Here is a 57,671-nt window from a genome sequence, read left to right as displayed (position 1 = left end):
GATAGATATGTTGAAATAGTAATGGCGGGGAAATTCCCCGCCGCTCGGTGGACCAGGGTCGCTTGACCAGCCCAATTACTTTTTACTTATATGTTACCATCAGTCTATAAGATAATACATTATCTGTCAATTCTTTTTGAAAATTTTTATATAAATTTTATAGATAGGTGTGCTAAGGCAGAACAGAAAAGATTTTCCCCCTTGTTAAGTAGCAATGCCGGGGGGTATAATAGCCACAGTAGTGCAAATAAACAGACTTTCCGGTATTTGATATCGTAGCTGCATTGTCCATCGACTTCGAATGCATGATAAGGGCTGTTAGGGGCACTTAGAATTTTGCCTGCTTCCAGGCAACGCCGGCACAGGGAAGTGCCGGCGAGGCGCAATTGAACATGGATGTGAATTGGCGCCGGTTGCCGGAGTATACGATAGCTATGTCGAAATTCTTAGTGCCCCTTGCAGGCATTATGTTGCATTTGTAGTCGATGGATAATGCAGCGAGGCTATCAAAACAATGGAAAGGCGTTTTCGAGGAATGCTGGACAAGACAGCTTATAGGCAACCACAAGGAAAGGAGGCAGTGACCACAATGCTGAAACTTCGAATTGGACAACTACATCAGGACATTATTATGCAGCCGGGAGAAAGCATCGCACAGGCACTGCTTCGGAAAGATTATAAGGTTCCTATGGCATGTGGTGGAAACGGCACCTGTGGGAAATGTAAAGTAGAGATAGACGGTGCATGGGTGAATTCCTGTAAACTCTATCCGAAACCGGAAGAAGATATTATAATTTCCGCCTTTGGCTGGGGAGAGGGAAGAGAAGAATTAACCCAGATTGCAGGAGTAGAAAAAATAAATATAACAGAAGGCAGAGCACGGGAGGCAAAAGGACAAACGAGAAAAACTTTCCTTGCAGTAGATATCGGGACTACCACCATAGCTGCAGCGCTGGTAGAGAAGGAAACAGGAGCAGTGCTTGCTACAGCAGGCTGCGGCAACAGCCAGCGTATATTTGGACAGGATGTATTAAGCAGAATTAAGGCATCTGTAGCGGGAACGGGTGAAAAATTAAAGACATTAATCCGGCAGGATATTTTAAACCTGTCAGAAGAGATACAGAAGAAACAGAAAGACATTGTAATTGAGCATATTTATATTGCAGGAAATACCACCATGGAACATCTTTATATGGGAGATTCCTGTGAGGGACTTGGTAAGGCACCATTTACTCCGGTCAGTCTTGCAGAACGAAAGGACAGCCTTTCGAACATACCGGTGACGTTACTGCCTGGAATTTCAGCATTTGTGGGCGCAGATATTGCAGCTGGCATGCTGGCGTGTGGGATGGATGAAGAAGAAAGACCTTCCCTGCTTTTGGATTTGGGAACCAATGGAGAAATGGTGCTGGCATTAGAGGATAAGATGATTGCCACCTCTGCACCGGCAGGACCGGCATTAGAAGGTGGAAATATTTCATGCGGTGTTGCCAGTGTGACCGGAGCAATCAGCAAGGTGCGTGTCATTGGAGAGCGGGCAATTATTGGAACGATTGGAAACACACCGGCAACGGGAATCTGTGGAACCGGCGTGTTAGAGCTGGTGGCAGGACTTTATGAAAATCATATCATAGATGCATCCGGTCAGATGAAGGAAAAATACAGGGAAGAAGGGTTTCCGCTGGCACGGATGAAGGATGGAAAACAGATTACTTTTACCCAGCAGGATATCAGAGAGGTGCAGCTTGCCAAAGCGGCAATTCACAGCGGAATCGAATTACTGTTAGAGCAGGCAGGCATTTCCATGGGAGAGATAAAAAAAGTATATTTGTCAGGAGGCTTTGGGGTATATCTGGATGTGCATATAGCAGCAGGCATTGGACTGCTTCCGGCGGAATTAGAGAAGTGTACAAAAGCAGTCGGAAATACATCTCTGCAGGGCTGTATCGCCTATGGAAGTTCGGAAGAAAACAGGAGCCGCACGGAAGAAATGATAAGAAAATGCGAATCAATCAATCTTGCAGAACAGGCGGACTTTGAGGAACGATATGTTGCCAATATGAATTTCCCAGAATAGAAATAAAAGAGGAAGAAATCATGAAGAAAATATTACTCACGGCAGTAAATGCAAAGTATATTCATTCGAATCTTGCGGTTTACAGCCTGCGGGCATATGCCAGAGAATTAAAAGAAAATATAGTACTGGCAGAATACACCATTAATAACCGGACAGAATATATTTTAAGGGAGATTTATCTGAAAAAGCCGGATGTAATCTGCTTTTCCTGCTATATCTGGAATATTTCCATTATTTTAGAAGTGGCAGAGGAATTTCATAAACTTTGTCCCAAGGTTCCGATCTGGGTGGGAGGTCCGGAGGTTTCCTATGAAGTGGAGGCGTTCTTAAAAGAGCATCCGTTTATTACCGGTGTCATAATCGGCGAAGGGGAGAAAACTTTCTCGGAGCTTTGCAGGTATTATGTGAAGGGAGAAGGCAGTTTGGAGGAGATGAAGGGCATAGCCCTTTTTGATGGAGCTGGAAATGTGCAGATTCATGAGTCGCAGGAAATTCTTGATATGAATACGATTCCCTTCTGCTATGATTTGTCGGAGGATTTTTCCCACCGGATTATCTATTATGAATCCAGCAGGGGCTGTCCGTTCCGTTGCAGCTATTGCCTGTCCTCGGTAGAGAAGATACTTCGGTTCCGGGATGTGGAAATCGTAAAAAGAGAGTTACAGTTTTTCTTAGACCAGAAGGTAAAACAGGTTAAATTTGTTGACCGTACCTTTAATTGTGACAAAAAGCATGCCATGGCAATCTGGCAGTATATTTTAGAACATGATAATGGAATCACGAATTTTCATTTTGAAATTGCAGCGGATTTGCTGACAGATGAGGAAGCAGACTTAATTGCAAAGATGCGTCCGGGTCTGATACAGTTGGAAATCGGGGTTCAGTCCACCCATGATGAAACAATCCGGGAAATCCACCGTCATATGGATTTAAAAGATGTGCACCGGATGATGAAAAAAGTCCAGAAGGCAGGAAACATTCATCAGCATCTGGATTTAATCGCAGGGCTGCCTTTTGAAGATTATGAAACATTTACCCATTCCTTTGATGATATTTATGAATGGAAACCGGAGCAGCTGCAGCTTGGTTTCTTAAAGGTTTTAAAAGGCTCTTATATGTATGAACATGCAAAAGAGTATAAGGCAGTATACCAGGCAAAACCACCTTATGAGGTGCTTCGGACGAAGTGGCTTTCCTACGAAGATATCTGTAACATAAAGCTGGCAGAAGAAATGCTTGAGGTATATTATAACAGCACACAGTTTCCGGTGAGCATCCGGCTGCTAGAGACGATACACGAAAGTGCGTATCATATGTTTGAAAATCTGGGACATTTCTATGAGGAACATGGCTACCTTGCCATGAGCCATACCAGAATGCGGCGAAGCGAGATTCTCTTAGAATATGTAGAAAGCCTTGGGGTGGCTGACATGGAAGTGTTCTATCAGGCGGCAACTTATGATATTTACAGCAGGGAAAATGCCAAGAGCCGTCCGAAATGGGCAAAGGATTATGCGCAGTGGAAAGATGTGACAAGAGCATATTGCCCGAAGGGAAGCCTTGCGCATATCGAATGCTTTGACTATAGCTTCGAAGAAGATACATTTGGCAGAAAATGCGGACCATACTATCTGAAATTTGATTATGAAAACAGAAATCCGCTGACAAATCAGGCGGAAGTTACGATAATTCAGTGGGAGGGAGAGACAAAGTGACAAAAAGAACGGCAGAAATATTAAAAAGATTAGATGAAACCTATGGTACTGAATACATCTGTTATCTGAATCATGAGACACCATGGCAGCTTTTAATTGCAGTAATCTTAAGTGCACAGTGTACGGATGCCAGGGTAAATGTTGTGACAGAAACATTGTTTAAAAAATATGACACCTTGGAAAAATTTGCAAATGCAGATCTGACGGAATTAGAAGAGGACATCCGTTCCACCGGATTTTATCACAATAAGGCGAAGAATATCATATCCTGTGCGAGGACGCTGGTTCAGGAATATCATGGAGAAGTTCCGTCTACATTGGAAGAACTTACTTCCCTTGCAGGAGTTGGACGAAAGACTGCAAATGTCATCCGGGGAAATATTTACCATGACCCAAGTATCGTAGTAGATACCCATGTAAAACGTATTTCCAAACGCCTTGGATTTACAAAAGAGGATGATCCGGTAAAAGTAGAATATGATCTGATGAAAGTATTACCGAAGGATCACTGGATTTTATATAACATCCAGATTATAACATTCGGAAGAAATATCTGTTTTGCAAGAGGACCAAAATGCAGCGAATGTTTCTTACAGGATTTGTGTAAAGCAGAGGATAAGCGGAAATGATACCACAGGATTATACAGTAATTGACCTTGAAATGACGGGGCTTCATCCGAAAAATGATGCCATCCTTGAGGTGGGAGCGGCAAAAATAAGAAATGGCGAAGTGACGGATACCATGGACATTTTTGTGAATCCCGGCAGGAAAATTACGCAGGAGATAACAGAACTTACCGGAATTACCGATGCGATGGTAAAGGAAGGCTTAAGTCCGGCAGCAGCATTTCATAAGACAGCAGAATTTATCGGAGATGATATTCTGGTGGGACACAATATCATATTTGACTATAGCTTCTTAAAGCAGCAGGCAGTCAATGAGAAAGTGCCGTTTGAAAAAAAAGCAGTAGATACGTTGAAAGCAGCACGCAAATGTATGCTACGTCCGGGAAAAAAGTCTTTGGAATGTCTCTGCGATTACCTTGATATCGAGCGGGAGCGGGAGCACCGGGCAATCTATGATGCACTGGCAACCCATGAACTTTATCAGTATTTACAAAAGACATATGGAGAAACAAATCCGGAAGTATTTGAACCGAAAGATTTGATTTATAAAACAAAACGCCAGACTCCTGCAACGAAAATTCAAAAAATTCACTTGAAGGAACTGGCGGATTATCATAAAATAGAACTTGACATTGTCTGGGAACAACTGACCAGAAGCGAAGCATCGCGTCTTATGGATAAGTTGATTTCACAGTATGGAAGATGTCCGAAAGATTAGGAAAGTTTTCCTTTGATACGTTTTCTGGAGCCTTCCGGCAGTGTGGCAAGCTTCTGATATACTTCGGTCAGTGAACTGCAGTCGTTTGTTTCTTTTAAAAGAGGAACTAACAACGTATAATTATCTGTAATATCGCTTCCGCAGCGGATGCCAAAGAGCAGAATATCGATGGCGGCTTTGGCTTCAGACTGGTCGCAGAGCAGTTTGCCAAGTTTTGCAATGGTACAGATTAAAGTATTATAATTTTCATCAAACTCGGTCAGAGCTGCAAGGCTGGCAGCACCGTAAGCTAATTTTAAATCGGTATTGGTTTTGCCATTCAGATTAACGATTTTTTTGGCAGACAGCTGACGAAGTGTTTCATAAAGGGTGAGGACATCTTCAGATGCCTGTGCCGGGGGAGTCAGCAGTTCTTCCGGAATAGTAATATAAGGAAGGTTGTCAAGACTGCGGCGGCGGGTGGCGTTGGCTTTATTTTCACGGGCCCAGAACTGCTCGGTAATTTCCTGTTCCTGTTTGGTAATCTGACGCTTTCTGGAGTTTAGAAAAACAACAAAAATGATAAAGCATATGAGTATGATAGGAAACATAGTTTGCTCCTTTCGAAAGTATAGTAGTATAAAAATAAATATGAGGTGAATGAAATGATTAATTTTAAAAATTCAAAAGGGAAAAAATATTTCGCAGGATTTATCGCAATTATTCTCGTTGCAGCAATGGTATTATCCCTTTGCATCACTATTTTTTCATAGAATTTTTTATGCATTCATCATGTCATAATATACAGAAATCGCGTATTTCTGTCAAATATATTAGTAGTTATGACGCTTGAAAATGCAAAGTTATATGATAAAATGAGTGTTAGCAAAACTTTCACAGTGTAATCTGGTGAATAAAAAGCTTTAAAATGTCTTGAGGGTTTAAGAGATTGAGAGGAAGAATATGAAAAAAATAAAATTAGTGCTTCCGATTCTGGGACTGGTACTCGCAGTAACAGCGGGTGTATCAGCAACCGCAATTGTGAAAGCGGATGAAAATGCAGAAGTGATTCCACAGAACGTATATATCGGGGATGTGTCTGTAGGCGGAATGAGTGAATCAGATGCAGAGGCAGCTGTAGAAGCAGCAGTATCTGCTTATGAGGATGCGACCTTTGAACTGTCCGCTGCAGAAAACAGTGTAAAGGCAAGCCCTTCTGATCTGGGATTGAGCTGGAGCAATAAGGATATCGTAAAAGAAGCAATGAATTATACCCGTACGGGAAATCTTCTGGAGCGTTACAAAGCGAAGAAAGATCTGGAAAAGGAAAATAAAGTATTTGATATTATATATACCGTAGATACAGACACCACAAAAAGTTTTCTGGAAAATCACGCCAAAGAGCTGAACCAGGAAGCGGTCAACAATGGCCTTACACGTGAGGATGGTGAATTTAAAATCATCGATGGCCAGGAAGGTATCGAAGTAGATGAGGATGCTTCTGTAGAAAGTTTACAGAAATATTTTACCGAAGAATGGAAGGGCGGAGATGCAGCCATCAGTCTGGTAGCAAATGTGGTAGAGCCGGAAGGAACTGCAGAAGAACTTTCCAAGGTAAAGGATTTACTGGGCTCTTTCTCTACCGACTTCAGTGATTCTTCTGCCGGTCGTGTGGCAAATGTAAAAAATGCGGTAAGTAAAATCGATGGAACCGTACTTTACCCGGGAGAGGAATTTTCTGTGTATGAAGCTATTGCACCACTGGACGCTTCCGGTGGATATGAACTGGCAGGTGCATATGAGAATGGTACAACCGTAGAATCTTATGGTGGTGGGGTATGTCAGGTTTCCACAACGCTTTATAATGCGGTTATCCGTGCAGAACTGGATATTACCGAGCGTTATGCACATTCCATGCTGGTAACATATGTACAGCCATCTATGGATGCAGCGATTGCCAGCAATTTAAAGGATTTGAAATTTAAGAATAATCAGGAGGCTCCGATTTATATTGAAGGATACTGCAGCGGCGGTATTGTATATTTCAATGTATTTGGTCAGGAGACAAGACCGGCTGACCGTCAGGTAAGCTTTGTCAGTGAAACGGTCAGTGAAGAAGAGCCGACTATTCAGGTGCAGACTACCGAAGACCCGATTGGAACTGTAACCGTTCAGAAAGCACACATCGGTAAATCGGCAAAACTCTGGAAGATTGTTACTGTAGATGGCGTAGAAGAAAGCAGAGAGGTATTTAATACCAGTAAATATAAAGCAACACCTAGAATTATTTCTGTTGGTATGGGCTCTGATAATGAAGAGGCAATTGGAGCAATGAATGCAGCGATTGCAACGCAGGATGAAGCAGTTATCCGTTCTGCAGCAGCAACCTGGTGCTCAGATGCGGTAGCAGCAAGAGCGGCAGAAGCTGCAGCGCAGCAGCAGCAACAGGCGGCTTCCGGTGGAGTAGAGCCACCGGCTGATGCACCTGCCGCACCAACAACACCAACAACACCGACTACACCAACAACACCAACAACACCGACGACACCGACGACACCGGATACAGGAACCGGAGATGGAGCTGCAACCACCCAGTAAAACGGTGAAAGATGATGCAGGCATGCGATTTTTATCGCCACCCGCGTAAATAAGAAGCAAGAAAGGCTGCCTCGGCTATGAGACAGCCTTATGCTGTAAAAATGGGAAGAAGAATCTATGAAGATAGGAAAAGTGCCGGAAAGCGTATTAAAACGCTCCGTAATCAGACAATTGCATACGAAGAGAAAGGAAGTTGTGTTAGGTGCAGGCGTGGGAGAAGACTGTGCTGCCCTTACCCTTGCCCCGGATGAGATGTTTGTAATGTCTACGGATCCGATTACAGGAACAATCCATGAAATCGGAAAGCTGGCAATTCTCATTACTACTAATGACCTGGCAAGTGCCGGAGCAGAACCAATTGGAGTTATGTTAACCATATTGCTGCCGGAGCACACGGAAGAAAGCCTTTTGAAACAACTGATGCAGGAGCTGGAAGAGGCTGCCGCGGCGGTGTCCGTTCAGATTATGGGCGGACATACCGAGATTACCAGGGTGGTAAATCAGCCACTGGTTACTGTATGCGGTGTAGGGAAGGTAAAGAAGAACGGACTCATTTCTACCGGAGGAGCAAAACCGGGCATGGACATCATTGCCACTAAGTGGATTGGCTTAGAGGGAACAGCTATTATTGCCCATGAAAAGGAAGAAGAACTCTGTACTCATTTTTCCAGGCATTTTGTAGAACAGGCACAGGCTCTTGACCGGTATTTATCTGTAATGCCGGAGGCCGCCACCGCCGTGAAGTCTGGCGTGGGAGCAATGCATGATGTAACAGAGGGCGGTATATTCGGAGCACTCTGGGAGATGGCAGAAGCATCCGGCGTCGGACTGGAAATCGACTTAAAGAAGATTCCGCTTCGGCAGGAGACAGTAGAAGTCTGTGAGTTTTTCCATATCAATCCCTATGAACTGATCTCCAGCGGCTGTATGCTGATGGCAGCAGCTGATGGAAATGAGCTGATCAGAAGATTAAAGGAAAATGGTATTGAAGCAACGGTAATCGGAAAAGCAACTGCGGGAAATGACCGCGTGCTTATGAATGAGGACGAACGCAGATTTTTAGAACCACCGAAGACGGATGAATTATATAAAGTAATTCAGTAGTAAATCAGAAATCAATTGGAGGAATTGAAGCATGAGAGAGAAGATTTTAACCTTTATAGAGAAGAACAGCAGAATCGATTTAAAAGAGCTGGCTGTTGTATTAGGCGTAGAAGAAGCAGCCGTTATGAATGAATTAGAAGCAATGGAGAAAGAAAATATCATCTGTGGCTATCATACCTTGATTAACTGGGATAAAGCCGGCGTAGAAAAAGTATCCGCATTAATTGAAGTACGGGTTACTCCGCAGCGTGGTATGGGATTTGATAAAGTAGCAGAGCGTATTTATAATTATCCGGAAGTAAATTCTGTATATCTGATTTCAGGAAGCTTTGACCTTTTGGTGACCATCGAGGGAAAGAGCCTGCGTGAAGTATCCCAGTTCGTATCTGAGAAGCTTTCTGCACTGGATTCTGTATTAAGCACACAGACCAACTTTATCTTAAAGAAATACAAAGACCACGGAACCATTATGGCAGCAAAATCAAAAGATGAAAGGATACAGATGATACCATGAGAAATCCATTATCAAAAACAATCGTAACGATACAGCCATCTGGAATCCGGAAATTTTTTGATATTGTAAATGAGATGGAAGATGCTATTTCCTTAGGAGTAGGCGAGCCGGATTTTGATACTCCATGGCATATCCGGGATGAGGGAATTTATTCCTTAGAGAAGGGACGTACCTTCTATACTTCCAATGCCGGATTAAAAGAATTAAAAATAGAAATTGCAAAATACTTATTCCGTAATTATGACTTGCAGTATGATTATCAGCATGAAATCGTAGTAACCGTGGGCGGAAGCGAGGCAATTGATATTGCCATGCGTGCCATGCTTGACCCGGGCGATGAAGTATTAATCCCGATGCCAAGTTATGTATCATATCTGCCATGTGCCGTGCTTGCCAATGGTGTGCCGGTGCCGATTAATCTTAAGGCAGAAAACGATTTCCGTCTGACTGCAGAAGAATTAGAAGCGGCAATTACACCAAAGACCAAGCTTCTTGTTATGCCTTTCCCGAATAATCCGACCGGAGCAATCATGGAGAAAAAAGATTTAGAAGCAGTGGCAGAGGTAGTAAAGAAGCATGACCTCTTTGTCATCAGTGACGAGATTTATTCTGCACTGACTTATACCGAGAAGCATATTTCTATTGCATCCCTTCCGGGCATGAAGGAGCGTACCATTGTTATCAATGGATTTTCCAAATCCCATGCGATGACCGGATGGCGTTTGGGCTATGCCTGCGGACCGAGAATCATCTTAGACCAGATGTTAAAGATTCATCAGTATGCAATTATGTGTGCACCGACTACCTCACAGTATGCAGCAGTGGATGCACTCCGGGCAGGAGATGAAGATGTCCAGAGAATGCGGGAAGAATATAATGGCAGAAGAAGATATCTGATGCACCGTTTTGAAGAAATGGGCTTGGAGTGTTTTGAACCATATGGAGCCTTTTACTGTTTTCCATGTATCAAAGAATTTGGCATGACTTCTGAAGAATTTGCCACCAATCTCTTAAAGACAGAGAAGGTAGCGGTTGTTCCGGGAACTGCATTTGGTGACTGCGGAGAAGGATTTATCCGTATTTCCTATGCTTATTCCCTGGATAATCTGAAAGAGGCATTAGACCGTATGGAGCGTTACATAACAGGATTGCGAGGCGGGAACAATGGCGAAGCTTAATATCGTACTTTATGAGCCGGAGATTCCTTATAATACCGGAAATATCGGAAGAACCTGTGTAGCAACCGGAACCAGACTGCATCTGATTGAGCCGCTGGGCTTCCATCTGACAGAGAAAGCAATCAAGCGGGCAGGAATGGATTACTGGGACCAGCTGGATGTGACAAGATATGTCAATTATGAGGATTTCTTAGAGAAGAATCCGGGTGCAAAGATTTATATGGCAACCACCAAGGGGCGCCATGTTTATACAGAAGTAAATTATGAGCCGGACTGTTATATTATGTTTGGAAAGGAAAGTGCGGGTATTCCGGAAGAAATTCTGATACAGCATCCGGATGAGTGTATCCGGATTCCTATGATCGGAGATACCCGTTCCTTAAACTTATCCAATTCAGCAGCAATCGTATTATATGAAGCACTGCGCCAGAACAATTTTGACCATATGCGGCTGGCGGGTGAACTGCACAGATTACATTGGTAGAAAGGTAAATTATGGGCATCATCAAAGCAAAAGATTTGGTACATGAATATATAAGACGTGATGAAGAAGGCAATGTGGAGTCTATCCAGACTGCCCTTGATAAAGTAAGCCTTGATGTAAAAAAAGGTGACTTTATCGCAGTATTAGGACACAACGGTTCCGGAAAATCTACCCTTGCCAAGCATATCAATGCAATTTTAGAGCCCACAGAGGGAAGTCTCTGGGTAGATGGATTTGATACCACAGAAGAGAAGAATATCTGGGATATCAGACAGCGTGCCGGAATGGTATTCCAGAATCCGGACAACCAGATTATTGCAAGCGTGGTTGAAGAGGATGTCGGATTTGGCCCGGAAAATATAGGTGTGCCGACAGATGAAATCTGGCAGCGCGTGGAAGAAAGTTTAAAAGCGGTTGGCATGTTAAAATACAGAGAGCATTCCCCAAATAAATTATCCGGCGGACAGAAGCAGCGTGTGGCAATTGCCGGAGTTATGGCAATGCAGCCGGAGTGTATTGTTCTGGACGAGCCGACAGCTATGTTAGACCCGGTTGGAAGAAAAGAAGTATTAGAGGCTGTCCATGAACTGAACCGGAAAAAAGGTGTTACCATCATTCTGATTACACATTATATGGAAGAAGTAGTTGATGCTGACCATGTTTATGTTATGGATGCAGGAAAAGTTGTGATGCAGGGAACACCGCGCAGCATCTTTTCCCAGGTGGAACGGTTGAAGGAATATCGTCTGGATGTACCGCAGATTACGCTTTTGGCATATGAACTTAAGAAAGCGGGACTGGATATACCGGATGGAATCCTGACCAGAGAAGAACTGACGGAGGCGTTGAAAAAGCTATGTCAATCCTAATAAATGAATTAAATTATGTTTACAGCTCAGGCACTGCCTATGAGATACATGCCTTAAAGGATGTTAATCTGAAAATAGAAGATGGAGAATTTATCGGTATCATCGGACATACCGGTTCCGGTAAATCCACCCTGATTCAACACTTGAACGGACTGGTAAAAGCTACCAGCGGCGGCATTTATTATAATGGACAGGATATTTACGAAGAGGACTTTGATATGAAAGCCCTGCGTAGTAAAGTGGGACTTGTCTTTCAGTATCCGGAGCATCAGCTTTTTGAAACTACTATTTTTGATGATGTATCCTTTGGACCAAAGAACCAGGGACTGACCAAGGAAGAGGCAGGACTTCGGGCATTTGAAGCATTACGGAGCGTAGGACTTCCGGAAGAATTATATTATCAGTCACCATTTGATTTATCCGGTGGACAGAAACGCCGGGTGGCAATCGCAGGAGTGCTTGCTATGCGCCCGGAAGTACTGATTTTAGATGAACCGACAGCGGGACTTGACCCGAAGGGCCGTGATGAAATCTTAGATTTGCTTGCAGCAATGCATAAGGAACGAAAGATAACGATTATCCTTGTTTCCCATAGCATGGAAGATGTAGCAAAATATGTAAGCAGGATTATCGTAATGAATCAGGGACAGGTTATGTTCGATGATGTCCCGAAGGAAGTATTCCGTCATTATAAAGAACTGGAAGCAATCGGACTTGCTGCACCTCAGGTAACTTATCTGATGCATGAGTTAAAAGAGGAAGGCTTTCCGGTGAGTACAGATGCAACTACAGTAGATGAGGCACGGGATGAAATCCTGCGTGTGATAACAAAGAGACAGGATGGAACAGTATGTTAAGAGATATTACATTAGGACAATATTATCCGGCAGATTCAGTCATTCACAAGCTGGATCCGAGGGTAAAATTATTTGGAACGCTGATTTATATTATTTCCCTGTTTGTATTTAAGGGACTACCGGCATTTATACTGGCAGCAATCTTTCTGGTAGTATTAATCAAGCTGTCAAAGGTGCCATTTTCCTATATGGTTAAAGGATTGAAAACCATTGTACTGATTATGTTATTTGCAGCGGTATTTAATTTGTTTTTGACACCGGGAACAAAGCTGGTTTCCTTCTGGATTTTTACCATTACTTATGAGGGATTGAAAAATGCTGTTGTCATGATGGTTCGTCTGATTTTCTTAATTATCGGAACCTCGCTGATGACACTTACCACAACACCAAATGAGTTGACAGATGGTCTGGAAAAAGCGTTATCTCCATTAAAATATATTAAAGTCCCGGTACATGAAATTGCAATGATGATGTCTATTGCATTACGTTTTATCCCTATCTTAATCGAAGAGACAGATAAGATTATGAAGGCGCAGATGGCAAGAGGAGCAGATTTTGAACATGGAAATCTGATTCAGAAAGCGAAGAATATGGTGCCGCTTCTGGTGCCGTTATTTGTATCTGCATTCCGCCGTGCCAATGACCTTGCGATGGCAATGGAAGCCCGCTGTTATCGTGGAGGAGAAGGCAGAACCAAGATGAAACCGCTTCATTATCAGAAACGTGACCGCATGGCATATCTGACTTTACTGGTATATCTTGCAGCGGTTATCGGACTTCGTATCCTCTGGACTAACGTATTGTCCGGTATGGCAGCCGGCATACTTCCGGGAGCATTCCCATTATGAGTATAGAGATAAATCCAGCTGTGAACATAGAGAAAACAGAAGAACAGAAAGCACCATCTGCCCCAAACCGATTGAAACGGGTGAAGCTAATTGTAGCCTATGATGGCACAAATTATCACGGCTGGCAGGTGCAGCCCAACGGAGAGACGATAGAGGGCGTATTAAACCGCACTTTAAGCAGTCTCTTAGGGGAAAAGATTGTTGTGACCGGAGCATCCCGGACGGACGCGGGTGTACATTCCATGGGAAATGTAGCAGTATTTGATACGAAGAGCCGCATTCCGGCAGAAAAGATTTCTTATGCCCTGAACCAGCGGCTTCCGGAGGACATCGTAGTGCAGAAATCAGAGGAAGTACCAGCTGATTTTCATCCGAGACACTGTGACAGCCGGAAAACCTATGAATACCGGATTTTAAACCGGGAGTTTCCGCTTCCGATGTATCGGAATAACACATATTTCTGTTACCGCAAGCTGGATTTAGAGAAGATGCAGCAGGCGGCAGAATATTTAAGGGGAGAACATGATTTTAAAAGCTTCTGTGCTACAGCGGCAGTGGTTGAAACAACGGTTCGTACCATTTATGAGCTGACGGTAAGCAGGCAGGAGGATATCATTACAATCCGTGTTACTGGAAATGGATTCCTTTATAATATGGTCCGGATTATTGCAGGAACCCTGCTTCAGGCAGGCATGGGAATGATAGAGCCGGAAGAGATAAAAACAATTCTTGCGGCAAAGGAAAGAAGTGCTGCAGGACCAACGGCACCGGCACAGGGATTAACGATGATTGGAATCGAATATTTATGATAATAAGATAGATGGTATATGGCGAATGTTGTGGAAAATATTTGTAGAGAATTTACTTGACACACGAGGGGTCGTGTACTATAATATCTAAGTCTGACATAGTACAAGAATGTCAATCCAAAGCCCCGGAGCGACATTTCAACTATAGAAACAATAGTGTGGAACGCAAAGCGGACTGCGTCCGGACATTACGCAGAATGTATATGTTCCTTATAATTTCAAGGAGGTAAACCAATGAAAACTTTTATGGCTAGTCCAGCAACCATTGAGAGAAAATGGTATGTAGTAGACGCTGATGGAAAGACATTAGGACGTTTAGCATCAGAAGTTGCTAAAGTATTAAGAGGAAAGAATAAACCAACATTTACACCACATATCGATACAGGTGATTATGTAATCGTTGTAAATGCAGAGAAGATTAAAGTAACAGGTAAGAAATTAGACCAGAAGATTTATTACCATCATTCCGATTATGTAGGCGGTATGAAAGAGACTACATTAAAGGAAATGTTAGCAAAGCATCCAGAAAGAGTTATTGAGTTCGCTGTTAAGGGAATGCTTCCAAAGGGACCTTTAGGAAGAGAAATGTATACTAAATTATTTGTATACGCAGGACCAGACCACAAGCATGAAGCTCAGAAACCAGAAGCTTTAACATTTTAATAGGAGGTAAAAAACATTGGCTAATACAAAGTATTACGGAACAGGAAGAAGAAAATCCTCTGTTGCCAGAGTATATTTAGTACCAGGAACAGGTAAGATTACAGTAAATAAAAGAGATATCGATGAATATTTCGGATTAGAGACTTTGAAAGTTATCGTTCGTCAGCCATTAACAGTTACTGAGACAGCCGACAAGTTCGACGTATTGGTAAACGTAAAAGGTGGCGGATATACAGGACAGGCTGGAGCAATCCGTCATGGTATTGCAAGAGCATTACTTACCGTTGATGCAGATTACAGACCAGTTCTGAAATCTAACGGATTCTTAACAAGAGACCCACGTATGAAAGAAAGAAAGAAATACGGTCTCAAAGCTGCACGTCGTGCTCCACAGTTCAGCAAACGTTAGTCGTTTCCGAATTATATTCAAAACATTCAAACAATATTCCCGGAAGCTTTGGGCTTCCGGGATTTTTATCTAAGTACCAGGTCGGGTACACATTTTCCAATATATAGAAATAGTCTTATAAATAGCATTATTTTAACAGAAATCAAGATTATATAATTTCAGATTACCGTTACAATTTAATGATAAGCATTATCATAATCAGCATTATCATAATCAGAATATGATTACATTTACAAGCTGCTACTGGCGACTATTGCAGCACAAAATGAGCGATTCAGGGAAAGAGCTGTAGAAAAGATGGCACAGTTACAGCACAGGATGAGAGATTTAGGGAAAGAGCTGTAGAGGAGAAGACATAGTTACAGCACAGGATGAGCGATTCAGGGAAAGAGCTGTAGACGGGAAGATATAGTTACAGCCGAAAATGAGAGATTCGAGAAAAAAGCTGTAGAGGAGAAGACATAGTTACAGCGCAGAATGAGAAATTCAGGGAAAAAGCTGTAGATGGGAAGATATAGTTACAGCCGAAAATGAGAGATTCGAGAAAAAAGCTGTAGAGGAGAAGATATAGTTACAGCCGAAAATGAGAGATTCGAGAAAAAAGCTGTAGAGGAGAAGGCATAGTTACAGCACAAAATGAACATTTCGGGAAAAAAGCTGTAGAAAAGGGTGAAAAGTTACAGCTGAATTTGGGAGAGCCGGAGAAAAAGCTGCAGAAGGGGTGATTTAGTTACAGCTGAAAATGAGAGGGGAGAAAAAACAACTGTAATAGAATGGAAAAGTAGAGTTATTTATTGCAATTAATAAGAAGTGGAGGAAATGCATGAAGGGGTTAAGAAAATTATTGATAGAGGAATACTTGAGATTGGAGAAGATTGCTGGAAAGCTGAGAAAAGAATTAGCAGATATGCCAGAGGGAACGCTCAGGGTATCAAAATCTCATAATTATACTCAGTTTTATCATGTGAAAAAAGAGAATGATATGAAATGCCAAAAATTTCTTCAAAAATCTGAGATGGATTTAGTGAGAAAATTAGCTCAAAAATCATATGATGAAAAAGTATTGAGAATAGCAGAAAAACGGCTGCAACAAATGAAATCGCTAGTTGGGACATATCATGATAATGAAATTGAAGAAGTATATAAGAAGGAGCATCCTGCCCGAAAAGCATTCGTGATTCCGGTGGAACCAACAGAGGAGCAATTGGAAATGGAATGGTATAGGAGAGAATACAAGGGAAAAGAATTTCAGGAGGGAGTGCCGGTTATTATTACGGAAAAAGGGGAACGTGTGAGATCAAAAACAGAAAAAATGCTGGCAGACTTCTTTTATAGAAAAGAAATCTTATATAGATATGAAAAACCATTATATTTAAAAGGATATGGGATTGTTTATCCGGATTTTACATTCTTTTCCAGAAAAAAGCGAAAGGAAATTTATTGGGAACATGAGGGCATGATGGATGACCCTGAATATGCAAGAGCAGCAATAAGAAAGATTGAATCTTATGAAAAGAACGGAATATATCCGGGTGAAAATCTGATACTTACATTTGAAACTCAGCAGAATGTGCAGGATTTTAAAATTATAGAAGAGATGATAGACAGATATTTACAATAGATATATAAACAAGCAGGGAGCTTTTAAAGCTCCCTGCCAGCCAATAGAGCGTGCATGTAGGCAAATAGCCCAGCGCTTAGCCGATAGACCGAGCATTCAGGTAATAGAGCGTGCATTCAGCCATTAGACAAGTTCTCTGGAAAATACCCGGAATATCTTCCGGTTATTTCAGAAAGAACCGGATAAGCCTGTCATGAAGAGAAGTATATGGCTGGTATCTCATAGGCAGATCAATCCAGGTTTTTTTATCAACGATGCTTTTGTAATGGGAAAAGGTATCAAATCCGGTTTTACCATGATAAGAACCCATGCCACTTTCACCGAAGCCGCCAAAGCCCATTTCTGTTGTGGCAAGATGAATGATGGTATCGTTGATACAGCCACCACCGAAACCAGTATGGGAAATGACTTCGTCTGCAGTCTTTTTGCTTGAAGTAAAGATATAGAGTGCAAGAGGATGAGCCATGGAATTAATTTTGCCGGTAGCTTCACTCATGTGTGAAAAAGTTAATACAGGCATAACCGGACCGAAGATTTCTTCTGACATGACGGCATCTTCAAAAGTCACATGATCCATGACGGTTGGCTCAATCTGCAGCGTTTCTTCGTTGGAATTACCGCCAAAAATTACTTTTGAAGAATCAATCAACCTATTGATGCGATAAAAATGCTTTTCGTTGATGATTTTGCCATAATCGGAATTATCAAGAGGAGATTCCCCATATTGCCGGATGATTTCTTTTTTTATTTCTAAGAGCAAAGCATCTTTGATCTGCTCATCGCAATATACATAATCCGGTGCCACACAGGTCTGACCGCAGTTGAGATATTTCCCAAATACGATTCGTCTGGCGGCTAATTTCAGGTTGGCATCTGCTGCAACGATGCAGGGACTTTTTCCACCAAGCTCAAGTGTTACCGGAGTAAGGTGGGAAGCTGCATGCTCTAAGACAGTTTTGCCGACCGCCTGACTTCCGGTAAAGAATATATAGTCAAAGTGCGACTGCAAAAGAGCCGTATTTTCTGCCCGGCCACCGGTTACAACTGCTACATATTTCTCTTCAAAACATTCTTTTATCAGAGATGTGATGATGGCACTTGTGTTAGGCGAGTAGGCGCTTGGCTTTAAAATGACAGTATTTCCTGCGGCAATTGCATCGATTAATGGGTCAATGGTTAACAGGAAAGGATAATTCCAGGGGCTCATAATCAGTACAACACCATATGGAGACGGTTTTTTGTAGCTTCTGGAATGAAATTGTGCAAGGGGCGTATGAACGGTTTTTTCACTGGCAAATTTTCTGGTGTGCTTTATCATATAGGTAAGTTCGCTTAAAGCCAGTCCGGCTTCGCACATATAGCTTTCGTGGGCTGATTTTCCAAGGTCAGCCTTAAGCGCTGCTAAAATTTCATTTTCATGGTTTGAAATAGTATTTTTCAGCTTTTTTAAAGCGGCAATCCGGTAAGCAACTGATAATGTTTCACCGGTTTTAAAATAATTGCGCTGCGTAGAAACAAGTTCTGTTATTTCAGCTTCAGTCATTATTTTTCCTCCTCTGGCATAAGCATATAATAGTATTTTTCGAGCTCTTTTGCATTCATCAGAACTGGAACCGGATAAAGCGGGTTTGCTTCTTTATCGGCATATCTGGAAAGCTCCGGAATATCTTCTTTTTGAATCTCGGAAAAAGTATCACCAATCTGGAAATATTTTTTCATGTCTTTGATGGCAGAGATAAATTTATCAGCAGCTACTTCATAATCATCGGATTCGTCAGCAATACCTGCATAAACAGCAAGTTGGTAGAGCTTTTTGTAAATGGTAGAACCATAATCTTCTAATACCATCGGAAGTATTGTCGCATTGGCAAGTCCGTGTGGAATATTATATTTGCCGCCAAGGGAGTGGGCTACGGCATGGACATAGCCGACATAGGATTTGGTAAAAGCACATCCGGCAAAGAAAGAGGCTTTCAACATTTCTTTTCTTGCTTCTATATTCTGACCGTCGTCATATGCTTTGTAGATATTGTCAAAAATTAATTTAGTTGCTTTTTTAGCATATTTTCTGGTATGCCTTGTAGTAGAACCGCCAATATAAGCTTCTACGGCGTGGGTTAAGGCATCCATACCGGTGGTGGCGGTAAGAGATGGCGGAAGACTTATGGTTACTTTCGGGTCTAATACAGCATATGCAGGAATTAAAGGAAAATCATTGATGGCATATTTATGTCTTGTCTGGGCATCTGTGATAACAGCAGCGAGAGTGGTTTCGCTTCCGGTTCCTGCAGTTGTCGGAATCGCAACCAATAAAGGCAGTTTTTTATGCACTTTTAAGATACCTTTCATTTTGGATAAAGACTGCTTAGGTTTTGCAATTCTTGCACCGACGGCCTTGGCACAGTCGATACTGGAGCCACCACCAAAACCAATGATAGCATCACAATGTTTTTCAAGATAAAGCACTCTTGCTTCTTCTACATTTGTTGTAGTTGGATTAGCGACCGTCTTATCATAGATAAAATAATGGATGTTATGGTGGTCAAAATGCATAAGCATCCGGTCTAAAAGACCAAATTTGCGGATACCGGCATCTGTAATGATTAATATAGTATCAATGCCTTTTTCTTCAAAAAGCCCGGTCAGTTTGGAAGTGCTGTAAAAAACTTCCGGATGTCTGTAAGGCAAAAAAGGGATTGCAATTTTAAAACATTTCTGAAAAATTCTGCAATATGCAGCTTTACATTTATTCATGCTCATCATTCCTTTCTAATTCATTACAATATTGTTCTAAGTTTGTGGAAATTGTTTTTAATGCAGAATAAAAAACAGCCCGGGTTTCATCGGAAAGATCTGAGCCGCCAAAAGATACCGCATTGTTGATTGCGGCATTTACTTTTTGGGCATAAGCAATCCCTTTGGGTGTCAGGATGACCTTGGCGCGGTATTTCCGCTTGTCGGACGTATCTTCTGCGTTGACATATTCTACCAGCCCCTGTTCTAGGAGGTCGGCAAGCGCCCTGGAAATACCAGCCTTGTTTTCTTTGGCGAGAACACAGATTTCAGCGGCAGTAAGACCTTCCGGAGAATTGTTTAGAAAATTCATGCATGTAACATGAGTGCCCTTAAGACCAATTTTGTTCATCTCATATTTCTTTATTTTTACAATGTTTTTGTAAATCGATGCAATATTGGTGGTAAAGGTTTCAAATCGTTCAATCATAGCTGCCTCCATAAAGCTACGGGAAAAAGGTATAAATTTCCGTTATTTGCAAAAAAAAAAGATGTTGCATACTCAACATATAAAAGCATAACAGTTAAAAGTTGAATAGTCAACATCTTTGCGCATATATAGAATAAAAAAGTATTGGAAGCGAACTAATTCAATATAGAAAGAATAAATCTCCGGTTTCAGTTGGAGTTTACAGAAACCACACATCCGGATTGGTAGAAGAGATGCAGACAGCTCCGGCATATGCGGGATACAACCTTAGGCATCAGTGCCGGCAGGATTTCGATGTAATCCGGTTTAACAGAGCGGAGTTGTTTTTCAATGCTGCTGTAAGCCATGGAATCGATGACAAAGAAACGCAGAATCGTGGAAAGTTCTAATTCCCTGGCTCGTTTAATAAGGGATGGTTTGGTAGTGATAATACCGTCAGCCCGGGTAAATTTCTGAATGAAATCCACGGCAATCTCTTTCCCGGAAAGACCGTTAATTAAATCAATGTGTACCATAGCGGTTTTTCCGGCAGATTTCACTTTGTCTACAATATCTGAAATATTGCAGATATCTCCAAACAGAATAAAAATAACCTGGCTGTCACAGGTCAGACATTTTTCTAATCCTGTCATATCTTTAATTGCCACAATAATCGGTGAATTATTCATAGCGTCTCTACAGTTGGAAAGCATAATATAACCGCCTTTCTGAATCTTTGTAACTATTATACCTGTATTTGAAAAAAATGATAAAGAGAAATGAAAAGAAATATGTTATAATTTAAAGACAAATACATCGCAAAGAGAAAGAGGAAACAAATGGATTTTAATGCAGTTTATCATCAGGCGAGTGACAATTATTGTTATCCGTTGAATGAAGATGAGTTAATTATTAATATTAAGACGGGATATGATGTGCAATCGGTATCCATCATATCAGGAGACCCATTTGCTGCTGGTATCTTAGGTGGCGGAGAGAATTGGGATGGAACGGAAGAGGCAATCATTTATAAGAAGCGTCTGAAAAATCAGATTTGGTGGACAACAACCGTCCGACCGGAGTATAAACGTCTGAAATATTATTTTAAGTTACAGACAGAAAATGAAAGCTGGTTCTATTTTGAGGATGGATTTGTCAGTGATGAGCAGATGCATCTGGAAGGCAGAAGCCGCCAGTGTTTTGTATTTCCGTGGATGAATCCGTGCGATGTGCCGCGTACACCTGCATGGGTAAACGATACCGTGTGGTATCAGATTTTCCCGGACCGTTTCTGTAACGGCGACCATTCCATTGACCCGGAGGATGTAGTGCCGTGGCGTGAGCATGGCAGAGTGAAAAATGAGGAATGCTTTGGCGGAGATCTGGCTGGAATCACAAGTAAGCTGGATTACCTGCAGAATCTTGGAATCAATGGATTATACCTGACACCAATCAATGAGTCACCATCCAACCATAAGTATGATACGACGGATTATACAAAGATAGACCCACGGTTTGGAGATGAAGAGACATTGATTCATCTGGTGGAAGAAGCACATAAACGTGGCATCCGTGTAATGTTAGATGGCGTGTTTAATCATTGCGGATATTATTTTGCACCGTGGCAGGATGTCCTTGAAAAAGGACCGGAATCAGAATATTATGACTGGTTTATGATAAATGAATGGCCATTTGACCGGAAAGGAAAAGCTGCAAAGAAAAAACAGATTTATACCTTTGCCTTTTATGATGGAATGCCGAAAATCAATACCAATAATCCGGAGGTCAGAAAATATTTTGTCGATATCTGTGCAAACTGGGTGGAGCATTATGGTATTGACGGAATCCGTCTGGATGTGGCAAATGAGGTATCTCATCGATTCTGTAAGGAGCTGCATGCCAGAGTAAAGGAAATTAACCCGGACATTTATATTTTAGGAGAAATCTGGCACAATGCACTTCCATGGCTACGCGGGGATGAATTTGATGCCGTTATGAATTATCCACTGGGACAAAGTATTAAGGATTTCTGGATAGATAAAAGCCTGACCAATGAGGATTTTGAGTATACGATTAACCGCTGCTATACAAGCTATATGCAGCAGACCAATGATGTGCTTTTCAATCTTCTGGATTCTCATGATACAAAGCGGCTCCGCTCGGATGTGAAAAATCTGGATGAGTATTTTGCACAGATTGCAGTATTATTTGCAATGCCGGGCAGTCCTTGCATTTACTATGGAACAGAAATTGCAATGGAGGGAAGCTATGACCCGGATTGCAGACGTTGTATGCCTTGGAAGGACATTGAGGCTGGAAAATATGCTGAGCGCAGCAAAATTATTGCAACATTGATTCACCTGCGCAGGCAGGAACCACTTTTAAAAAGCCGCAATTTCCATTTCCCAAATGATTATGCCAAGTACAAGCGTGTTATCCAGTTCCGGAAAGTGGATTTTCCGGATTGTTATGTGGAGGTAATCATCAACTGCTGTGAAGAAGATGTTGAAGTGGAACAGCAGGGAGAAATCCTGCTTGCCCGCCACTACATTGATTCCACACTTTTGTCAAATGGCGTGTTGATAAGAAGAATAAGAAGGTAGATTAAAAAGGAAGAATATTTTGAAGAAAGAAGTAATTATAATGAAATGCATTATTTCTTTGCAATGCGGTCGGCCTCTGTAATCGGACGGAGAACACGGCATGGATTGCCGGCGGCAACGACATTGGAAGGAATGTCCTTTGTGACGACGCTTCCGGCACCGATAATGGTATTTCCACCAATGGTGATACCTGGAAGAATGGTGACATCACCGCCCATCCAGACGTTATCGCCAATAGTAATCGGAAGCGCCTTTTCCAGCCCAAGATTGCGTTCTTCGGCGATGGTAGCATGAACGGCTGTATACATGCCGCAGTTTGGACCGATAAAACAGTGGCTGCCAAGAGTGATTGGAGCACAGTCCATCAGATAGGCATTGTGATTGATAAAACAATCAGAGCCAATGTTACAGTTATAACCATAGTCGGTATAAAATGGGGAGAGAATGGTAACACGTTCACCCATTTTTGGAAGCAGTTTTTTAAGAATATCTTCCCGCAGCGCCTTTTCCTTTGGTGCAGTATGGTTGAAAGTGAAATATAAATCTTCGGCTTTCTCACGTTCTTCTGATAATTCCTGGTCATAATTGGCATCATACCAAAGTCCCAGCTTCATTTTTTCTGATTCTGTCATAGGAAACCTCCTGATTCGTTACAAATAGGAATTGTATAAAATAAATTGAAAATCATATTACAAAAACCACACATCCGGATTCGTAGATGAGATGCAGACTGCTCCGGCATTCAGCATGGAAACTACATCTTCTTTATCGGAAATGAGTCCGCCGGTAATAACCGGAACTTTTGAAAGCCGGCATATGCGGGATACAACCTTAGGCATCAGTGCCGGCAGGATTTCAATGTAATCCGGTTTTACAGAACGAAGCTGCTTTTCAATGCTGTCATAAGCCATGGAATCAATGACGAAGAATCGCAGAATCGTGGAAAGCTCTAATTCCCTGGCTCGTTTGATAAGGACTGGTTTTGTAGTGATAATTCCGTCGGCGTGGGTGTATTTGCGGATGAAATCCACAGCAATCTCTTTTCCGGACAGGCCATTGATTAAATCGATATGTACCATAGCCGTTTTCCCTGCAGCTTTGACCTTATCTACAATATCTGCAATATTGCAGATGTCTCCAAACAGGATAAAAATAACCTGGCTGTCGCAGGTGAGACATTTTTTCAATCCTGCCATATCCTTGATGGCTGCAATAATCGGAGAATTATCTATAGCATCTTTACAATTTGAAAGCATAGTAAAACCGCCTTTCTACGCATCGTATTTTCGTATTTATAAATATTATACCGTCATTTCCGGAAATGATAAAGGAAAACTATAAAATCATAAAGAAAAACAAACAGATACGCCAGCATCTGACCCCTCAATCAGATACTGGCGCACCAAAACAGTTATTCCCCTGGAATAAATATTTATCAGAATGATGTGAATCATTTGATAACAATGAGATTATAATTTTGCAGGAACATTTTTTGTGGCAACAATATCCACGCCGGTGCCTGCAACGTCCTGAACCAGAATATCTCCGATAGAGACCGGTGCAGGAACAGTGATGCCACAGAGAGCATTGATAATTGCAAAAATCTTTTCTTTTGGGATATCCTCTTTGGTTTTGCAGGACACCATCGGAATCGTGCCACCGGATACCCGGACGGTAGAAGTTACGATTCTGGTTGGATGGGTAACTTCCTTACGGGCATAAGCATCGCCGCGTTTGCAGGTGTTGCCGGTAACATCAAGAATTTCTGCATTTTCCATGGTTACGGTAATAGAGCAGCCTAAAGGGCAGCCGATACAGGTTAATTCACGTTTTTCCATCCTCTTACGCCTCCTCTATACAAATGGTAATCTGCTCTAAATCAGGGCAGTTGGTAAGCTGTTCTCTGGTAAGGACAACGGATTCCATTTCTCCCGGAGCCATTACCGGGCGTTTACGGAAACTGATACGTTCATCACCAAAATAAGTAGCAATTCCACAGTTTTTATAAATCTGTCCCACACGGAACCGGACAGTAACTTTGTCTGCCATAGCCTCCGGCCGGATGTATTTTGGAACGGTATAGCGGACGCCACCGGTTGGAATAATTTCGACAGATGGCTGGCTGCATTCGGAAACGGATGCATCGGAATGCTGGCTGTTGGTATTACATGCATCAGCAGTATTGCCGGATAAAATATAATGTGCAGCATTCGCTCCGGCGATACCGGCTTCTTCAGAAACATAATCCACCAGGTCATGGACATGCAGGACATTTCCACAGGCAAAAACACCGGAAATACTGGTTTCTAAGCTGTCATTTACAACAGGACCGGAGGTGACCGGATTTAAAGTGACACCGGCACTGCGGCTTAATTCATTTTCTGGAATCAGACCACAGGATAAGAGCAGGGTATCACAGGAATAATATTCTTCTGTGCCGGGAATTGGCTTTCCATCGGTACCGACTTCTGCAATGGTAACACCGGTGACACGCTCTTTTCCTTCAATATCAATAACGGTATGGCTTAATTTCAACGGAATATCAAAGTCATTCAGACATTGTACAATATTACGCTTGAGACCGCCGGAATAAGGCATCAGTTCAGCTACGACTTTTACTTTGGCACCTTCTAAAGTCATGCGGCGTGCCATGATAAGTCCGATATCACCGGAGCCTAAGATAACGACTTCCCTGCCCGGCATATAGCCTTCCATATTGACAAGACGCTGTGCCGTTCCAGCGGAGTAGATACCTGCAGGACGATAGCCCGGAATATTCAGGGCACCACGGCTCCGTTCCCTGCAGCCCATGGCAAGGATAATTGCTTTTGCCTGAATCTCAAACATGCCATCTTTCCGGTTCATGGCAGTTACTTTCTTTTCGTGTGAGATGTCCATTACCATAGTATTCAGTTTATAAGAGATGCCAAGGGAGAGTACTTTTTCGATAAAACGGGAAGCATATTCCGGTCCGGTCAGTTCTTCTTTAAAGGTATGAAGTCCAAAACCGTTGTGGATGCACTGGTTTAAGATGCCGCCCAGCTCTTTGTCACGTTCAAGAATGAGAATATCATTTATTCCATTTTCTTTTGCGGATACAGCGGCTGCAAGTCCTGCAGGACCGCCTCCAACGATTACTAAATCATATGATTTCATGGCATTTCCTCCTGAATCTCTTTGTTATATCCATAGACAAACTGTGAAGAGCCACCACATTTGCTGATGTCCGTCATTTCCATAGGAACTTCTCTGGCAAGAATTTCCATGGTGCGTGGGGAGCAGAAACCTGCCTGACAGCGCCCCATGCCGGCTCTGGTGCGACGTTTGATGGCATCTAAGGAGCGGGCACCCAGCGGACGGTGGATGGCATCAAGGATTTCTCCTTCTGAAATCATCTCGCAGCGGCAGATAATATTACCGTAGGCGGGCTGCTTTTTAATCAGTTCATTTCTTTCTTCTAAGGAAAGCGCTTCCGGTCTTAAAATTCCTTTGCGGGTGGCAATGAAATTTTCTTTTTCAGTTAAATGCATCTTATCCTGCACCAGCCTGGCCATCATGACACCAATGGCTGGAGCGGAGGAAAGTCCTGGAGATTCGATACCAGCGGCATCAAAGAAGCCGGGAGCATCAGCTGCTTCGCCAATGATAAAGTCGCCATTATCTTCATGGGCACGCAGCCCTGCAAAAGAAGTAATGACCTGCCGCATCGGAAGATTCTTAACGCTGTGGGAGGCTTTTTCGGAAAGAGAAGCAAGTCCTTCTCTGGTGGTATTGATGCCTTCTTTGTTGTCGGTATCCTCTGCGGTCGGACCAACGAGAAGATTGCCGTGAACCGTAGGAGTAACCAGGACACCTTTTCCCATTTTACCCGGTAGCTGGAAAATCGTATGGGATACATGAGTTCCGGCAGATTTATCAAGAAGCTGGTATTCACCTTTCCGGGCGGTAATGTGAAGTTTTTTGCTGCTTACCATATTGTGAAAAACATCTGCATATACACCGGCAGCGTTGATAACAGTTTTTGCGGTGATATCCTGCTTATCAGTGGAAATCAGGTATCCATCTTCTAGGCTGGTGATAGAAGTTACAGCAGTATTTAAAAAGAATTCAACGCCATTTGCAACGGCATTTTCCGCGAAGGCAATTGTCATATGAAACGGACAGACGATACCACCTGTGGGTGCGTAGAGAGCACTTGTGACATGGTCGTCTAAATTTGGCTCCATGGTGTGTAAGGCTTCGCGGTCAAGAATGCGTAAGTCTTTGACCCCGTTTTCTTTCCCCTGTTCCAAAAGACGTTCCAATTCGCTGGCATCCTGTTCATCGGTGCAGACCACCAGAGAACCGTTTCGTACAAAAGGAATGTCCAGATCCTTAGAGAGAGTATCCATCATGGCATTTCCTTCTACATTAAGCTTTGCTTTCAGTGTGCCCGGTTTTGCGTCAAATCCGGCGTGGATAATGGCACTGTTGGCTTTGGAGGTTCCGCAGCAGACATCCTCTTCCCGTTCAATGACACAGATGCCTGCCTGATAGCGGGATAACTCTCTGGCAATGGCACAGCCGGTGACTCCGGCACCAATAATTGCAATATCGTACATATAAAACTCCTTTCTGCTGGCAACAAAAAAAGCAAGATAAATAAAAGCGATGCTCTCGCTCTTCTTTACCTTGCTCTCGTCTCTTGGTAATTCAATCTTTATTTATGCATATTATAACATGAATTGGAATGGGTGACAATTCCTTTTTTACAGTAAAATGAAAAACATAATTTAGGCGAGTGACGAGAAAATGTCAGAAAATTTGAAAAACAGGTATCACAAAGTTTTGCCCTATGCTATACTAGAACTATGGGAAAAACAGAGCATCAGAAACTGAAAATATTATATATATTAGAACTGCTGTATGAACAGACGGATGAGAAGCATGCTGTCAGGATGAGGGATATTATAGCATATCTGAATCAGAAAGGTATTTCGGCAGAACGCAAAAGTATTTATCGGGATTTGGAGATGCTGCAGGACTTTGGTGTGGATATTTTAAGGGAACAGGAGTACCGAGGCGGATATTATATCGGAAGCCGTGATTTTGAACTGGCAGAATTGAAACTTTTGGTGGATGCGGTGCAGTCATCGAAGTTCATTACACAGAAGAAATCAAGAGAGCTGATACATAAGTTGGAGAAGCTGGTCAGCGTCTATGAGGCAAAACAGCTTCAGCGTCAGGTAGTGGTAACCAACCGGAATAAGACCATTAATGAGAATATTTATTATAACATTGATATGATTTACAATGGAATTTCCGGAGATGTAAAAATCCGTTTTCAGTATTTTTCGTGGAATATCGAAAAAGAAATGGAGCTTCGACGGGACGGAGCATTTTACGAGGTGAGTCCGCTGGTGCTTTCCTGGGATGACGAGAATTATTATCTCATAGCATATGATGAGGAAGATAGGATTATCAAGCATTTCCGCGTGGATAAGATGCTTAAGATTTCACTGACCAGAAAGAAACGGGAAGGTCTTAAGCAGTTTGAAACCTTTGATATTGCATCTTATTCAAAGAAAACTTTTGGTATGTTTGCCGGTGAGGAAGAAACGGTGACACTGCTTTGTGAAAATGATATGATTGGCGTGGTGATTGACCGGTTTGGGCAGGAAGTAAATGTCAGAAAAGCAGATGATATGCATTTTAGAGCAAGACTTCATGTGGCAGTCAGCGGACAGTTTTACGGCTGGCTTTGTGGTCTTGGAGAAAAGGTTGAGATTATTGAGCCGGCAGAGATGAGAGAAAACTATGTGACATATCTTCAGAGGATACAGAATAAATACAGTTAGCAGGTGATGGGAAGAATGGAGACAGAAGTTAAGTATTGTAAGATGTGCAGAAAGGCATTGCCGCCTTTGTCAGACAGGGAATACTGTTATGCCTGTGAGGAACTGCTTCTTTTTGATAAAGTGCGGGAATTTGTACGAAACAATGATGTAAATGAATATCAGGTGGCAGAGTATTTTGATATTCCGGTACGGATGGTAAAGCAGTGGATTAAAGAGGGAAGAATTGAATATAAAGAAAAGGATAAAGCAGGTATTATGTCGAATTATTGTTCCCGGTGCGGACAGCCGGTTTCCTTTGGAACACTTTGTCCACAGTGCCTGCGTCTTTTAAATGGAGAAAAGGCCAGAATGATTGGCTTCTCAAAACCGGAAGAAGGGGAAGAGGGCGAGATGCGTTTCTTAGACGGAGAAAGAAAGTAAGCAGTACTGCTTTGATTTTTGGTTATATTTGTAAAACAGAAACAGCCTGTGATTTTCATGATGTATCATGAAAATCACAGGCTGTTTTTAAAATAAAGTCTATTTCTGCTTTCTGATTTCAGTTGCTGCTTTAATAAAGCCTTTGAATAAAGGATGTGGACGGTTTGGTCTGGATTTTAATTCTGGATGGGCCTGGGTTGCAACGAACCAAGGGTGTCCAGGAATTTCTACCATTTCTACGATACGTCCATCTGGAGAAAGACCACACAGCTTCATACCGTTTTCGGTAAGAATGTTACGGTAATCATTGTTCACTTCGTATCTGTGACGATGTCTTTCGTGGATGGTTTCTTCTCCGTAAACCTGATAAGCAAGGGAATCAGTATCCAGAACACATGGGTAAGAACCGAGACGTAAGGTTCCACCGATGTCTTCAATGCCATCCTGATCCGGCATCAGAGCAATGACAGGATGTGTGGTATTCGGATCCAATTCGATGCTGTGCGCGTCATTGAGTCTGCAGACGTGTCTTGCATATTCAATGATAGCAACCTGCATACCAAGACAGAGACCAAGGTATGGAATTTTATGTTCTCTTGCATATTTTGCAGCAGTAATCATTCCTTCTACACCACGGTCACCGAAACCACCCGGTACAATAATTCCGTCAGAATTACCAAGAATTTCTTCTGCATTTTCATCATTTAATAATTCGGAATCTACCCAGTTTAAATTAACGGTTGCACGCTCGGCAATTCCACCATGTTTTAATGCTTCTACAACAGAGATATAGGCATCATGAAGCTGTGTATATTTTCCGACTAAGGAGATATTTACCTCCTGAATCGGATTGCGTAATGCTTCTACCATATCGGTCCAGTCTTTTAAATCCGGCTCCGGACATGGAAGATGAAGAGAATCGCAGGCAACCTTTGCCAGATTTTCTTTTTCCATGGCAAGTGGTGCTTCGTAGAGATATTCTACGTCCAGATTCTGCAGCACATGGTCATTTGGCACATTACAGAATAAAGCAATTTTATCTTTTAAACCCTGGTCTAAAGGATGCTCGGAACGGCATACGATAATATCCGGCTGGATACCCATTCCCTGTAATTCTTTTACGCTGGACTGTGTCGGTTTGGTCTTTAATTCACCGGATGCCTTGATATAAGGAATCAGTGTTACATGAATCAGAATTGCATTTTCATGTCCGACTTCATGCTGGAACTGTCTGATGGACTCTAAGAAAGGCTGGCTTTCAATATCTCCGACAGTACCACCTACTTCAATGATGGCAATATGGGTATCATTGGAAGTAAAGTTACGGTAGAATCGGCTCTTGATTTCATTGGTAATATGTGGAATTACCTGAACAGTACCTCCACCAAAGTCTCCACGGCGTTCTTTCTGAAGTACAGACCAGTAAACCTTTCCGGTAGTAACGTTAGAATTCTTGGTAAGACTTTCGTCAATGAAACGTTCATAATGGCCTAAATCCAGGTCGGTTTCTGCTCCATCATCGGTAACGAAAACTTCACCGTGCTGGATTGGGTTCATGGTACCCGGGTCAATATTGATATACGGGTCAAATTTCTGCATGGTAACCTTGTAGCCTCTGGCTTTTAACAGACGGCCAAGTGATGCAGCAGTAATGCCTTTTCCGAGACCGGAAACAACTCCACCGGTGACAAAGACGTATTTTACAGGCATGGTAGTTCCTCCTTAAATGTGTGTATATGGTTAAAACTTAGATAGACCGACAGTGAATGCGCCGTCGGTCTCATTTTTTCTCAAACTTAGTCTATTATACAACGACAGTAAAAATAAATCCACAAAAATTTATAAAATATTTAGAAAAGAAAGGAAAACTTAACAGAGTTATTATTGATTTATCCGGGCAGATTACATATAATAAGAACTATATTTTGGGAGAGTTTCGAGAATCATATACGGAGGATACAATGGATAACCTGTTTAATAATGGAAATAATAATCAGAATGGTGGAAATAATAACCAGAATAATGGGAATAATAATCAGAACGGCGATAAAAAGGGCGGTAATGGTCAGATGATACTGGCATTTGTTATCATTACTCTTGTGACGCTGTTCTTTATGAGTCTTTTAAACCGTTGCAGTGCAGATATGACTTCCCAGCGGATTACCTATACGGAATTTGTCCAGATGGTAAAGGATGACAAGGTAGAAAAGGTCGAAGTAGGTGCAAACCAGTATAATATCACACCAAAGTCAGATGATAAGACGCTGGTAAAGATGACCTATTATACCGGATTTATTAAAGATGAAAATTTATTAGATCTCTTAAATAAACACAATGTAGAAATTGACGGATATATTCCGAATAATACATCGACATGGGTATTTAATATTTTAAGTATTGTATTGCCTTTAATTATTATCTGGATTATTTTTGGCGCAGTCATGAAGAAGGCCGGCGGCGGAATGATGGGAGTCGGCAAGAGCAATGCCAAAGTATATGTAGAAAAGACAACCGGTGTAACCTTTAAGGATGTTGCCGGACAGGATGAAGCAAAAGAATCTTTACAGGAAGTGGTAGATTTCCTGCATAATCCGAAAAAATACCGTGAAATCGGAGCAAAACTTCCGAAGGGAGCATTGCTTGTAGGACCTCCTGGAACCGGTAAAACTCTGCTTGCCAAGGCAGTTGCCGGAGAAGCGAATGTTCCGTTCTTCTCACTGGCCGGTTCTGACTTTGTAGAGATGTTTGTAGGTGTCGGTGCATCCAGGGTAAGAGATTTGTTTAAGGATGCCCAGAAACAGGCACCATGTATCATATTTATTGATGAGATTGATGCCATCGGTAAGAGCCGTGACAGCAGATTCGGCGGTGGAAATGACGAGCGCGAGCAGACCTTAAACCAGCTGCTGGCAGAGATGGATGGATTTGATACTTCAAAGGGACTTTTGGTTCTGGCAGCAACAAACCGTCCGGAAGTACTGGATAAAGCGTTACTTCGCCCAGGCCGGTTTGACCGTAGAATTATTGTAGACAAACCGGATTTGAAGGGCCGTCTTGAGACGCTGAAGGTACACTCCAAAGATGTGCATATGGATGAATCCGTAGATTTGGAAGCAATTGCTCTGGCAAGTGCAGGACTGGTTGGCTCCGATCTTGCAAATATGATTAATGAAGCTGCTATTAATGCAGTAAAACATAACCGTAAATTTGTAAATCAGAGTGATTTGTTTGAAGCCTTTGAAATCGTGGCAGTTGGTGGAAAAGAGAAGAAAGACCGTGCCATGAGTAATCATGAGAAGAAGATTGTTTCTTATCATGAAGTAGGTCATGCAATGGTTACTGCATTACAGAAGAATACAGAACCGGTACAGAAAATTACTATCGTACCAAGAACCATGGGGGCATTGGGATACACCTTGCAGACACCGGAAGAAGAGAAATTTCTTGAGACCAAGGATGAATTAATTGCCAAGATAACGACTTATATGGCAGGCCGTGCAGCAGAAGAACTGGTATTCCATTCTGCAACCAGTGGAGCAGCAAATGATATTGAAAATGCGACCAAGATTGCAAGGGCAATGATTACACAGTTTGGTATGTCAGATAAATTTGGCATGATGAGTTTGGCTTCTGTAGATAATGCATATCTGGATGGTGCAGCACATTTGAATTGCGGCGATGAGACAGCGGCACAGATTGATGAAGAAGTCCGTACCATGATTCATAACTGCTATCAGGAGGCATATCAGCTCTTAGAAGAGAATCGCGAGGTATTAGACCATATTGCGGATTATTTATATGAACATGAAACCATTACGGGTAAAGAATTTATGAAGATATTCCGTGAGTTAAAAGGGCTGCCGGATCCGGATGAGGAAAAGAAGGAAGAAGACCAAAAAGAAGAGAACGGGAATGACGTTTAATATTAAAGAAGAATTAAAGAAGCTTCCGGATCAGCCGGGGGTCTATATCATGCATGATGCCAGTGATGCCATTATCTATGTAGGTAAGGCAGTAAGCCTTCGGAACCGGGTACGTCAGTATTTTCAGGCGTGTCATGACGAAGGAATCAAGAAAGACCAGATGGTAAAGAAGATTACCCGGTTTGAATATATTATCACTGATTCGGAATTAGAAGCACTGGTATTGGAATGCAATTTAATAAAAGAGTACAGACCGAAGTATAATACCATGCTCCGGGATGATAAGACTTATCCCTATATAAAGGTGACTCTGGGGGAAGAATTCCCCAGGGTTCTCTTTTGCCGTCAGCTGAAAAAAGACAAATCCAGATATTTTGGTCCATATACCAGTGCCGGTGCGGTGAAAGATACGATAGATTTGTTGAAAAAAATTTATCATTTAAGAACCTGTAACCGGGTATTGCCAAGAGATATTGGAAAAGAACGTCCGTGCCTTAATTACCATATTCATCAGTGTCAGGCACCCTGTCAGGGTTATATTTCCAAAGAGGAGTACCGGGAGAAAATCAATCAGGCAGTAGATTTCTTAAATGGCAATTATCAGCCGGTTTTAAAAGAATTAGAAGAGCGGATGATGCAGGCGTCGGAAAATATGGATTTTGAGCGGGCAATTGAGTACCGGGAACTTTTAAACAGTGTAAAACAGGTGGCACAGAAGCAGAAAATCACCAGTTCCGATGGAGAAGATAAAGATATAATAGCTCTTGCAGCCGATGACCGGGATGCAGTAGTCCAGGTATTCTTTATCCGGAGCGGAAGGCTTATAGGAAGAGAACATTTTTATGTAACTATTGCCAATGAAGACAGTAAGGAACAGATCCTGACGACATTTTTAAAGCAGTTCTATTCCGGAACACCATATATCCCGAAGGAAATCATGCTGCAATATGCAGTGGAGGATGCAGCAGTTATTGAAGACTGGCTGACTAAGAAGCGTGGTCAGAAGGTAGTACTCCGGGTACCGCAGAAAGGAATGAAGGAAAAACTGGTGGAGCTGGCAGAGAAAAATGCCGCACTGGTATTGTCCCAGGACAGGGAAAAGCTAAAGCGTGAAGAAGGCAGGACAATCGGTGCAATGAAAGAAATTGCATCCTGGCTGGATTTAGAAAAGTTAGAACGCGTGGAAGCCTATGATATTTCCAATATCAATGGATTTGAAACGGTAGGTTCCATGGTGGTTTATGAAAAGGGGAAACCACAGCGCAGTGATTACCGGAAATTTAAGTTAAGAACTATCACGGGACCGGATGATTATGCATCCATGCATGAGGTTCTGACCCGCAGATTTACCCATGGACAGGAAGAAAGGAAAATTTTACAAAAAAAAGGGCTGGATGACCAATATGGGGGATTTACAAAATTCCCGGATTTGATTATGATGGATGGTGGAAGAGGTCAGGTAAATATTGCTCTTCAGGTGCTGGATGAACTGCATCTTTCCATACCGGTCTGTGGAATGGTAAAAGATGATCATCACAGGACGAGAGGATTATATTATCAGAATATAGAGATACCGATAGACACTTCCGGTGAAGGATTTCATTTGATTACAAGAATACAGGATGAAGCACATCGGTTTGCTATAGAATATCATCGTTCTTTACGAAGTAAGGAACAGGTACATTCTGTGCTGGATGATATTCCGGGAATCGGTCCGGCACGAAGAAAAGCGCTGATGCGAAGGTTCCAGTCCTTAGACGCAATTCGCAGTGCATCCATAGAAGAATTGTCTGGGACAGAAGCGATGAACGAAAAAGCAGCGGAAGAAGTATTCCGCTTTTTCCACAGGGGAGAGGAAAAATAAAAAGAAAAAGGAGAATCACTATGACCAAAGAAGAAAAATTCAAAAACAAAAGTATCAAGAAAAAAGTTAATGATGCATTTAACATGATATTCAGGCTGTATTTTGCAACAGTAGCACTAGCCAGTCTGGGATTGATTCTGCTGGCAGTGGTGCCGGATGCGTTCCGTATTCCGGTTCTGGTTATCTGCATTGTGATTATGCTGACAATTGTAGTAGTAAGTGTTACTTTAACTGGCCGGGAATCCAAGTGGTTAATTTATTATATTGTAAAACCAATCCGGGAATTAGAAGATGTAGCAGAGCATCTTTCCCATGGAGAATTGCATGAGAAAGTAACTTATCAGTCTGAAGATGAAATCGGAGAACTGGCAAACCGGTTCCGTAATATGGAAGATACTTTACAGAAAATTGTTGGCGATTTACAGAATATTTTAAAAGAATTTGCACAGGGTAATTATACCGTACGTTCTTCATGCAAAGAAGCATATGTGGGAGAATTTGAAACAGTGATGGAAGAACTGGTAAGCACCATCCAGAACGTAAGCAGTACATTATGTCTGATTAAGGAATCATCTAATCAGGTAGCCGCCGGCTCTGAACAGCTTGCAATCAGCTCCCAGGATCTGGCAAAGGGTGCAACAGACCAGTCTATTGCAGTAGATAATCTGGTGGAGAATGTTTCAAAGGTTACAGAACAGGTTGTTGCAAACAGCAAGTCAACAGATATTGTACATGACCGTGCAAAGAGCGTAGGAATAGAAGCAAATGTCAGCCAGAACAAGATGCGGGAACTTATGGAGGCAATGGAACGTATCTCGACAACATCCAAAGAGCTGGAAAGAGTTATTACTGAAATTGATGGTATTGCAAGCCAGACCAACCTTCTTTCCCTGAATGCATCCATTGAGGCTGCAAGAGCCGGAGAAGCAGGAAAGGGATTTGCAGTTGTTGCGGAGCAGATTCGTATGCTGGCTGAAAGCAGTGCAGAATCTGCAGAGACATCCAAGCATTTACTGGAGACAAACCAGGTAGAAGTAGAACATGGAAACGAAGTAACACAGCAGACATCGGAATCATTAAATAAGGTTATTACAGAACTGGATGCTATTATTACAGAAGTTGCTAATATCAGAATTGCATCTGACCGCCAGGCAGTGTCAGTAAAAGAAATTGAAGATGGTGTAAAACAGATTGATGATGTTATTCAGACCAATTCTGCAGCATCCCAGGAAGCATCAGCAACCAGTGAAGAATTGTCTGCAGAGGCAACTTCTTTAGATGAACTGGTAGAACGTTTCAAATTATTAGAACAGTAAAGAATTATAAAAATACAGGGGTGAAGATAAGGAAGGAGTCATGCCATGGAAGGTGTAGGAATTGAGAAAATTGTAAAAAAACTGCAGTTAAAGAAATATATTGAGGATATGGAATTAAAGGGACACCGCATCAGACTTGCGGATGTAAACCGTCCGGCGTTACAGCTGAGCGGATATTTTGAACATTTCGAGCAGTCCCGTGTACAGATTATCGGTATGGTAGAATATACATACCTGCAGCATTTGAATGATTCAGAAAAGGACAGCATTTACAGCCGGTTCTTAAAATATGATATACCATGTGTTATTTTCTGCAGGGATTTACAGCCGGATGACCTGTTCTTACAGAGGGCAAAGGAAAATAATGTTCCGGTATTCGGAACAGGCAGAAGCACATCAGAATTCATGGCGGAGCTGATTTATCTTTTGAGTGAAGAGCTTGCTCCGTGTATTACCATCCATGGTGTGCTGGTAGACGTTTACGGTGAGGGACTTCTGATTACCGGTGAAAGCGGAATCGGTAAGAGTGAAGCAGCACTGGAACTGATTAAGCGGGGACATCGTCTGGTAACAGATGATGTGGTAGAAATCCGTAAAATTAATGAGCATACCTTAACCGGCACATCACCGGATATCACCAGATACTTCATTGAGTTAAGAGGTATCGGAATCATTGATGTAAAGACTTTGTTCGGTGTTGAGTGTGTAAAAGAGAAACAGAATATCGACCTTGTAATTAAACTGGAAGACTGGAAGAAGGATAATGAGTATGACCGCCTTGGTCTTGAGGAAGAATATACAGAGTTACTTGGAAATAAAGTAGTATGTCATTCCCTTCCAATCCGTCCAGGCCGAAATCTGGCAGTTATCTGCGAGGCTGCAGCCGTTAACCACAGACAGAAGAAGATGGGTTACAATGCAGCTCAGGAATTGTATCGTCGTGTACAGGCAAATCTGAACAAGAAGGACGACGAGGAAGAAGAGTAAAAGGAGATTCATTCATATGGAACGAGAAGTAGCATGGAATCATTACAGTGAAGAAGAGAAGAAGAAAGTTTTTGAATTTGCAGAAGAGTATCGTAAATTTATATCAGCATGTAAGACAGAAAGAGAATGTGTACGCACTTTTGTAGAGCGGGCAGAGGCAGCAGGATATCTTGATATAAAGAAAGTGATTGCAGAAGGAATAAAACTGGAATCCGGTGCAAGAGTGTATGCAGATAATAATGGAAAAGCACTTGCTATGTTCATTGTAGGAAAGAAACCAATGGAAGAGGGCATGCGGATTCTCGGCGCACATGTGGATTCTCCAAGAATGGATTTAAAACAGAATCCATTCTATGAAGATACCGGGCTTGCTATGTTAGATACCCATTATTATGGTGGTGTGAAGAAATACCAGTGGGTAACACTTCCGCTGGCATTGCATGGTGTAGTGGCAAAGAAAGACGGAAGTGTAGTAGAGGTAAATATTGGAGATAAGCCGGGAGACCCGGTATTTGGTGTCAGTGATTTACTGATTCATCTTGCCGGTGAGCAGATGGAAAAGAAAGCAGCAAAGGTTATTGAAGGAGAAAACTTAGACCTTCTGATTGGAAGTATTCCGCTTGCAGGTGAAGAAAAAGAAAATGCCAAGGATACGGTAAAAGAAAATATCCTTGGAATCTTAAAAGAGGAATATGGAATTGAGGAAGAAGATTTCCTGTCCGCAGAGATTGAAGTAGTACCAGCCGGAGAAGCAAGAGATTATGGACTTGACCGGAGCATGATTATGGGGTACGGACATGATGACAGAGTCTGTGCGTATCCATCCTTTGAGGCAATGCTGGCAAAAAATGAAACACCGGAATATACCAGTGTATGTCTCCTGGTAGATAAAGAAGAAATCGGCAGCGTGGGAGCAACCGGGATGCAGTCGAGATTTTTTGAAAATATGACAGCAGAAGTGATGGCAGCAGCAGGACAGTATACAGAACTTGCACTGCGTCGTGCATTGCAGAATTCCCATGTATTATCCTCTGATGTCAGTGCGGCATTTGACCCCAATTATCCGTCCGTTATGGATAAGAAAAATGCAGCATATTTTGGAAAAGGAATGGTATTTAATAAATATACCGGTTCCAGAGGAAAGTCAGGTTCTAATGATGCCAGTGCAGAATATGTTGGAAAGTTGCGTGCAGTGATGGACGATGGTAATGTATTTTATCAGACTGCAGAATTAGGTAAAGTAGACCAGGGTGGCGGCGGAACCATCGCGTATATTCTGGCAAATTATGGAATGCAGGTAATTGACAGTGGTGTGGCAGTTTTAAATATGCATGCACCATGGGAGATTATCAGTAAAGCAGATTTATATGAAGCATATAAAGGTTATGTAGCATTTCTGGCTTCATAGAGAAATAAAAAATGGGAGAAGCAAATTGTGAGAGAAGACTGGATAGAAGCCATTAAGACAATTGTAGATGAAAGCAGAATACGCTTGCAGGAGCCGATGAGCCGTCATACCACATTCCGGATTGGGGGCATGGCAGAGATTTTTCTGATGCCGACCATCAAAGAGGCAGTGGATGTCATCACATTGTGCAGAGCGAAGAAGATTCCGTATACGATTATTGGAAACGGAAGCAATCTTCTGGTGGGCGATAAGGGAATTCCCGGAGTGGTCATTGAATTTGGCGCAAATGCTTCTTACATTGAAGTAAAGGAAAATATGATTCATGCCGAAGCGGGAGCATTGCTGTCGAAGGTTGCGCACAAGGCACTGGAAGCATCCTTAGGCGGAATGGAATTTGCAGCAGGAATTCCGGGAAGCATCGGAGGTGCAGTTGTGATGAACGCCGGTGCTTATGGCGGAGAGATGAAGGATATTTTAGTATCTGCGGATCTTTTGACCAAAGATGGTGAAGTGGTAGAAGTTCCGGTAGAAGAGATTTCCTTAAGTTACAGACACAGCCGTGTTATGGAGACCGGGGAAGTAGTGCTGGGTGTAACGTTAAAATTAGTATCCGGAGAAAAAGAGAAAATTGAAGCTGTCATGCAGGAACTCCGCCAGAAACGGCAGGAGAAGCAGCCGTTGGAATTCCCAAGTGCAGGAAGTACCTTTAAGCGGCCGGAAGGCTATTTTGCCGGAAAGCTGATTATGGATGCCGGGTTAAGAGGCTATCGTGTGGGAGATGCTCAGGTATCCGAGAAACATTGTGGCTTTGTTATAAACCGTGGGCAGGCAACTGCAGCAGAAGTGGAAGAGCTGATGCGCAGGGTGCAGGAAAAAGTAGAACAGGAGTTTCAGGTAAGACTGGAGCCGGAAGTAAGAAGGTTAGGAGAATTTTCATGAAACTGGTAATTCTGACAGGAATGTCCGGGGCGGGAAAGAGTACAGCACTTAAGATGATGGAGGATATCGGATTTTATTGTGTCGATAATCTGCCGATTCCGCTGATTGAAAAGTTTATAGAGTTAGCAGATTTGAGAAATACCGAGCTTCAGAAGGTTGCTGTGGGTGTGGATATCCGAAGCGGACAGGCATTGGAAGATTTGCAGGATATTCTTGACCACCTGAGAGGTGAAGGAAAAGAATTTGATGTACTGTTTTTGGATGCAGAGGATGGTGTGCTGGTAAAACGTTATAAAGAAACCAGAAGAAGTCATCCACTGGCAGGAAGCGATCGTGTCGATAAAGGCATCGAAGAAGAAAGAAGAAGATTGGAATTCTTAAAGAAACAGGCAAATTACATTATAGATACCAGTCATCTTCTGACCAGAGAATTAAAAACAGAATTAAATAAAATATTTGTAGAGAATCAGGAGTTTAAGAATTTATTTATCACAATTTTATCCTTTGGATTCAAGTATGGAATTCCGGCAGATGCAGATCTGGTGTTTGATGTACGTTTTCTGCCAAATCCGTATTATGTGGAAGGATTACGCCCAAAGAATGGTAATGATAAAGAGATTCAGGATTTTGTGATGCAATATAAGGAAGCCCACGTATTTCTGGATAAATTAGAAGATATGATAAAATTCCTGATACCGAATTACATAACAGAGGGAAAGAGCCAGCTGGTAATTGCAATTGGCTGTACCGGAGGCAAGCATCGTTCCGTAACCCTTGCCAATGAATTGTTTAAACGGTTGGAGAAACAGAAACAGTTTGGAATTAAGATAGAGCATCGTGACATTGAAAAGGATACGATGCGGCATTAGATGGAGATATGAGATGTCTTTTTCAGGAGAAGTAAAGGCGGAACTGGAGAAGCATATAAGTAAAAGCAGACACTGTCAGTTAGCAGAACTTGCAGCAATTATAAGTTTTTCTGGAAGAATGATATTGACGGGAGCAGATCCCAGATTGGAAATTGCAACAGAACATGCCGGATTGGCAAAAAAGTGCTATACGCTTTTGAAGCGGGCATTTGACATCAGTGCAGAGTTATCTGAACAGAATCCGGGTGTGTTATATATAGAAGAACAGGATGCCATGCGCAGGGTATTAATGGCACTTAAATTTTGGGAAGAGGACGGTTCACTGCATCCGTTCCGACAGGCAGTAAATGGAATGTTGCTGCAGAAGTCCTGCTGTAGAAGGACGTTTGTAAGAGGAGCATTTCTGGCTTCGGGTTCCATGAGTGACCCGCATAAATCCTATCATTTTGAAATTGTATGTGCAACGCCACAACAGGCAGAACAGCTCAGGACGGTAATCAGTGACTTTGGCATGGATGCGAAAGTGGTGGAACGTAAGAAGCACCATGTGGTATACTTAAAAGAAGGTGCACAGATTGTGGATATGTTAAATATCATGGAAGCACATGTGGCACTGATGAACCTTGAAAATGTACGCATTTTGAAAGAGATGCGTAACAGTGTAAACCGGCAGGTAAATTGTGAAACTGCCAATATTAATAAGACAGTGAATGCTGCAGTAAAGCAGATTGAAGATATTAAGTTTATCCAGGAAAAGGGACGACTGCAGGAATTGCCGGATAATCTTTACGAGATGGCACAGGTACGTTTGGAGCACCCGGAAGCGCCTCTTAAGGAACTGGGGGCATACTTAAATCCACCGGTGGGAAAATCCGGTGTGAATCACAGGTTAAGAAAGATAAGTGAAATTGCTGAAAACATGAGAGTATGAAAAGGATGAGGAGGAATACATATGATGAAGAAAGAGGTGACCATTAAATTTGTCAATGGTGTCGAAGCAAGTCCCATTGCATTGCTTGTTCAGACTGCAAATCGTTTTTCCAGCAGTATTTATATTGAATCCGGAGATAAAAAAGTAAATGTGAAGAGCATTATGGGTATGATGTCACTGGCAATGAATTATGAGGATATGGTAACAGTTGTTACTGAGGGTGAGGACGAGAAGGAAGCCTTGGATACATTGGAACAGTTCCTGTCTGAGGGCTAGAAGGAAAAGAGAGGTTATGTAAAAAATGAAAAAGAAATTACTTTTTATATTTAATCCACATTCCGGCAAGGGACTGATTAAGAATAAACTGTTAGAAATTGTAGATATTATGGTAAAGGCAGATTATGAAGTAACCATATATCCGACACAGAGCAAAGGGGATGCGCAGAACCATGTCAGAGAAGAAGCGAAGAATTATGATTTGATTGTCTGTAGTGGTGGAGACGGTACTTTGGATGAAGCAGTTAGCGGAATGATGGAAAGTGAAGAAAAGACACTGCTTGGTTATATTCCGGCAGGAAGTACCAACGACTTTGCCAATTCTTTAAGAATACCTAAAAGCATGCTAAAGGCAGCAAATGTAGCGGTAAAGGGAAGACGGTTTCCGGTAGATATAGGATATTTTAATGGAGATTCATTCGTATATGTGGCAGCATTTGGACTGTTTACTGCAGTATCTTATCAGACCAGCCAGCAGTTAAAGAATGTATTAGGACACGCAGCTTATATTTTAGAAGGAATGAAACAGCTTTTAGACATTCCGGTCTATAAGATGCGGGTAGAATATGATGATGAGGTATTAGAGGACGAATTTATCTATGGTATGATTACCAATTCTATTTCTGTGGGGGGATTTAAGAACCTGACAGGTAAAAATGTACTCCTGGATGACGGTGTTTTTGAGGTGACACTGATTAAAGCACCGAAGAATCCACTGGAGTTAAATGAGATTATTGCAGCATTAACCAGCCGCAAGGATGATACCGACCTGGTATACTCATTTAAGAGCAGCAATATTAAGTTTTATCCGGAAGAAATTATTCCATGGACTTTAGATGGTGAGTTTGGGGGAGACCATAAGGAAGTGGAAATAAGAAATATGCACCAGGCTTTGGAGATTATGGTCAAGAATAAAGAAACATCTGTAAAATGATTGTTATATTTTTAACTTTATTTTTGAGAAAAGCCATGGTACAATGAAAAAAAACAATGGAGGAATCAAAATGTTAGTATCAGCAACAGAAATGTTAAAAAAAGCAAAAGCTGGTCATTATGCAGTAGGCCAGTTCAATATCAACAACCTTGAGTGGACAAAATCAATACTGTTAACTGCAGAAGAATTAAAATCCCCTGTAATTCTTGGTGTATCTGAAGGTGCAGGAAAATATATGACAGGTTTTAAGACCGTTGCAGCTATGGTAAAAGCTATGGATGAAGAACTTGGAATCACAGTTCCTGTAGCACTTCACTTAGATCATGGAACATATGAAGGATGTTATAAATGTATCAAAGCTGGATTTACATCTATCATGTTTGATGGTTCTCATTATCCATTTGAAGAGAACCTTGCTAAGTCTACAGAGCTTGTAAATGTAGCTCATCAGCTTGGACTTTCTATCGAGTGTGAGGTTGGTTCCATCGGTGGAGAAGAAGACGGAGTAGTTGGAATGGGCGAGTGCGCAGATCCTAACGAGTGTAAGACAATCGCTGATCTTGGTGTAGATATGCTTGCAGCAGGTATCGGTAATATCCACGGAAAATATCCGGCAAACTGGAAAGGACTTTCCTTCGAGACTCTGGACGCTATCCAGCAGAAGACAGGAACTATGCCATTAGTACTTCACGGTGGTACAGGAATTCCTGCAGATATGATTAAGAAAGCTATCTCTCTTGGCGTATCTAAGATTAATGTAAATACAGAGTGTCAGTTATCTTTCGCAGATGCTACACGTAAATATATCGAAGCTGGTAAGGACTTAGAGGGCAAAGGATTTGACCCACGTAAATTATTAGCTCCGGGTGCAGAAGCAATCAAAGCTACTGTAAAAGAAAAAATGGAATTATTTGGTTCTGTTGGAAAAGCAGAATAAGAATGATTTTTATAAGGGCCGCCCGTTAGAGGGTGCAAGTAAGGGATTTTTATCCTTTGAAAAATTGGCATAGTTTCGGAGAAATCCGGCTATGCCATTTTTTTCTTTTGCTTGCAGGAAGATTAACTGCACTAATGCAGTTGTAGATAATTTGGATTTCCTGCTGTCTGCGACCATCCATTTTCTCTGCTTTGAATACAATAATCTTGTCATCGAATTCTCGTATAATCTCAGCATTTAATTCTGTAAATTCAGCATATTTCTTTACTAATGATAAGAAGTACTGTGCATTGAGGTTTTCTTCCTTAGCCTTTGATAAGAATAATTTCAGTTCAGAGACTCTTCATATTCTTTCTTGCCTGAAATGCTGGAAACCACGGAATGCGTACATTAAAAAGTACAGAAGAGGGCACGGAAAAAGTAGTTGCAGATGAGAATGGGTATGCAGTACCGCCTGGCAGCAACTGATTTCGAAACCGGCGATTGATAAAATCGACAAAAAATGTGTATTATTTTGCACAAATTTGTAGAATGTATCAAAAATAAAAAAAATATAAACTTTGACTTGATTTTTTAGAAAGTTTCATGTATTTTAGATATAGCAGATGAAATGTGCGTGACGAACAAGGGTGTTCCAAAGGAATTGGAATGCCCTTTTTTCTATATCTGGGGAATTACCGGAGGAGAGAAGTCATACATTGATTGCAGAAAATAAAAATCATATTTCTCAGGGGATTTATGGTGAGAGGCAGAAAGGATGTATAGTATGAGTGAGACAGAATATTTCAATGTAGCAGATATTTTCGGCGAGAACGTATTCAATGATGCAGTAATGCAGGAACGTCTTCCGAAAAAGACCTACAAAAAGTTAAGAGAAGTAATCGAAGAGGGAAAAGAATTAGACCTTGAGACAGCAGACGTAGTGGCACATGAGATGAAAGAGTGGGCAATCGAAAAAGGAGCTACCCATTATACACACTGGTTCCAGCCATTAACAGGAGTAACTGCTGAGAAACATGATTCCTTTATTACAGCACCAATGCCAAACGGTAAAGTTTTGATGAGCTTTTCAGGTAAGGAATTAATCAAAGGTGAGCCGGATGCATCTTCTTTTCCATCCGGTGGATTAAGAGCAACCTTTGAGGCAAGAGGATATACAGCATGGGATTGTACTTCGCCGGCATTCGTAAGACAGGATGCAGCAGGAGCAACTCTTTGCATTCCTACCGCTTTCTGCTCCTACACAGGAGAAGCATTGGACCAGAAGACACCGTTACTTCGTTCCATGGAAGCAATTAATACCCAGTCTCTCCGGCTTTTAAGATTATTTGGAAATACAACATCTAAGAAAGTAACTCCTTCCGTTGGACCGGAGCAGGAATATTTCATCGTAGACAGAGAAAAATATTTAAAGAGAAAAGATTTAATCTTTACCGGACGTACCTTATTTGGAGCAATGCCTCCAAAAGGACAGGAAATGGATGACCATTACTTCGGAATCATCCGTGAGAGAATTGCAGCATACATGAGAGATGTAAATAAAGAATTATGGAAACTTGGTGTATCTGCAAAGACACAGCATAACGAAGTTGCTCCTGCACAGCATGAGTTAGCTCCAATCTACTCCGAAGCAAACGTAGCAGTAGACCACAACCAGTTAGTAATGGAAACCTTAAAGAAGGTTGCCGGTCGTCATGGCTTACAGTGTCTGCTTCATGAGAAGCCATTTGCAGGTGTCAATGGTTCTGGAAAACATAACAACTGGTCTATCACAACAGATGATGGAATTAACTTATTAGAGCCGGGCAAAACACCTCATGAGAACGTACAGTTCTTATTAGTGCTTACCTGTATCTTAAAAGCAGTAGATAAACATGCAGATCTGCTTCGTGAATCTGCAGCGGACGTTGGAAACGACCACAGATTAGGAGCAAACGAGGCACCGCCAGCAATCGTTTCTATCTATCTTGGAGAACAGTTACAGGATGTATTATCACAGCTTATCTGCACCGGAGAAGCTACACACAGTTTAGCTGGTTCTAAATTAGAGACTGGTGTTAAGACATTGCCTGACTTCATGAAAGATGCAACAGACCGTAACAGAACTTCACCGTTTGCATTTACCGGAAACAAATTCGAGTTCCGTATGGTTGGTTCCCAGGATTCCATCGCACAGCCAAACGTTGTATTGAATACAATCGTAGCAGAAGCATTTTCTGAGGCGTGTGATGAACTGGAAAAAGCAGACGATTTTGATATGGCAGTACATGATCTGATTAAGAAATATGCAACTGAGCATCAGAGAATCGTATTCAACGGAAACGGATATTCTGATGAATGGGTAGAGGAAGCAGAGCGTCGTGGACTTCCAAACATCAAGTCCATGGTAGATGCAATCCCGGCACTGAATACAGAAAAAGCAGTTTCTTTATTCGAGCGTTTTGGTGTATTTACCAAAGCGGAGCTGGATTCCCGTGTAGAAATCGAATATGAGACCTACGCAAAAGAGATTAACATCGAAGCAAAAGCTATGATTGATATTGCAGGAAAACAGATTATCCCGGCAGTTATCAAATATACAACAGAGCTTGCAACTTCTGCAGCAGCTGTAAAATCTGTATGTGATGCAGACATCAGTGTTCAGACAGAATTACTGGCAGAAGTATCTGACCTCTTATCTGAGACCAAGGTTGCTTTGGCAAAACTGGAAGAAGTAACAGAAAAAGGTGGAACAATGGAAGAGGGAAGAGATCAGGCTGTATATTACAGAGATGTTGTAAAAACAACAATGGATGCATTAAGAGCTCCGGTTGACAAGTTAGAGATGCTTGTTGACAAAGATATATGGCCAATGCCATCTTATGGAGATTTAATCTTCGAAGTATAAAAAAGAACTTTAATTGCAGGGCATTCTCCTTAGAACAGACGGAAAAAGAGGCATAAAAGGGAGGATGCCAGGCAACTTAAGTTACCTGGCAGATTATGAAAAAGAATATTTAAAGTTATGTTTTTCTTTTGCTTATGACTATACTATATCAGCCTAATTTGAAAAAAGCGTGTTGATAAAGTGAATCATCTTTGAATGCCAGGTGAATAAATTGTGAACAATAATAAGAAGGAGGACGAGATGATATGAAAAAGCTGGAAATTATTATTAAACCGGAAAAGCTTGAAGACTTGAAAGCAGTCTTAGAAAGCAGTGAAGTTAATGGTTTAAACATTGTAAATAGCATGGGATATGGTAATCAGAAGGGTATTATCAAGAATTACCGTGGAGCATCTTATAATGTAACATTACTTCCGAAAATCAAAGTAGAGACCGTTGTCTCAGATGAAGTTGCGCCAGGATTAATTGATAAGGTAGTAGATGAGATTAATACCGGTAACTTTGGTGATGGTAAAATCTTTGTGTATGATGTAGAAGATGCCGTTCGTATCCGTACCGGCGAACATGGAGACAAAGCATTATAAAAGATGCAAAGAGGAGTAAGGCACAGATAGGAAACTGTCTTGTGGATATTGAAAAAAGAATATCGCAAATAAATATTATCGAAGGAGATAAGCAGACGAGGAGAGAGCCTTGTTTGATATCTCTATTTTTTTACTTTAATATTTATTTTGGTAAAGGAGGAAATGATTATGGATATGAGTGTTTGGTTCCTGATGGGAGCAGCGTTAGTATTTTTTATGCAATGTGGATTTGCAATGGTAGAGGCTGGTTTTACCAGATCCAAAAATACAGGTAATATTACAATGAAGAACCTGATGGACTTCTGTATTGGTACCGTTGCATTTTATTTATTAGGATATAATATTCTTTGTGGTGATGGAAAATTTGTAGGATGGGGTTTAAATCCATTGAAGAATTTTGGAACAACAGACTGGTCCAATTTCGTATTTAACCTGGTATTCTGTGCAACAGCTGCAACAATTGTATCTGGAGCAATGGCAGAGCGTACCAAATTCATTACATATTGTATTTACAGTTTTGTAATCAGCCTGATTGTATATCCGGTAGAAGCACACTGGGTATGGGGCGGAACTCCATGGCTTACAGACCTTGGATTTACAGATTTCGCAGGTTCTGCATGTATTCATATGGTAGGTGGAATTACCGCATTTATCGGAGCCGCTTTATTAGGACCTCGTATTGGTAAATATGACAAAGATGGTAAATCAAGACCTATTATGGGCCACAACATTTTGATTGGTGCTTTGGGAGTATTTATTCTCTGGTTTGGCTGGTATGGATTTAATGGTGCAGCAGCAACTGATACCTTACAGCTTTCACAGATTTTTGCAACAACAACCATTGCACCGGCAGCAGCAACTGTTACAGCAATGATTTATACCTGGATTAAGAATGGTAAACCGGATGTGTCCATGTCCTTAAATGGTTCCCTGGCAGGTCTGGTAGCAATTACAGCAGGATGTGCAAATGTTGATGCAGTAGGAGCATTCGTTATCGGTGGTTTAGCTGGTATCCTTTGTACCATGTCAGTATACTTTGTAGAAGACAAATTAAAAGTAGATGACCCGGTTGGCGCTGTATCCGTACACGGTGCCTGTGGTCTTTTTGGAACATTGATGGTAGGTCTCTTCGATTATACAGATGGCCTCTTCTATGGTGGCGGAGTTCATCATCTGGCTATTCAGGCACTTGGTGTCGTATGCATCGCAGGCTGGGTAATTGTAACCATGAGCATTGTATTTATCGTATTAAAGAAGACAATTGGTCTTAGAGTATCAAAAGAAGAAGAGTTAGAAGGTCTGGATTCTACTGAGCATGGCTTAGAGTCAGCTTACCCGGATTTTGTAACAAGAGAACTTCACTAATCATGTACTAATCTAATTGTGATTAGGTTAGTAATTATCTAATCCCCTTAGTAGTATATACATCAACAACGAAAGTCCTGGCGTATGTCAGGGCTTTTGTTGTTGTCTGTGCCCGGCATCAGATAGAAAAAATAGAAGCTGCCTTTGGCAGCTTCTATAGGTGTCTGATTATAGAATAATGATTTGGTTAATTCGTAGTGTTTCCATCAGAGCCGGTACCGGAACTTCCACCGCCGGTTCCTGTACCACCACCGGTTCCTGTACTGCCGCCGGTTCCTGTACCACCACCGGTTCCTGTACCACCACCGGTTCCTGTATTGTCGCCGGTTCCTGTACCACCATTGGTTCCGGTATCACCACCGGTATTTGTACTGGTTCCGGTATTACCATGATCTGGTGTAGTATTATCCCCACCACCGGTAAGACTTCCACTGGTTGGATTAGAAGTATCTGTTGTATTAGTAGATGGTGTGGAAGGCTGTGTAACGGAACTTGAAGTGTGTACGTTACAGGTGCTGTTGGATAATTCATCTGTCATAAGATATGGAGAGTCATCCGTACCTTCAGAACCGCCAACGATATAGATACCAGTCTGTCTTGTTTCGTTCGGACAATATTCATTTGCAAGCATTCCGGAGGAAGTACAGATTGTTGCGCTGACATGATGGTCACATACTTCTGTTGGAACTGTGCCGGTTGCAAAATATTCTGTTTCAACCATGCTGCCACGCGGATCACAGTCACATAAACCTTCTACGGCAAGTTTTCCGGATTTCTTACATACGACAGCAGAAGTAATTCCGCTTGGCATAGTAAAGTCTTTATATTCCAGATTTTCATGAACACGGGACATAACTGCTTTCCAGATTAACTTTGGATATCTGGTGCTGGAAAGTTCGCTGTTATCATCATATCCGCCCCATACACCACAGGTATAATATGGTGTGTATCCTACGAAAAGAGCATCGCGGTCAGAGGTTGTAGTACCTGTTTTACCGGCAATCGGCATAGAACCGAAGTTAACGATTGTACCGGTACCGGAGGTAACAACATCTTCCATGGCATTGGTTAAGAGCCATGCAGTGGTGTCCTTTAATACAGTATGGGTCTGCGGAGTATTGTCAATTAAAACATTTCCGTCATGGTCTAAAATCTTGGTATAGAATCTTGGTTTGGTATAAGTACCGCCATTTGCAACGGTCGCATAGGCGGCAGTTAATTCTAAGTTGGTAACACCTTTATAGATACCTCCAAGGCAGAGAGCCTGATTATTATCGTGTTCAGCATCTAAGGTGGTAAATCCGAAGCTCTGTAAGTAACTGTAACCTAAATCGGTACTGATATCAGTGAGGGTCTTAACGGTTACAATATTGATGGAGTGGCAGATTGCTTCTCTTAAAGTAGTAAATCCACGATACTGGTCATCGTAGTTACGAAGAGAACGTCCATTGGTATAAGAATAAGGAGCATCATCTTCTACAGAGGCTAAGGTCATTCCACCACTGTCAAGAGCAGGTGCATAAGCAGCTAAAATCTTGAAGGTGGAACCCGGCTGTCTGGTGGTATCAGAAGCCCGGTTTAAGGTTTTGTTTGCGGTTTTATCACCACGGCCACCAACTAATGCTTTCACTTCACCGGTAGCCTGATCCATCAGCGTAAGGGAAGCCTGTGGCTGAATCGTAAAGGTAACGGATTCGCCGCTGCCCCGGATGGTATCTCCCTCTTCCATAATATCTGCTTTATACTGGTCAATGGCAGCCTGGGCATCTTCTTTGGAACTGAAGTTGATGTTGTAGCTGTTATTACCGGTTTTTTCACGATAGTAGGTGAGCATGGTCTGTTCACTGTAATTCTGCAGTGTACCATCGGCTTTCTGGATGGAAAGACGATAGGAGAAAGAATATTCCACCTGACCGTTGTAGTTATCTAAGTTATTGACTTCCTCATCACAAATCTGCTGGAGATTAGCATTCTGGGTGGAGTAAATGGTAAGACCACCACCATAGAGTGCATTGAAAGCCTGTGTCTCGGTATAACCTAATTCATTGATTAAGTCATCCATTACCTGGTCGGTAAGGGTATCCACAAAGTAGGAGTTGACATTTGCAGTAGAAGAAGTGCTGTTATCTACAATCTGAATACGGTCGTAGACATTATCTTCTAATGCTTCGTCGTGTTCTTCCTGCGAAATATAACCCTGGTCTAACATATTGTCTAAGACATCTTTACGACGGGATGCGTTGTTATCCGGGTTAGTAATCGGATTATACTTTGTCGGACTCTTGGTAATCGCTGCAATTACTGCACACTCAGAAAGTGTTAAGTCAGATACATCTTTGTTAAAATATCGTTTGGATGCAGCCTGGACACCAAGGGTATTCTGACCAAGGTTAATGGTGTTTAAGTAATTTTCCAGAATCCAGTTCTTGGATTCTCTTTTTTCAAGCTGTACAGCCAGATACTGTTCCTGTATTTTACGCTCAAACTTATCAGCCATACTGTCTTCGCTTGTCCAATCGGTGAAGACGTTGTTTTTCAGAAGCTGCTGTGTAATTGTGCTGGCTCCCTGATTAAAATGAAAACCGGATGCAATGCCTTTGAAGCCGGCACGGATGATTCCTTTGATATCAATTCCGTTGTGATCGTAAAAACGTTCATCTTCGATGGCTACGAATGCATGTTGAAGATTAATCGGCATCTTATCAATGGTTACCGGGTCACGATTTGTACCGGAAGTAACCAGAGTGGCAATTTCATTACCCTCATCGTCAAGAACGGTAGAGAGCTGTCCGGTAGGACTTGCATCAATATCATCTATATCTGGTGCAGAATCAATGATTCCTTTGAAGATTCCGATTCCTGCACAAATACCGACGACAGCTACTAAGAAAAAGCAGATCAGTAGAGTCTTGCAGAAAATTACGGAAAACTTCTTACGGACCATAGTACCTTTGGAAGTGAGCTCTTTTTCCTTCCTGGCGGTACTCTTCTTTCCATAATTCATAATGTGCCTCCTTTGGATTAATAACATTATTTTCTTATTATAGCAAAAAGATACCATATAATAAAGAAAAAAGTAAAAACGCAAGGTTTTGATAAGAAATTCTTAAGGTTTCCTTGCAGGAAAAATGGAAATCATGCTACAATAAGGAAACGAAAAAAGAGGCAGGAGCAATGCAATATGTCAGAAGTTTCAAACGGAAAAGTAATATATGAAGGCGGCAGTGGTGAGCTTGAAGAGAAAAAATCGCGGTTTATTGCAAATATTGCACCAGTTACCACAGAAGAGGAAGCGGTAGCATATATCAATACTATGAAGAAAAAATACTGGGATGCAAGACATAACTGCTCCGCATTTATAATAGGAAGAAATCAGGAGCTGACCCGCTGCTCGGATGACGGAGAACCTTCCGGCACAGCAGGCCGTCCGATGTTAGACGTACTTTTACGGGAGGGCATCCGGGATGTAGTGGTAGTAGTAACCCGGTATTTTGGTGGAACACTTCTGGGAACCGGTGGACTGGTGCGTGCTTATCAGGGTGCTGTACAGGAGGGTTTAAAGAATTGTACCATCATTGAAAAGAGACCGGGAAAGCGTCTTAAGATAAGTACGGATTATACAGGACTTGGCAAGATACAGTATCTTCTGGCAGAACAGGGCGTTACGATTATGGATACCGAATATGCAGAAGGTGTGGAACTGGATGCAGCAGTACCGTTAGAACAGTGTCTGGAATTAGAAAAGAAACTTACGGATTCCACCAGTGGAAAGGCAAAGCTGATGTGGGAAGAGACCATTGAATTTGCAGATTTGAACGGTACAATCAAGGTTTTTTGATGACCTGTAAAAACTTTTTGCAAAAAATCGAAAAAAAATCGAAAAAGTGCTTGACGAATGGAATGTTTTCATGTAGAATACCCATTGTTGACACAACAAAGGGCTATCGCCAAACGGTAAGGCAACGGACTCTGACTCCGTCATTTCAAGGTTCGAATCCTTGTAGCCCTGCTCATGAAAACACCACAGCAGCGTGGTGTTTTTTTACTTTACAGGAAATTGCTTTCCCGCAAAGTAAAAACGATCCGCGAGGATGCGCACTGCGGCGCATAAGGTAGATGCCGCAAGCGGCCGCCGCAGGCACGAGAATGTGCCAGGGCACATTCTTTCTAATAGCCAGGCATTTACAAGGAGGACACATCTATGTATTCCATGAAAAGCAGAGTAAGATATAGTGAAACAGACAGCGGACAGAAGATGACATTTCAGGCATTGACTAATTATCTGCAGGATTGTTGTATATTCCAGTCAGAGGATCTTGGAATTGGCGTGGACTATTTGAAGGAGCATGCACAGGCATGGTTTTTGGCATCCTGGCAGATTGTGGTAGAACGGCTGCCGGTTCTTGGAGAAAAAATAACAGTAAAGACCTGGCCATATAACTTTAAAGGTTTTTATGGTTATCGTAATTTTACCATAGAGGATGCTGAGGGAAAAATCTATGCTTATGCGGATTCCCAGTGGATTTTTATGGATTTAAAGAGGGAAAGACCGGCACGGATTTCTGATAAGATGTTAGAAGAATATCAGATGGAAGAGCCTTTCAAAATGGACTATGCGGACAGAAAGATAAAACTTCCGGAGAAAATGCAGGAAAAGGAAAGCTTTCAGATTCGCCCGGAGCAGATTGATACCAATCATCATGTAAATAATGAACAGTATATTGCCATGGCAAAGAATTATCTGCCTGAGAATTTTAATATCCATAAAATGCGGGCAGAATACCGGAAAGCAGCAGTATTAGGAGACAAGGTATTCCCATTTGTATATGCAGATGATAAAATGTATCTGGTATCACTGGCGGATGAAGAGCAGAAACCATATGCCATTGTAGAATTTGAACAATAGAAAGCAGGAAAATATGAATCTTGGAGAAAAACAGGAACTGACAGCAGTAAAGAAAGTTGAATTTGGAATGTATCTGGCAGAAAATCCGGAGGATGAGACCAGAGTGCTTTTGCCGGCAAAACAGGTGCCGGAGGGACTTCGCATCGGAGATAAAGTAGAAATCTTTTTATACCGGGATTCCATAGACCGCCTGATTGCAACCACCCATGAACCGAAATTGGTACTGGGAAAGCTTGCAGTGCTTCCGGTATTGGAAGTTGGTAAAATAGGAGCATTTTTAGACTGGGGACTGGAAAAGGATTTATTCCTTCCTTATAAGGAGATGACCCGCAGGGTAAATGCCGGGGATGAAGTCATGGTAACTTTATATATTGATAAGAGCCGCAGACTCTGCGCCAGCATGAAGAATCTTTATGACCTTTTAAGCAAAGATTCTCCATATAAAGCCGGGGATGAAGTAGAAGCAAGAATCTATGAATTCAGTGATAATTTTGGAACCTTTGCAGCGGTGGATGATAAATATTCTGCAATGATTTCCAAGCATGAGGACAGCAGCCATCTTCGGATAGGGGATGTAATTGCTGCCAGAGTAGTCAATGTAAAACCGGATGGCAAGCTGGATATTACCCTTCGGGAAAAAGCTTACCTTCAGATGGACAGCGATGCACAGAAGGTAATGGAAGTGATAGATTCCTATGCCGGCGTACTGCCATTTACAGAAAAGGCATCACCGGAAGTAATCATGAGGGAAACCGGACTCAGCAAGGCAGCATTCAAGCGCGCTATAGGCAGACTCTATAAGGAGAGAAAGATAACCCTCAGCGAGCATGCAATCCGTAAAAACAGTTAATTTACGCGAGCAGCCAGAAAAACTGCATGTTTGCATGCAGATTTGGCGAGCACCGCGAATAGTTATTATTTAAATAAAGAAAGAAGGAACGAGACATGAAGAAAGTAATCGCAACAGAAAAAGCACCGGCAGCAATCGGACCATATTCACAGGCAATTGAAGTAAATGGAATGGTATATACTTCTGGTATTATTCCCGTTGTACCGGCAACCGGCGAGATTCCGGAAGGCTCGGTAGCACAGGCAAAACAGGCACTGACCAATCTTTCCAATCTTTTAGAAGCAGCAGGCACAAATATGGACAAAGTGGTTAAGACGACGGTGTTCATCAAAGAGATGAATGATTTCGCAGCAATTAATGAGGTTTATAAGACATTCTTTACCATCGATTTCCCGGCAAGAAGCTGCGTAGAAGTAGCACGTCTTCCAAAGGACGTTATGCTTGAAATCGAAGCAATCGCAATCAAATAGCAGGATGTGAATTTCACTATCTGCGTAAAAAAGAGACTGGAAAGTTGTAATCAGGAAGAATCCAAACTGCAATTTCCAGTCTCTTTTTCTGTGATGGCACCTGTAATCTTAGCATGCTGCCCTAATTATACGGAGACATCAAAGTTACCGCCAACAGCAGGATTTACAGACAATTCCATGGCACGAATCAGGCTGTCACTCATACTCTGACTGACATCCAGCTGGTTGCTCAGCATTGCAACTCCAATCGCTTCGCTGGTTGGAGTAGAGGCACTGTTGAGTGCACTTAAAGCAGTATTGTTTAATGCTGCAATATCCATATCAGTCACATCCTTTCTGCTTTGATATGTACTTTCATTATGGCATGGCAGATTAGAAAAAGCAAGGAAACATTCATATATTTTGGAAAAGGTGGTATACTTATCCTACTGAAGAAATGGAGGAGCCACAACATGTATGATGTGATTATAATAGGAAGCGGTCCTGCAGGGCTGTCGGCGGCAATTTATGCAGGAAGAGCAAAATTTGATACACTTATAATAGAAGAAAAGCCAATGAGCGGAGGTCAGATTGTAAATACCAGTGAAGTGGACAACTATCCGGGACTGCCAGGAGTGGGGGGGTTTGAACTGGCACAGAAGATGCGGGAGCATGCCCAAAAGAGCGGCGTGACTTTTGTAAAAGAACAGGTCGTATCGGTAGAGGATAAGCAGGAAAAGAAGCTAGTAACAACCAATCAGAACCAGTACGAAGCAAAAGCAGTAATCATTGCATCAGGAGCGTCTTACCGGAAGCTTGGGGTACCGGGGGAGGAAAGACTTACCGGTATGGGAGTTTCATATTGTGCTACCTGCGATGGAGCATTTTTCCGGAATCGGACTGTTGCGGTGGCAGGCGGTGGTGATGTCGCGTTAGAGGATGCACTCTTTTTGGCAAGAGGTTGTGAAAAAGTATACCTCATTCACCGGAGAGACAGTTTCCGTGGCGCAAAAGTGTTAGCGGAGCAGGTGCAGACAAATGAAAAAATTGAAATTTTATATGATACCGTAGTAGAGGAAATCTGCGGTGAAGGAATGGTAGAGAAAATCAAAATATTAAATAAGAAGACACAGGAAGAAAAAATGCTTCCGGTAAATGGCATTTTTGTTGCTGTGGGAATGGTGCCGAATACCGTAAAAGTAATACCGCATCTGGCATTGGATGATACAGGATATATCAAAGCCGGAGAGGATGGAAGGAGCAGTGTGCCTGGCATATATGCAGTGGGGGATGTCAGAACCAAGCAGCTGCGTCAGGTGGTAACTGCAGTAGCAGATGGCGCCAATGCCATTGCTTCTATGGAAAGTGATGGAATGATTTCGTAAAAGAAAGGAAAGAATGTTGTAAAAAAAGCGGGAATTTTAGGTTGACATGACAGGTTAGCTGCGCTATAATGACTCTGTAATAAATGTAATAAATTTGTAACAAATCGTTAGGTTTGGAGGTTTTTATGTATAAGAAAGCGTTAAGATTAACAGCCTGCGGACTCGCAAGCGCATTATTAATCACTGGAAGCAATGCAACAACATATGCAGCGCCAGTCGCAGGTGTTACTTCAGCAATGGAAGTGGGGGCTTCCAATGACACATTAGTAGCAGGTTTTTCTTTGACATTCAGCAATTATATGGCAAGCAGTGAGCTTGTAGCAAAGGCGAATGTGGCAACTGCACAGAATAATGACACACCTGTTGTTACAGAAGGGGATGCAGCGCAGCAGGATACAGCAGAAGAGGCACAGCCGGTAGAAGAAAATCCATTTGCAAATGTGGCAATTGCACAGGTTGATAACTATGTAAATATCAGAAGCGAAGCATCAGAAGACAGTGAGGTGCTTGGTAAGCTTTATAATAATTCAGCAGCAACCGTCCAGCAGACCGTAGATGGCTGGTATCAGATTACATCCGGTACCGTTACCGGTTACGTTAAGAGCGAATATGTAGTAGTCGGCAATGAAGAACTGGCCCGTTCCGTCGGACGTCGTGTGGCAACGGTAAATGAAGATGCAGTTACTTTGTTTGTGAGAACAGAGCCTTCTACCGATTCTAAGAAACTTGGAATGGTTGCAGGACTGGATGATTTGACAGTTACAGATGAGTCCGTAGATGGATGGGTAAAAGTTTCCATCGAAGAGGGCGAGGGATATGTATCCGCTGATTATGTAACATTATCTACTGAATTCGTTCAGGCAGAATCCAAAGAAGAAGAAGCGGCTAGACTTGCAAAAGAAGAGGCTGAAAGAAAAGCAGCAGAAGAAGCAGCAAAGAAAGCAGCAGAAAAAGCTGCTAAGAACAGCAGTTCATCTTCCACTACATCTGGTGGTACATCTACATACAATGCACCATCCGGATCTGATGGAGCAGCAGTTGCAAACTTCGCAAGCCAGTTCGCTGGTAATCCATATGTAGCAGGTGGAACAAGCTTAACAAACGGAGCAGACTGTTCCGGATTTGTAATGAGTGTGTATGCACAGTTTGGAGTATCATTACCACATTCTTCAGGAGCAATGAGAGGCTGCGGATATGAAGTTGGTACAGACCAGATGCAGCCGGGCGATATCGTATGCTACAGTGGACATGTTGCAATTTATGTTGGTAACAACACAATCGTACATGCCAGCACACCGTCATCAGGAATCAAATTTACATCACCGATTGACTATAAGCCAGTTCTTTCTGTAAGACGTATTTTCTAGGATGTCCGGATTTGATTTACGCGAGTAGCGAGAAAAATCGCATGCTTGCATGCAGATTTGGCGAGCGCCGCGATAACTCGAGAAACTCGCAAAGCGTGTTTCTTGTAGTTTATGGTAAAATTAAGGATGAAATAATATTGAAAAGGATAAACAGGGACTGTTGCGGTTGCAACAGTCCTTTTTTTTGCTTTACAGGAAATTGCTTTCCTGTAAAGTAAAAACGTTCCGCGAGGATGCACACTGCAGGTAGACATTTGGAAAAAAGCAGATATAAAAATTTGATACGTTATTAAAAGATATTCTATTTTTAGAGTTATAGGACAAAATGTGTTGATGAAAACCGCTTTCAAGCCTTGAAAATA

Annotated in this window: 53 protein-coding genes and 1 tRNA gene; 40 read left to right on the top strand and 14 right to left on the bottom strand. The window is 42.0% G+C overall.

The features are described 5' to 3' along the window. Nucleotides 1-589: 589 nt before the first annotated feature. The 4 genes from DWV68_RS04840 to DWV68_RS04825 are packed head-to-tail and all read left to right on the top strand — an operon-like array spanning nt 590 to nt 5,137. Nucleotides 590-2,077: an ASKHA domain-containing protein gene (locus DWV68_RS04840; protein WP_158561826.1), complete on the top strand. Its 1,488-nt coding sequence runs from the start codon at nt 590-592 to the stop codon at nt 2,075-2,077. A 20-nt stretch (nt 2,078-2,097) separates the two neighbouring features. Next, entirely contained in the window at nt 2,098-3,792 is a 1,695-nt protein-coding gene (locus tag DWV68_RS04835) for a B12-binding domain-containing radical SAM protein (protein WP_118057087.1), read from the top strand. Beyond that, on the top strand, nt 3,789-4,421 hold the full coding sequence (gene nth / locus DWV68_RS04830) for an endonuclease III (RefSeq protein WP_118057088.1): 633 nt from the start codon (nt 3,789-3,791) through the stop codon (nt 4,419-4,421). The genes DWV68_RS04835 and nth overlap by 4 nt, the downstream gene beginning before the upstream one ends. Further along, nucleotides 4,418-5,137: a 3'-5' exonuclease gene (locus DWV68_RS04825; protein WP_118542138.1), complete on the top strand. Its 720-nt coding sequence runs from the start codon at nt 4,418-4,420 to the stop codon at nt 5,135-5,137. The genes nth and DWV68_RS04825 overlap by 4 nt, the downstream gene beginning before the upstream one ends. On the opposite strand, the gene DWV68_RS04820 is transcribed toward DWV68_RS04825, so the two are convergent. Continuing rightward, a complete protein-coding gene (locus tag DWV68_RS04820) occupies nt 5,134-5,727 on the bottom strand; it encodes a hypothetical protein (RefSeq protein ID WP_118177184.1) in 594 nt (197 codons plus the stop codon). The genes DWV68_RS04825 and DWV68_RS04820 overlap by 4 nt on opposite strands. 352 nt (nt 5,728-6,079) lie before the next feature. On the opposite strand from DWV68_RS04820, the gene DWV68_RS04815 reads away from it, so the two are divergent. The 12 genes from DWV68_RS04815 (at nt 6,080) to DWV68_RS04760 (ending at nt 17,070) form a co-directional block, all read left to right on the top strand. Continuing rightward, nucleotides 6,080-7,714, top strand: coding sequence for a VanW family protein (locus DWV68_RS04815; protein ID WP_117696605.1), 1,635 nt, complete (start codon nt 6,080-6,082; stop codon nt 7,712-7,714). 117 nt (nt 7,715-7,831) lie between these two features. Further along, a complete protein-coding gene (locus DWV68_RS04810) occupies nt 7,832-8,818 on the top strand; it encodes an AIR synthase family protein (RefSeq protein WP_117696609.1) in 987 nt (328 codons plus the stop codon). Nucleotides 8,819-8,849: 31 nt separating this feature from the next. Further along, nucleotides 8,850-9,332 carry an Lrp/AsnC family transcriptional regulator gene (locus tag DWV68_RS04805; protein ID WP_117696612.1) on the top strand — a complete coding sequence of 161 codons (483 nt, stop codon included), beginning with the start codon at nt 8,850-8,852 and terminating at the stop codon, nt 9,330-9,332. Then, a complete protein-coding gene (locus DWV68_RS04800) occupies nt 9,329-10,510 on the top strand; it encodes an aminotransferase class I/II-fold pyridoxal phosphate-dependent enzyme (protein ID WP_022242738.1) in 1,182 nt (393 codons plus the stop codon). The genes DWV68_RS04805 and DWV68_RS04800 overlap by 4 nt, the downstream gene beginning before the upstream one ends. Beyond that, on the top strand, nt 10,497-10,994 hold the full coding sequence (locus DWV68_RS04795; RefSeq protein ID WP_022242739.1) for a tRNA (cytidine(34)-2'-O)-methyltransferase: 498 nt from the start codon (nt 10,497-10,499) through the stop codon (nt 10,992-10,994). Before DWV68_RS04800 ends, DWV68_RS04795 begins: the two co-directional genes overlap by 14 nt. Before the next feature lie 11 nt (nt 10,995-11,005). Then, complete coding sequence (locus DWV68_RS04790; RefSeq protein ID WP_117841650.1) at nt 11,006-11,863, top strand: energy-coupling factor transporter ATPase; 858 nt, start codon at nt 11,006-11,008, stop codon at nt 11,861-11,863. After that, nucleotides 11,851-12,720, top strand: coding sequence for an energy-coupling factor transporter ATPase (locus tag DWV68_RS04785; RefSeq protein ID WP_118172862.1), 870 nt, complete (start codon nt 11,851-11,853; stop codon nt 12,718-12,720). Before DWV68_RS04790 ends, DWV68_RS04785 begins: the two co-directional genes overlap by 13 nt. Then, entirely contained in the window at nt 12,714-13,568 is an 855-nt protein-coding gene (locus DWV68_RS04780) for an energy-coupling factor transporter transmembrane component T family protein (protein ID WP_118172861.1), read from the top strand. Before DWV68_RS04785 ends, DWV68_RS04780 begins: the two co-directional genes overlap by 7 nt. 71 nt (nt 13,569-13,639) lie before the next feature. Next, the gene (gene truA, locus DWV68_RS04775) at nt 13,640-14,377 is read left to right on the top strand and encodes a tRNA pseudouridine(38-40) synthase TruA (RefSeq protein WP_118172917.1); all 738 of its coding nucleotides are present in this window, start codon (nt 13,640-13,642) and stop codon (nt 14,375-14,377) included. 234 nt (nt 14,378-14,611) lie between these two features. Then, the gene (rplM, locus tag DWV68_RS04770; protein ID WP_022242744.1) at nt 14,612-15,040 is read left to right on the top strand and encodes a 50S ribosomal protein L13; all 429 of its coding nucleotides are present in this window, start codon (nt 14,612-14,614) and stop codon (nt 15,038-15,040) included. Nucleotides 15,041-15,056: 16 nt separating this feature from the next. Continuing rightward, nucleotides 15,057-15,449 carry a 30S ribosomal protein S9 gene (gene rpsI, locus DWV68_RS04765; RefSeq protein ID WP_022242745.1) on the top strand — a complete coding sequence of 131 codons (393 nt, stop codon included), beginning with the start codon at nt 15,057-15,059 and terminating at the stop codon, nt 15,447-15,449. Between the two features lie 823 nt (nt 15,450-16,272). Next, entirely contained in the window at nt 16,273-17,070 is a 798-nt protein-coding gene (locus DWV68_RS04760; RefSeq protein ID WP_118177183.1) for a hypothetical protein, read from the top strand. Nucleotides 17,071-17,233: 163 nt separating this feature from the next. On the opposite strand, the gene DWV68_RS04755 is transcribed toward DWV68_RS04760, so the two are convergent. The 4 genes from DWV68_RS04755 to DWV68_RS04740 form a co-directional block, all read right to left on the bottom strand. Next, a complete protein-coding gene (locus DWV68_RS04755; protein WP_118177182.1) occupies nt 17,234-18,613 on the bottom strand; it encodes an aldehyde dehydrogenase in 1,380 nt (459 codons plus the stop codon). Further along, complete coding sequence (locus DWV68_RS04750; protein WP_118057094.1) at nt 18,613-19,824, bottom strand: iron-containing alcohol dehydrogenase; 1,212 nt, start codon at nt 19,822-19,824, stop codon at nt 18,613-18,615. The genes DWV68_RS04755 and DWV68_RS04750 overlap by 1 nt, the downstream gene beginning before the upstream one ends. Next, the gene (locus DWV68_RS04745; protein ID WP_197420813.1) at nt 19,817-20,293 is read right to left on the bottom strand and encodes a MarR family winged helix-turn-helix transcriptional regulator; all 477 of its coding nucleotides are present in this window, start codon (nt 20,291-20,293) and stop codon (nt 19,817-19,819) included. Before DWV68_RS04745 ends, DWV68_RS04750 begins: the two co-directional genes overlap by 8 nt. 188 nt (nt 20,294-20,481) lie before the next feature. Continuing rightward, entirely contained in the window at nt 20,482-20,985 is a 504-nt protein-coding gene (locus DWV68_RS04740) for a glycerol-3-phosphate responsive antiterminator (protein WP_330419927.1), read from the bottom strand. Nucleotides 20,986-21,111: 126 nt separating this feature from the next. Here DWV68_RS04740 and DWV68_RS04735 point away from each other — a divergent pair, with 126 nt between their 5' ends. Next, on the top strand, nt 21,112-22,875 hold the full coding sequence (locus DWV68_RS04735; protein ID WP_118665130.1) for a glycoside hydrolase family 13 protein: 1,764 nt from the start codon (nt 21,112-21,114) through the stop codon (nt 22,873-22,875). A 50-nt stretch (nt 22,876-22,925) separates the two neighbouring features. Here the strand turns inward: DWV68_RS04735 and DWV68_RS04730 are convergent, their stop codons facing one another. The 5 genes from DWV68_RS04730 to DWV68_RS04710 form a co-directional block, all read right to left on the bottom strand. Then, a complete protein-coding gene (locus DWV68_RS04730; RefSeq protein WP_118665128.1) occupies nt 22,926-23,507 on the bottom strand; it encodes a sugar O-acetyltransferase in 582 nt (193 codons plus the stop codon). A gap of 57 nt (nt 23,508-23,564) precedes the next feature. Continuing rightward, nucleotides 23,565-24,131, bottom strand: coding sequence for a glycerol-3-phosphate responsive antiterminator (locus tag DWV68_RS04725; protein WP_117841659.1), 567 nt, complete (start codon nt 24,129-24,131; stop codon nt 23,565-23,567). A 213-nt stretch (nt 24,132-24,344) separates the two neighbouring features. Further along, nucleotides 24,345-24,713 (bottom strand): DUF1667 domain-containing protein, encoded by a 369-nt coding sequence (locus DWV68_RS04720; RefSeq protein ID WP_117696644.1) that lies wholly within the window; start codon nt 24,711-24,713, stop codon nt 24,345-24,347. A 4-nt stretch (nt 24,714-24,717) separates the two neighbouring features. Beyond that, the gene (locus tag DWV68_RS04715; protein WP_118665126.1) at nt 24,718-26,031 is read right to left on the bottom strand and encodes an NAD(P)/FAD-dependent oxidoreductase; all 1,314 of its coding nucleotides are present in this window, start codon (nt 26,029-26,031) and stop codon (nt 24,718-24,720) included. After that, complete coding sequence (locus tag DWV68_RS04710) at nt 26,028-27,476, bottom strand: NAD(P)/FAD-dependent oxidoreductase (protein WP_118665124.1); 1,449 nt, start codon at nt 27,474-27,476, stop codon at nt 26,028-26,030. Before DWV68_RS04710 ends, DWV68_RS04715 begins: the two co-directional genes overlap by 4 nt. Nucleotides 27,477-27,725: 249 nt before the next feature. Here DWV68_RS04710 and DWV68_RS04705 point away from each other — a divergent pair, with 249 nt between their 5' ends. Beyond that, the gene (locus tag DWV68_RS04705) at nt 27,726-28,712 is read left to right on the top strand and encodes a helix-turn-helix transcriptional regulator (protein WP_117947732.1); all 987 of its coding nucleotides are present in this window, start codon (nt 27,726-27,728) and stop codon (nt 28,710-28,712) included. A gap of 15 nt (nt 28,713-28,727) precedes the next feature. Then, on the top strand, nt 28,728-29,132 hold the full coding sequence (locus DWV68_RS04700) for a hypothetical protein (RefSeq protein ID WP_022243589.1): 405 nt from the start codon (nt 28,728-28,730) through the stop codon (nt 29,130-29,132). 99 nt (nt 29,133-29,231) lie between these two features. Here DWV68_RS04700 and DWV68_RS04695 read toward each other — a convergent pair whose 3' ends face one another. Further along, nucleotides 29,232-30,842 carry a CTP synthase gene (locus DWV68_RS04695; protein WP_117947730.1) on the bottom strand — a complete coding sequence of 537 codons (1,611 nt, stop codon included), beginning with the start codon at nt 30,840-30,842 and terminating at the stop codon, nt 29,232-29,234. 251 nt (nt 30,843-31,093) lie between these two features. Between DWV68_RS04695 and ftsH the strand changes: the two genes are divergently transcribed. From ftsH to fba, 11 genes are all read left to right on the top strand, one after another. Beyond that, nucleotides 31,094-33,055 (top strand): ATP-dependent zinc metalloprotease FtsH, encoded by a 1,962-nt coding sequence (gene ftsH / locus DWV68_RS04690; protein ID WP_118057103.1) that lies wholly within the window; start codon nt 31,094-31,096, stop codon nt 33,053-33,055. Next, nucleotides 33,045-34,919, top strand: a complete 1,875-nt coding sequence (gene uvrC / locus DWV68_RS04685; protein ID WP_243089447.1) for an excinuclease ABC subunit UvrC — start codon at nt 33,045-33,047, stop codon at nt 34,917-34,919. Before ftsH ends, uvrC begins: the two co-directional genes overlap by 11 nt. A gap of 20 nt (nt 34,920-34,939) precedes the next feature. Beyond that, the gene (locus DWV68_RS04680) at nt 34,940-36,235 is read left to right on the top strand and encodes a methyl-accepting chemotaxis protein (RefSeq protein ID WP_117842222.1); all 1,296 of its coding nucleotides are present in this window, start codon (nt 34,940-34,942) and stop codon (nt 36,233-36,235) included. Nucleotides 36,236-36,280: 45 nt separating this feature from the next. Beyond that, nucleotides 36,281-37,222 carry an HPr(Ser) kinase/phosphatase gene (hprK, locus tag DWV68_RS04675; RefSeq protein ID WP_022243584.1) on the top strand — a complete coding sequence of 314 codons (942 nt, stop codon included), beginning with the start codon at nt 36,281-36,283 and terminating at the stop codon, nt 37,220-37,222. A gap of 16 nt (nt 37,223-37,238) precedes the next feature. Next, the gene (locus DWV68_RS04670; RefSeq protein ID WP_118665120.1) at nt 37,239-38,630 is read left to right on the top strand and encodes an aminopeptidase; all 1,392 of its coding nucleotides are present in this window, start codon (nt 37,239-37,241) and stop codon (nt 38,628-38,630) included. A 27-nt stretch (nt 38,631-38,657) separates the two neighbouring features. After that, on the top strand, nt 38,658-39,569 hold the full coding sequence (murB, locus tag DWV68_RS04665) for a UDP-N-acetylmuramate dehydrogenase (RefSeq protein WP_117696665.1): 912 nt from the start codon (nt 38,658-38,660) through the stop codon (nt 39,567-39,569). Further along, on the top strand, nt 39,566-40,438 hold the full coding sequence (gene rapZ / locus DWV68_RS04660; protein WP_117696668.1) for an RNase adapter RapZ: 873 nt from the start codon (nt 39,566-39,568) through the stop codon (nt 40,436-40,438). Before murB ends, rapZ begins: the two co-directional genes overlap by 4 nt. 13 nt (nt 40,439-40,451) lie before the next feature. After that, nucleotides 40,452-41,369, top strand: coding sequence for a DNA-binding protein WhiA (gene whiA, locus DWV68_RS04655; protein ID WP_118665118.1), 918 nt, complete (start codon nt 40,452-40,454; stop codon nt 41,367-41,369). 21 nt (nt 41,370-41,390) lie between these two features. Further along, a complete protein-coding gene (locus DWV68_RS04650) occupies nt 41,391-41,645 on the top strand; it encodes an HPr family phosphocarrier protein (RefSeq protein WP_022243579.1) in 255 nt (84 codons plus the stop codon). 25 nt (nt 41,646-41,670) lie between these two features. Further along, nucleotides 41,671-42,579 carry a diacylglycerol/lipid kinase family protein gene (locus DWV68_RS04645; RefSeq protein WP_117696671.1) on the top strand — a complete coding sequence of 303 codons (909 nt, stop codon included), beginning with the start codon at nt 41,671-41,673 and terminating at the stop codon, nt 42,577-42,579. A 70-nt stretch (nt 42,580-42,649) separates the two neighbouring features. Beyond that, complete coding sequence (gene fba / locus DWV68_RS04640; RefSeq protein WP_022243577.1) at nt 42,650-43,516, top strand: class II fructose-1,6-bisphosphate aldolase; 867 nt, start codon at nt 42,650-42,652, stop codon at nt 43,514-43,516. Between the two features lie 49 nt (nt 43,517-43,565). Here the strand turns inward: fba and DWV68_RS15140 are convergent, their stop codons facing one another. Next, nucleotides 43,566-43,847, bottom strand: a complete 282-nt coding sequence (locus tag DWV68_RS15140; RefSeq protein ID WP_242994275.1) for a DUF4368 domain-containing protein — start codon at nt 43,845-43,847, stop codon at nt 43,566-43,568. 435 nt (nt 43,848-44,282) lie between these two features. Between DWV68_RS15140 and DWV68_RS04630 the strand changes: the two genes are divergently transcribed. The 3 genes from DWV68_RS04630 (at nt 44,283) to DWV68_RS04620 (ending at nt 48,352) form a co-directional block, all read left to right on the top strand. After that, the gene (locus DWV68_RS04630; RefSeq protein ID WP_117842224.1) at nt 44,283-46,403 is read left to right on the top strand and encodes a glutamine synthetase III family protein; all 2,121 of its coding nucleotides are present in this window, start codon (nt 44,283-44,285) and stop codon (nt 46,401-46,403) included. A 245-nt stretch (nt 46,404-46,648) separates the two neighbouring features. Beyond that, nucleotides 46,649-46,987, top strand: coding sequence for a P-II family nitrogen regulator (locus DWV68_RS04625; protein WP_022243575.1), 339 nt, complete (start codon nt 46,649-46,651; stop codon nt 46,985-46,987). Nucleotides 46,988-47,155: 168 nt separating this feature from the next. Continuing rightward, entirely contained in the window at nt 47,156-48,352 is a 1,197-nt protein-coding gene (locus tag DWV68_RS04620) for an ammonium transporter (protein WP_117947749.1), read from the top strand. A gap of 187 nt (nt 48,353-48,539) precedes the next feature. Here DWV68_RS04620 and DWV68_RS04615 read toward each other — a convergent pair whose 3' ends face one another. Further along, nucleotides 48,540-51,356, bottom strand: coding sequence for a transglycosylase domain-containing protein (locus DWV68_RS04615; RefSeq protein WP_118665116.1), 2,817 nt, complete (start codon nt 51,354-51,356; stop codon nt 48,540-48,542). A 177-nt stretch (nt 51,357-51,533) separates the two neighbouring features. Between DWV68_RS04615 and DWV68_RS04610 the strand changes: the two genes are divergently transcribed. The 5 genes from DWV68_RS04610 (at nt 51,534) to DWV68_RS04590 (ending at nt 54,578) form a co-directional block, all read left to right on the top strand. Next, a complete protein-coding gene (locus DWV68_RS04610; protein ID WP_117696681.1) occupies nt 51,534-52,190 on the top strand; it encodes a YigZ family protein in 657 nt (218 codons plus the stop codon). A gap of 99 nt (nt 52,191-52,289) precedes the next feature. Continuing rightward, nucleotides 52,290-52,361, top strand: a tRNA-Gln gene (locus DWV68_RS04605). Between the two features lie 192 nt (nt 52,362-52,553). Next, nucleotides 52,554-53,258, top strand: a complete 705-nt coding sequence (locus DWV68_RS04600) for an acyl-[acyl-carrier-protein] thioesterase (RefSeq protein WP_118172845.1) — start codon at nt 52,554-52,556, stop codon at nt 53,256-53,258. 13 nt (nt 53,259-53,271) lie between these two features. Then, the gene (locus DWV68_RS04595; RefSeq protein ID WP_118639326.1) at nt 53,272-54,108 is read left to right on the top strand and encodes a CvfB family protein; all 837 of its coding nucleotides are present in this window, start codon (nt 53,272-53,274) and stop codon (nt 54,106-54,108) included. A gap of 95 nt (nt 54,109-54,203) precedes the next feature. Further along, nucleotides 54,204-54,578, top strand: coding sequence for a RidA family protein (locus DWV68_RS04590; RefSeq protein ID WP_118665114.1), 375 nt, complete (start codon nt 54,204-54,206; stop codon nt 54,576-54,578). Nucleotides 54,579-54,703: 125 nt separating this feature from the next. On the opposite strand, the gene DWV68_RS04585 is transcribed toward DWV68_RS04590, so the two are convergent. After that, nucleotides 54,704-54,898 carry a YjfB family protein gene (locus tag DWV68_RS04585; RefSeq protein WP_022243568.1) on the bottom strand — a complete coding sequence of 65 codons (195 nt, stop codon included), beginning with the start codon at nt 54,896-54,898 and terminating at the stop codon, nt 54,704-54,706. A 39-nt stretch (nt 54,899-54,937) separates the two neighbouring features. Between DWV68_RS04585 and trxB the strand changes: the two genes are divergently transcribed. Together trxB and DWV68_RS04575 are read left to right on the top strand one after the other, a co-directional pair. Continuing rightward, complete coding sequence (gene trxB, locus DWV68_RS04580) at nt 54,938-55,942, top strand: thioredoxin-disulfide reductase (protein ID WP_117947724.1); 1,005 nt, start codon at nt 54,938-54,940, stop codon at nt 55,940-55,942. A 125-nt stretch (nt 55,943-56,067) separates the two neighbouring features. After that, on the top strand, nt 56,068-57,309 hold the full coding sequence (locus DWV68_RS04575; RefSeq protein ID WP_117842232.1) for a C40 family peptidase: 1,242 nt from the start codon (nt 56,068-56,070) through the stop codon (nt 57,307-57,309). The last annotated feature ends 362 nt before the right edge of the window (nt 57,310-57,671 follow it).

Origin of the sequence: Roseburia sp. AF12-17LB (assembly GCF_003479605.1) — a bacterium.
Taxonomy (GTDB): domain Bacteria; phylum Bacillota; class Clostridia; order Lachnospirales; family Lachnospiraceae; genus Roseburia_C; species Roseburia_C amylophila.
The sequence above is the reverse complement of the archived record's forward strand: the minus strand, read 5'-3'. Positions and strand labels throughout refer to the sequence as shown.

Coding starts and splice junctions, on each gene's coding strand:
- DWV68_RS04750 (WP_118057094.1), bottom strand. CDS start 19,824: ATGAATAAATGTAAAGCTGCATATTGCAGAATTTTTCAGAAATGTTTT.
- DWV68_RS04780 (WP_118172861.1), top strand. CDS start 12,714: ATGTTAAGAGATATTACATTAGGACAATATTATCCGGCAGATTCAGTC.
- DWV68_RS04795 (WP_022242739.1), top strand. CDS start 10,497: ATGGCGAAGCTTAATATCGTACTTTATGAGCCGGAGATTCCTTATAAT.
- DWV68_RS04680 (WP_117842222.1), top strand. CDS start 34,940: ATGACCAAAGAAGAAAAATTCAAAAACAAAAGTATCAAGAAAAAAGTT.
- DWV68_RS04650 (WP_022243579.1), top strand. CDS start 41,391: ATGATGAAGAAAGAGGTGACCATTAAATTTGTCAATGGTGTCGAAGCA.
- DWV68_RS04725 (WP_117841659.1), bottom strand. CDS start 24,131: ATGCTTTCAAATTGTAAAGATGCTATAGATAATTCTCCGATTATTGCA.
- DWV68_RS04590 (WP_118665114.1), top strand. CDS start 54,204: ATGAAGAAAGTAATCGCAACAGAAAAAGCACCGGCAGCAATCGGACCA.
- DWV68_RS04630 (WP_117842224.1), top strand. CDS start 44,283: ATGAGTGAGACAGAATATTTCAATGTAGCAGATATTTTCGGCGAGAAC.
- DWV68_RS04800 (WP_022242738.1), top strand. CDS start 9,329: ATGAGAAATCCATTATCAAAAACAATCGTAACGATACAGCCATCTGGA.
- DWV68_RS04700 (WP_022243589.1), top strand. CDS start 28,728: ATGGAGACAGAAGTTAAGTATTGTAAGATGTGCAGAAAGGCATTGCCG.
- DWV68_RS04710 (WP_118665124.1), bottom strand. CDS start 27,476: ATGTACGATATTGCAATTATTGGTGCCGGAGTCACCGGCTGTGCCATT.
- rplM (WP_022242744.1), top strand. CDS start 14,612: ATGAAAACTTTTATGGCTAGTCCAGCAACCATTGAGAGAAAATGGTAT.
- DWV68_RS04585 (WP_022243568.1), bottom strand. CDS start 54,898: ATGGATATTGCAGCATTAAACAATACTGCTTTAAGTGCACTCAACAGT.
- DWV68_RS04835 (WP_118057087.1), top strand. CDS start 2,098: ATGAAGAAAATATTACTCACGGCAGTAAATGCAAAGTATATTCATTCG.
- DWV68_RS04705 (WP_117947732.1), top strand. CDS start 27,726: ATGGGAAAAACAGAGCATCAGAAACTGAAAATATTATATATATTAGAA.
- DWV68_RS04815 (WP_117696605.1), top strand. CDS start 6,080: ATGAAAAAAATAAAATTAGTGCTTCCGATTCTGGGACTGGTACTCGCA.
- trxB (WP_117947724.1), top strand. CDS start 54,938: ATGGCATGGCAGATTAGAAAAAGCAAGGAAACATTCATATATTTTGGA.
- DWV68_RS04840 (WP_158561826.1), top strand. CDS start 590: ATGCTGAAACTTCGAATTGGACAACTACATCAGGACATTATTATGCAG.
- fba (WP_022243577.1), top strand. CDS start 42,650: ATGTTAGTATCAGCAACAGAAATGTTAAAAAAAGCAAAAGCTGGTCAT.
- DWV68_RS04825 (WP_118542138.1), top strand. CDS start 4,418: ATGATACCACAGGATTATACAGTAATTGACCTTGAAATGACGGGGCTT.
- DWV68_RS04695 (WP_117947730.1), bottom strand. CDS start 30,842: ATGCCTGTAAAATACGTCTTTGTCACCGGTGGAGTTGTTTCCGGTCTC.
- DWV68_RS04715 (WP_118665126.1), bottom strand. CDS start 26,031: ATGAAATCATATGATTTAGTAATCGTTGGAGGCGGTCCTGCAGGACTT.
- DWV68_RS04785 (WP_118172862.1), top strand. CDS start 11,851: ATGTCAATCCTAATAAATGAATTAAATTATGTTTACAGCTCAGGCACT.
- DWV68_RS04805 (WP_117696612.1), top strand. CDS start 8,850: ATGAGAGAGAAGATTTTAACCTTTATAGAGAAGAACAGCAGAATCGAT.
- DWV68_RS04810 (WP_117696609.1), top strand. CDS start 7,832: ATGAAGATAGGAAAAGTGCCGGAAAGCGTATTAAAACGCTCCGTAATC.
- rapZ (WP_117696668.1), top strand. CDS start 39,566: ATGAAACTGGTAATTCTGACAGGAATGTCCGGGGCGGGAAAGAGTACA.
- DWV68_RS04625 (WP_022243575.1), top strand. CDS start 46,649: ATGAAAAAGCTGGAAATTATTATTAAACCGGAAAAGCTTGAAGACTTG.
- whiA (WP_118665118.1), top strand. CDS start 40,452: ATGTCTTTTTCAGGAGAAGTAAAGGCGGAACTGGAGAAGCATATAAGT.
- DWV68_RS04740 (WP_330419927.1), bottom strand. CDS start 20,985: ATGCTTTCCAACTGTAGAGACGCTATGAATAATTCACCGATTATTGTG.
- uvrC (WP_243089447.1), top strand. CDS start 33,045: ATGACGTTTAATATTAAAGAAGAATTAAAGAAGCTTCCGGATCAGCCG.
- DWV68_RS04600 (WP_118172845.1), top strand. CDS start 52,554: ATGTATTCCATGAAAAGCAGAGTAAGATATAGTGAAACAGACAGCGGA.
- DWV68_RS04575 (WP_117842232.1), top strand. CDS start 56,068: ATGTATAAGAAAGCGTTAAGATTAACAGCCTGCGGACTCGCAAGCGCA.
- DWV68_RS04760 (WP_118177183.1), top strand. CDS start 16,273: ATGAAGGGGTTAAGAAAATTATTGATAGAGGAATACTTGAGATTGGAG.
- DWV68_RS04670 (WP_118665120.1), top strand. CDS start 37,239: ATGGAACGAGAAGTAGCATGGAATCATTACAGTGAAGAAGAGAAGAAG.
- DWV68_RS04645 (WP_117696671.1), top strand. CDS start 41,671: ATGAAAAAGAAATTACTTTTTATATTTAATCCACATTCCGGCAAGGGA.
- DWV68_RS04610 (WP_117696681.1), top strand. CDS start 51,534: ATGTCAGAAGTTTCAAACGGAAAAGTAATATATGAAGGCGGCAGTGGT.
- DWV68_RS04615 (WP_118665116.1), bottom strand. CDS start 51,356: ATGAATTATGGAAAGAAGAGTACCGCCAGGAAGGAAAAAGAGCTCACT.
- DWV68_RS04720 (WP_117696644.1), bottom strand. CDS start 24,713: ATGGAAAAACGTGAATTAACCTGTATCGGCTGCCCTTTAGGCTGCTCT.
- ftsH (WP_118057103.1), top strand. CDS start 31,094: ATGGATAACCTGTTTAATAATGGAAATAATAATCAGAATGGTGGAAAT.
- DWV68_RS04745 (WP_197420813.1), bottom strand. CDS start 20,293: ATGATTGAACGATTTGAAACCTTTACCACCAATATTGCATCGATTTAC.
- DWV68_RS04595 (WP_118639326.1), top strand. CDS start 53,272: ATGAATCTTGGAGAAAAACAGGAACTGACAGCAGTAAAGAAAGTTGAA.
- DWV68_RS04735 (WP_118665130.1), top strand. CDS start 21,112: ATGGATTTTAATGCAGTTTATCATCAGGCGAGTGACAATTATTGTTAT.
- hprK (WP_022243584.1), top strand. CDS start 36,281: ATGGAAGGTGTAGGAATTGAGAAAATTGTAAAAAAACTGCAGTTAAAG.
- DWV68_RS04790 (WP_117841650.1), top strand. CDS start 11,006: ATGGGCATCATCAAAGCAAAAGATTTGGTACATGAATATATAAGACGT.
- DWV68_RS04820 (WP_118177184.1), bottom strand. CDS start 5,727: ATGTTTCCTATCATACTCATATGCTTTATCATTTTTGTTGTTTTTCTA.
- DWV68_RS04730 (WP_118665128.1), bottom strand. CDS start 23,507: ATGACAGAATCAGAAAAAATGAAGCTGGGACTTTGGTATGATGCCAAT.
- DWV68_RS04755 (WP_118177182.1), bottom strand. CDS start 18,613: ATGACTGAAGCTGAAATAACAGAACTTGTTTCTACGCAGCGCAATTAT.
- DWV68_RS04620 (WP_117947749.1), top strand. CDS start 47,156: ATGGATATGAGTGTTTGGTTCCTGATGGGAGCAGCGTTAGTATTTTTT.